The 56,758-nt window shown below is 62.7% G+C and carries 49 protein-coding genes, 1 tRNA gene and 1 pseudogene (1 of these 51 cut by a window edge); 24 read left to right on the top strand and 27 right to left on the bottom strand.

The genetic code is table 11. From position 1 onward, the window contains the following. Nucleotides 1–564, bottom strand: the 5' portion of a protein-coding gene (locus EXN22_RS22155; protein ID WP_130266069.1) for a LysR substrate-binding domain-containing protein. 345 nt of this gene lie to the left of the window's left edge; only the first 564 of its 909 coding nucleotides appear in the window; it begins with the start codon at nt 562–564; its stop codon lies off the left edge, out of view. A gap of 113 nt (nt 565–677) precedes the next feature. Between EXN22_RS22155 and EXN22_RS22150 the strand changes: the two genes are divergently transcribed. Continuing rightward, nucleotides 678–2,315, top strand: coding sequence for a 5-guanidino-2-oxopentanoate decarboxylase (locus EXN22_RS22150; RefSeq protein ID WP_130266068.1), 1,638 nt, complete (start codon nt 678–680; stop codon nt 2,313–2,315). Beyond that, nucleotides 2,312–3,745: an aldehyde dehydrogenase family protein gene (locus EXN22_RS22145; RefSeq protein WP_130266067.1), complete on the top strand. Its 1,434-nt coding sequence runs from the start codon at nt 2,312–2,314 to the stop codon at nt 3,743–3,745. Before EXN22_RS22150 ends, EXN22_RS22145 begins: the two co-directional genes overlap by 4 nt. 61 nt (nt 3,746–3,806) lie before the next feature. Here EXN22_RS22145 and EXN22_RS22140 read toward each other — a convergent pair whose 3' ends face one another. Continuing rightward, nucleotides 3,807–4,736, bottom strand: a complete 930-nt coding sequence (locus tag EXN22_RS22140) for an AraC family transcriptional regulator (RefSeq protein ID WP_130266066.1) — start codon at nt 4,734–4,736, stop codon at nt 3,807–3,809. A 202-nt stretch (nt 4,737–4,938) separates the two neighbouring features. On the opposite strand from EXN22_RS22140, the gene EXN22_RS22135 reads away from it, so the two are divergent. Then, complete coding sequence (locus EXN22_RS22135; RefSeq protein ID WP_130266065.1) at nt 4,939–5,247, top strand: antibiotic biosynthesis monooxygenase family protein; 309 nt, start codon at nt 4,939–4,941, stop codon at nt 5,245–5,247. A gap of 39 nt (nt 5,248–5,286) precedes the next feature. Next, a complete protein-coding gene (locus EXN22_RS22130; RefSeq protein WP_130266064.1) occupies nt 5,287–5,517 on the top strand; it encodes a hypothetical protein in 231 nt (76 codons plus the stop codon). Between the two features lies 1 nt (nt 5,518). On the opposite strand, the gene EXN22_RS22125 is transcribed toward EXN22_RS22130, so the two are convergent. From EXN22_RS22125 to bglX, 6 genes and pseudogenes are all read right to left on the bottom strand, one after another. Continuing rightward, nucleotides 5,519–6,130, bottom strand: coding sequence for a flavin reductase family protein (locus EXN22_RS22125; protein WP_130266063.1), 612 nt, complete (start codon nt 6,128–6,130; stop codon nt 5,519–5,521). 117 nt (nt 6,131–6,247) lie between these two features. Beyond that, nucleotides 6,248–6,493, bottom strand: a pseudogene (locus tag EXN22_RS22120) (hypothetical protein); the annotation flags it as partial. 305 nt (nt 6,494–6,798) lie between these two features. Then, on the bottom strand, nt 6,799–8,118 hold the full coding sequence (locus tag EXN22_RS22115) for an MFS transporter (RefSeq protein WP_130266061.1): 1,320 nt from the start codon (nt 8,116–8,118) through the stop codon (nt 6,799–6,801). A gap of 185 nt (nt 8,119–8,303) precedes the next feature. Further along, nucleotides 8,304–9,638 carry a sigma-54-dependent transcriptional regulator gene (locus EXN22_RS22110; protein ID WP_130266060.1) on the bottom strand — a complete coding sequence of 445 codons (1,335 nt, stop codon included), beginning with the start codon at nt 9,636–9,638 and terminating at the stop codon, nt 8,304–8,306. After that, the gene (locus tag EXN22_RS22105) at nt 9,632–11,389 is read right to left on the bottom strand and encodes an ATP-binding protein (RefSeq protein ID WP_130266059.1); all 1,758 of its coding nucleotides are present in this window, start codon (nt 11,387–11,389) and stop codon (nt 9,632–9,634) included. The genes EXN22_RS22110 and EXN22_RS22105 overlap by 7 nt, the downstream gene beginning before the upstream one ends. A gap of 59 nt (nt 11,390–11,448) precedes the next feature. Then, a complete protein-coding gene (bglX, locus tag EXN22_RS22100) occupies nt 11,449–13,740 on the bottom strand; it encodes a beta-glucosidase BglX (protein ID WP_130266058.1) in 2,292 nt (763 codons plus the stop codon). Nucleotides 13,741–13,923: 183 nt separating this feature from the next. Between bglX and EXN22_RS22095 the strand changes: the two genes are divergently transcribed. From EXN22_RS22095 to EXN22_RS22080, 4 genes are all read left to right on the top strand, one after another. Further along, nucleotides 13,924–14,526 carry a LemA family protein gene (locus tag EXN22_RS22095; protein ID WP_130266057.1) on the top strand — a complete coding sequence of 201 codons (603 nt, stop codon included), beginning with the start codon at nt 13,924–13,926 and terminating at the stop codon, nt 14,524–14,526. After that, on the top strand, nt 14,526–15,260 hold the full coding sequence (locus EXN22_RS22090) for a TPM domain-containing protein (RefSeq protein ID WP_130266056.1): 735 nt from the start codon (nt 14,526–14,528) through the stop codon (nt 15,258–15,260). Before EXN22_RS22095 ends, EXN22_RS22090 begins: the two co-directional genes overlap by 1 nt. A gap of 26 nt (nt 15,261–15,286) precedes the next feature. After that, entirely contained in the window at nt 15,287–15,904 is a 618-nt protein-coding gene (locus EXN22_RS22085; RefSeq protein WP_130266055.1) for a TPM domain-containing protein, read from the top strand. A gap of 109 nt (nt 15,905–16,013) precedes the next feature. Continuing rightward, entirely contained in the window at nt 16,014–17,231 is a 1,218-nt protein-coding gene (locus tag EXN22_RS22080) for a class I SAM-dependent methyltransferase (RefSeq protein WP_130266054.1), read from the top strand. 59 nt (nt 17,232–17,290) lie between these two features. Here EXN22_RS22080 and EXN22_RS22075 read toward each other — a convergent pair whose 3' ends face one another. From EXN22_RS22075 to EXN22_RS22055, 5 genes are all read right to left on the bottom strand, one after another. Beyond that, complete coding sequence (locus EXN22_RS22075; RefSeq protein ID WP_130266053.1) at nt 17,291–18,184, bottom strand: DMT family transporter; 894 nt, start codon at nt 18,182–18,184, stop codon at nt 17,291–17,293. Nucleotides 18,185–18,279: 95 nt separating this feature from the next. Then, nucleotides 18,280–20,832 (bottom strand): TonB-dependent receptor, encoded by a 2,553-nt coding sequence (locus tag EXN22_RS22070; protein ID WP_407691983.1) that lies wholly within the window; start codon nt 20,830–20,832, stop codon nt 18,280–18,282. Between the two features lie 114 nt (nt 20,833–20,946). Next, a complete protein-coding gene (locus EXN22_RS22065) occupies nt 20,947–21,900 on the bottom strand; it encodes a FecR family protein (RefSeq protein ID WP_130266051.1) in 954 nt (317 codons plus the stop codon). After that, complete coding sequence (locus tag EXN22_RS22060) at nt 21,897–22,436, bottom strand: RNA polymerase sigma factor (RefSeq protein WP_130266050.1); 540 nt, start codon at nt 22,434–22,436, stop codon at nt 21,897–21,899. The genes EXN22_RS22065 and EXN22_RS22060 overlap by 4 nt, the downstream gene beginning before the upstream one ends. An 85-nt stretch (nt 22,437–22,521) precedes the next feature. Next, a complete protein-coding gene (locus EXN22_RS22055; protein WP_130266049.1) occupies nt 22,522–23,544 on the bottom strand; it encodes a DUF4917 family protein in 1,023 nt (340 codons plus the stop codon). Nucleotides 23,545–23,655: 111 nt separating this feature from the next. Between EXN22_RS22055 and EXN22_RS22050 the strand changes: the two genes are divergently transcribed. The 8 genes from EXN22_RS22050 to EXN22_RS22015 all read left to right on the top strand — a co-directional run bounded on the left by EXN22_RS22050 (nt 23,656) and on the right by EXN22_RS22015 (nt 32,088). Beyond that, nucleotides 23,656–24,726 (top strand): glycerophosphodiester phosphodiesterase, encoded by a 1,071-nt coding sequence (locus tag EXN22_RS22050; RefSeq protein WP_130266048.1) that lies wholly within the window; start codon nt 23,656–23,658, stop codon nt 24,724–24,726. Between the two features lie 69 nt (nt 24,727–24,795). Continuing rightward, nucleotides 24,796–25,434, top strand: coding sequence for a LysE family translocator (locus tag EXN22_RS22045; RefSeq protein WP_130266047.1), 639 nt, complete (start codon nt 24,796–24,798; stop codon nt 25,432–25,434). Nucleotides 25,435–25,511: 77 nt separating this feature from the next. Then, a complete protein-coding gene (locus tag EXN22_RS22040; RefSeq protein WP_130266046.1) occupies nt 25,512–26,051 on the top strand; it encodes an RNA polymerase sigma factor in 540 nt (179 codons plus the stop codon). Then, nucleotides 26,044–27,012: a FecR family protein gene (locus EXN22_RS22035; protein ID WP_130266045.1), complete on the top strand. Its 969-nt coding sequence runs from the start codon at nt 26,044–26,046 to the stop codon at nt 27,010–27,012. Before EXN22_RS22040 ends, EXN22_RS22035 begins: the two co-directional genes overlap by 8 nt. 69 nt (nt 27,013–27,081) lie before the next feature. Continuing rightward, nucleotides 27,082–29,496 carry a TonB-dependent receptor gene (locus tag EXN22_RS22030; RefSeq protein WP_130266044.1) on the top strand — a complete coding sequence of 805 codons (2,415 nt, stop codon included), beginning with the start codon at nt 27,082–27,084 and terminating at the stop codon, nt 29,494–29,496. A gap of 7 nt (nt 29,497–29,503) precedes the next feature. Beyond that, the gene (locus EXN22_RS22025; RefSeq protein ID WP_233281660.1) at nt 29,504–31,099 is read left to right on the top strand and encodes an alpha/beta hydrolase-fold protein; all 1,596 of its coding nucleotides are present in this window, start codon (nt 29,504–29,506) and stop codon (nt 31,097–31,099) included. A 100-nt stretch (nt 31,100–31,199) separates the two neighbouring features. Further along, the gene (locus EXN22_RS22020) at nt 31,200–31,574 is read left to right on the top strand and encodes a hypothetical protein (protein WP_130266043.1); all 375 of its coding nucleotides are present in this window, start codon (nt 31,200–31,202) and stop codon (nt 31,572–31,574) included. A gap of 13 nt (nt 31,575–31,587) precedes the next feature. After that, nucleotides 31,588–32,088, top strand: a complete 501-nt coding sequence (locus EXN22_RS22015) for a hypothetical protein (protein ID WP_130266042.1) — start codon at nt 31,588–31,590, stop codon at nt 32,086–32,088. Nucleotides 32,089–32,132: 44 nt separating this feature from the next. On the opposite strand, the gene EXN22_RS22010 is transcribed toward EXN22_RS22015, so the two are convergent. Further along, nucleotides 32,133–33,845 carry a SulP family inorganic anion transporter gene (locus EXN22_RS22010; RefSeq protein WP_130266041.1) on the bottom strand — a complete coding sequence of 571 codons (1,713 nt, stop codon included), beginning with the start codon at nt 33,843–33,845 and terminating at the stop codon, nt 32,133–32,135. A gap of 148 nt (nt 33,846–33,993) precedes the next feature. On the opposite strand from EXN22_RS22010, the gene EXN22_RS22005 reads away from it, so the two are divergent. Next, nucleotides 33,994–34,449 carry a DUF2388 domain-containing protein gene (locus EXN22_RS22005; RefSeq protein WP_233281659.1) on the top strand — a complete coding sequence of 152 codons (456 nt, stop codon included), beginning with the start codon at nt 33,994–33,996 and terminating at the stop codon, nt 34,447–34,449. Between the two features lie 7 nt (nt 34,450–34,456). Here EXN22_RS22005 and EXN22_RS22000 read toward each other — a convergent pair. From EXN22_RS22000 to EXN22_RS21980, 5 genes are all read right to left on the bottom strand, one after another. Further along, a tRNA-Gly gene (locus EXN22_RS22000) sits at nt 34,457–34,530 on the bottom strand. 157 nt (nt 34,531–34,687) lie between these two features. After that, nucleotides 34,688–35,572 (bottom strand): alpha/beta fold hydrolase, encoded by an 885-nt coding sequence (locus EXN22_RS21995; RefSeq protein WP_130266040.1) that lies wholly within the window; start codon nt 35,570–35,572, stop codon nt 34,688–34,690. A gap of 323 nt (nt 35,573–35,895) precedes the next feature. Then, entirely contained in the window at nt 35,896–36,588 is a 693-nt protein-coding gene (locus EXN22_RS21990; protein ID WP_130266039.1) for a pseudouridine synthase, read from the bottom strand. Between the two features lie 27 nt (nt 36,589–36,615). Further along, nucleotides 36,616–36,837, bottom strand: a complete 222-nt coding sequence (locus tag EXN22_RS21985) for a cysteine-rich CWC family protein (RefSeq protein ID WP_130266038.1) — start codon at nt 36,835–36,837, stop codon at nt 36,616–36,618. A gap of 2 nt (nt 36,838–36,839) precedes the next feature. After that, a complete protein-coding gene (locus EXN22_RS21980; RefSeq protein ID WP_130266037.1) occupies nt 36,840–38,324 on the bottom strand; it encodes a sensor domain-containing diguanylate cyclase in 1,485 nt (494 codons plus the stop codon). A 213-nt stretch (nt 38,325–38,537) separates the two neighbouring features. Here EXN22_RS21980 and EXN22_RS21975 point away from each other — a divergent pair, with 213 nt between their 5' ends. Continuing rightward, nucleotides 38,538–38,915, top strand: a complete 378-nt coding sequence (locus EXN22_RS21975) for a hypothetical protein (protein ID WP_130266036.1) — start codon at nt 38,538–38,540, stop codon at nt 38,913–38,915. A gap of 5 nt (nt 38,916–38,920) precedes the next feature. Here EXN22_RS21975 and EXN22_RS21970 read toward each other — a convergent pair whose 3' ends face one another. Then, nucleotides 38,921–40,030 (bottom strand): enoyl-CoA hydratase/isomerase family protein, encoded by a 1,110-nt coding sequence (locus tag EXN22_RS21970; RefSeq protein ID WP_130266035.1) that lies wholly within the window; start codon nt 40,028–40,030, stop codon nt 38,921–38,923. 126 nt (nt 40,031–40,156) lie between these two features. Here EXN22_RS21970 and ung point away from each other — a divergent pair, with 126 nt between their 5' ends. The 4 genes from ung to EXN22_RS21950 all read left to right on the top strand — a co-directional run bounded on the left by ung (nt 40,157) and on the right by EXN22_RS21950 (nt 47,253). After that, on the top strand, nt 40,157–40,849 hold the full coding sequence (gene ung / locus EXN22_RS21965) for a uracil-DNA glycosylase (RefSeq protein ID WP_130266034.1): 693 nt from the start codon (nt 40,157–40,159) through the stop codon (nt 40,847–40,849). A 104-nt stretch (nt 40,850–40,953) separates the two neighbouring features. Beyond that, on the top strand, nt 40,954–42,876 hold the full coding sequence (locus EXN22_RS21960; RefSeq protein ID WP_130266033.1) for a hypothetical protein: 1,923 nt from the start codon (nt 40,954–40,956) through the stop codon (nt 42,874–42,876). 97 nt (nt 42,877–42,973) lie between these two features. Beyond that, nucleotides 42,974–44,947, top strand: coding sequence for a hypothetical protein (locus EXN22_RS21955; protein WP_130266032.1), 1,974 nt, complete (start codon nt 42,974–42,976; stop codon nt 44,945–44,947). 197 nt (nt 44,948–45,144) lie between these two features. After that, the gene (locus EXN22_RS21950) at nt 45,145–47,253 is read left to right on the top strand and encodes an autotransporter outer membrane beta-barrel domain-containing protein (RefSeq protein ID WP_130266031.1); all 2,109 of its coding nucleotides are present in this window, start codon (nt 45,145–45,147) and stop codon (nt 47,251–47,253) included. A 47-nt stretch (nt 47,254–47,300) separates the two neighbouring features. Here the strand turns inward: EXN22_RS21950 and EXN22_RS21945 are convergent, their stop codons facing one another. The 5 genes from EXN22_RS21945 to EXN22_RS21925 all read right to left on the bottom strand — a co-directional run bounded on the left by EXN22_RS21945 (nt 47,301) and on the right by EXN22_RS21925 (nt 52,696). After that, on the bottom strand, nt 47,301–48,332 hold the full coding sequence (locus tag EXN22_RS21945) for an AbrB family transcriptional regulator (protein WP_130266030.1): 1,032 nt from the start codon (nt 48,330–48,332) through the stop codon (nt 47,301–47,303). Beyond that, entirely contained in the window at nt 48,325–49,839 is a 1,515-nt protein-coding gene (locus EXN22_RS21940; RefSeq protein WP_130266029.1) for a tripartite tricarboxylate transporter permease, read from the bottom strand. Before EXN22_RS21940 ends, EXN22_RS21945 begins: the two co-directional genes overlap by 8 nt. A gap of 1 nt (nt 49,840) precedes the next feature. Further along, nucleotides 49,841–50,299, bottom strand: coding sequence for a tripartite tricarboxylate transporter TctB family protein (locus EXN22_RS21935; RefSeq protein WP_130266028.1), 459 nt, complete (start codon nt 50,297–50,299; stop codon nt 49,841–49,843). Between the two features lie 92 nt (nt 50,300–50,391). Beyond that, on the bottom strand, nt 50,392–51,372 hold the full coding sequence (locus EXN22_RS21930) for a Bug family tripartite tricarboxylate transporter substrate binding protein (RefSeq protein ID WP_130266027.1): 981 nt from the start codon (nt 51,370–51,372) through the stop codon (nt 50,392–50,394). A gap of 34 nt (nt 51,373–51,406) precedes the next feature. Further along, on the bottom strand, nt 51,407–52,696 hold the full coding sequence (locus EXN22_RS21925; protein WP_130266026.1) for an OprD family porin: 1,290 nt from the start codon (nt 52,694–52,696) through the stop codon (nt 51,407–51,409). A gap of 202 nt (nt 52,697–52,898) precedes the next feature. On the opposite strand from EXN22_RS21925, the gene EXN22_RS21920 reads away from it, so the two are divergent. Both EXN22_RS21920 and EXN22_RS21915 read left to right on the top strand, forming a co-directional pair. Continuing rightward, entirely contained in the window at nt 52,899–53,570 is a 672-nt protein-coding gene (locus EXN22_RS21920) for a response regulator (protein ID WP_130266025.1), read from the top strand. Next, nucleotides 53,563–54,942 (top strand): sensor histidine kinase, encoded by a 1,380-nt coding sequence (locus EXN22_RS21915; protein WP_130266024.1) that lies wholly within the window; start codon nt 53,563–53,565, stop codon nt 54,940–54,942. Before EXN22_RS21920 ends, EXN22_RS21915 begins: the two co-directional genes overlap by 8 nt. Here the strand turns inward: EXN22_RS21915 and EXN22_RS21910 are convergent. After that, nucleotides 54,939–55,745: an HDOD domain-containing protein gene (locus tag EXN22_RS21910; RefSeq protein WP_130266023.1), complete on the bottom strand. Its 807-nt coding sequence runs from the start codon at nt 55,743–55,745 to the stop codon at nt 54,939–54,941. The two genes, EXN22_RS21915 and EXN22_RS21910, sit on opposite strands and share 4 nt — an antisense overlap. 55 nt (nt 55,746–55,800) lie before the next feature. After that, nucleotides 55,801–56,742 carry a CAF17-like 4Fe-4S cluster assembly/insertion protein YgfZ gene (ygfZ, locus tag EXN22_RS21905; RefSeq protein ID WP_130266022.1) on the bottom strand — a complete coding sequence of 314 codons (942 nt, stop codon included), beginning with the start codon at nt 56,740–56,742 and terminating at the stop codon, nt 55,801–55,803. Nucleotides 56,743–56,758 lie beyond the last annotated feature (16 nt).

The raw sequence follows: 56,758 nt of genomic DNA, 5'->3' as shown, positions 1-56,758 counted from the left end.
GAGCATGTGCTGGTCAAGGTCGGCGACCTGCTGCAAGGGCAAGGCGCTGCTGAGCAGTTGTGGCGCGCACACCGGCGTGAGTTGTTCTTCGAACAGCTTCAGGGTCTGCAGGCCATGGTTGGGCCGGGCGCCATAAACCACCGCTGCATCGAACACTTCATGACGAAAATCCACCCCATGTTGCACCGTGGTAGTCAGCTCCACCGGCACGTCCGGGCGCAGCGCTTGCCACTCCATCAGGCGCGGCAGCAGCCAGCGCATCACGCAGGTCGGTGCCTTGAGCTGCAAGGTGGTACTGCGAGCACCGACCTGGCGCACCCCTTCCTCGACCAAGGCGAACACCTGCTGCACCCGTGGCAGCCAGTCCTGGCCTTCGCGGGTCAGGCTCAGGCCGCGGGCCTGGCGCAGAAACAACGGGTAGCCCAGGTGTTCTTCCAGCCCGGCGATCTGCCGGCTCACTGCCCCCTGGGTGATATGCAACTGTTGCGCAGCACGGGTGAAGTTGCAGCACTGGGCCGTGATCAGAAAGGTGTGCAGGGCAGGCAGGGGAGGCAGACGTTTCATCGGCTTAAGCCATGACTTGAAGACATGGCTAGTATGAGCTTTTTTGCATTGTGCAGGTAGCCGTCGGGCGGTCCAATGAAGGCTGTTTCCCGAACAATTACAGGCACACGATCATGGCAACTTGCGGCGAAGTACTGGTCAAACTCCTCGAAGGTTATGGCGTAGACCATGTCTTCGGGATTCCTGGCGTGCATACCGTGGAGCTCTATCGCGGGCTGGCACGCTCGAGCATCCGCCACATCACCCCGCGTCACGAGCAAGGTGCAGGCTTCATGGCTGACGGCTATGCGCGTACCCGTGGCAAGCCGGGCGTGTGCTTCATTATCACCGGCCCGGGCATGACCAACATTACCACCGCCATGGGCCAGGCCTATGCCGATTCGATCCCGATGCTGGTGATCTCCAGTGTGCAGTCGCGCAACCAGCTGGGCGGCGGGCGTGGCAAGCTGCATGAGCTGCCAGCGCAGGGCAGCCTGGTAGCTGGGGTAGCGGCGTTTTCCCACACGTTGATGAGCGCTGATGACCTGCCTGCGGTATTGGCCCGTGCCTATGCGGTGTTTGATGGCGCCCGGCCGCGCCCGGTGCATATCGAGATTCCGCTGGATGTACTGGTGGAAGACGCCGATCACCTGCTGGCCAGTGCTCCGGTGCGTATCGCCCGTGCGGGTGCCGCACCTGCGCCGGTCGCGCAAATGGCTGCAATGCTGGCCGCGGCGCGTCGCCCACTGATTCTGGCCGGTGGCGGCGCCATCGATGCCAGCGCCGCGCTGACCCGTCTGGCTGAGTACCTGCAGGCACCAGTGGCGTTGACCATCAACGCCAAGGGCGTACTGCCGGCCAGTCACCCGCTGCAGATCGGCTCGACCCAGTCGATGGTAGCCACCCGTGCGCTGGTCGCCGAGGCCGATGTGGTGCTGGCGATCGGTACCGAGCTTGCCGAGACCGATTATGACGTGACCTTCAAGGGCGGCTTCCAGATCCCCGGTGAGCTGTTGCGCATCGATATCGACCCCGACCAGACCGTGCGCAACTACCCGCCGAAGGTCGCCCTGGTCGCCGACTCGACCCTTGCTACCCAGGCCTTGCTGGTCGCCCTGGCCGAGCAACCGGCGCCGGTGCGCGGCGCCGAGTGGGGCGCGGCCCGGGCCGCACGCTTGCGAGAAGTGCTCAAGCGCGAGCGCGACCTGCCGATGCGCAGCCAGACGCGCATGCTCAACACTATTCTCGAAACCCTGCCCGGTGCGGTGCTGGTCGGAGACTCGACGCAACCGGTGTACACCGGCAATTTGACCCTGGACATGGACCAGCCGCGGCGCTGGTTCAACGCCTCCACCGGCTATGGCACCCTGGGGTACGCACTCCCCGCGGCCATGGGTGCCTGGCTGGGCAGCGCGCAGGTTGCGGCCGAGCGCGCGCCGGTGGTATGCCTGATCGGCGACGGCGGCCTGCAGTTCACCCTGCCGGAACTGGCCAGTGCTAGTGAGGCGCAGGTTCCGCTGATCGTGCTGCTGTGGAACAACCAGGGCTATGAAGAGATCAAGCGCTACATGGTTAACCGTGCCATCGAACCGGTTGGCGTCGATATCTACACCCCTGATTTTATCGGCGTGGCCAAGGCCCTGGGCTGCAGCGCCGAGTCGGTGGCTGACGTCGTCCAGCTACGTGAAGCTTTGCGTCAGGCCTGCGATCGCAACGGTCCGAGCCTGATCGAAATCGACCAGGCTACCTGGATGCAGGCGGTGCCAGCATGATCAAGCTGCCTGGTCTCTATATCGAAGGCGTCTGGCAGCATGGCCCCCAGACACTGACGGTGATCAATCCGAGCAATGAACAGGTGCTGGCCGAAGTGGCCGGTGGCGATGCGGCGGCGGTCGAGCGGGCAGCGCTGGCGGCCCAGGCGGCGTTTACTGAGTGGTCCGCGTCCAGCGGGCCGAGCCGTTCGGCCTTCTTGCGGGCCATTGCCGAAGGCGTTGAAGCACGCCGCGAGCGCCTGGTGCAGTTGCAAGCCAGCAACAACGGCAAGCCGCTGGCTGAAGCCCATATCGATGTCGATGATGTCGTCGCCACTTTTAGCTATTACGCGGAGCTTGCGGACAACCTTGGACGCGACCGCTCGGTAGCGCTGCCTAGCGAAGAGTTTGTCGCCCGGGTACGCCGTGAAGCGTGCGGTGTGGTCGGTTTGATCGTGCCGTGGAACTTCCCCATGGTCACCACCGCCTGGAAGCTTGCGCCAGCGTTGGCGGCAGGTTGCTGCGTGGTGCTCAAACCGTCGGAGGTCACGCCACTGGCCGAACTGGAACTGGCCGCGATCATCGCCGAAGCGGGGTTGCCGGATGGGGTATTCAACCTGGTTTGTGGTACTGGGCTTGCGGTGGGCGCGCCTTTGGCGGGTGATCCGCGTATCGCCAAGATTTCCTTCACCGGCAGCAATGCGGTGGGGGTGCAGGTCATGCAGCGGGCGGCGGAAACGGTCAAGGGCGTGAGCCTGGAGCTGGGTGGCAAGTCTTCGTTGCTGGTGCTCGAAGAGGCCGACCTGGCGCTTGCGGTGGAACTGGCCTGCCTGGGTGGTTTCTTCAATGCCGGGCAGATGTGCTCAGCCACCAGCCGGGTGCTGGTAGCCGAAACCTTGTACCCGGCGTTTATCGATGCGTTGAAGGTCCGCACTGAGGCGATCCGTGTCGGCGAGCCATTCAGTGGCGCAAGCGAAATGGGCCCGCTGGTCAATCAGGCCCAGTATCAGCGGGTCCAGGCGCACATCACGGCGGGTGTGCAAGCGGGGGCGCAGTTGCTCTGCGGGGGTTCACGGCCGGCGGATCTGTCTTGCGGTTATTTCGTCAGCCCTACGGTGTTCACCGAGGTGCCGCTGGACAGCGCCTTGTGGCGCGAGGAGATCTTTGGCCCGGTGTTATGCGTGCGTGCGTTTGCCACTGAAGCCGAGGCGCTGGCGCTGGCCAACGACACCGAATTCGGCCTGGTGGCCAGTGTCCTCAGCCGTGACTTGCAGGCGGCTGAGCGGGTCGCCAATGCGTTGCAGGCGGGGCTGGTATGGATCAACGCGCCGCAGGTGATCTTTGCGCAGACCGCTTGGGGTGGCTACAAGCAGAGCAGCCTGGGGCGGGAGCTGGGGCCTTGGGGGCTGAGTGCGTTTCAGGAGATCAAGCACGTGGTCAGGGCGGTGTAGCACCCATCGCGGGGCAAGCCCGCTCCCACGTGTAGGAGCGGGCTTGCCCCGCGATGGCGAGTTAAAGCGCACTGCGCAATCTAGCCAAATCCCTTACCGGCGGAGCCCCATACAACCGGCTGTACTCCCGGCTGAACTGCGACGGGCTTTCATAACCTACCCGATAACCGGCCACCGCCGCTTCCAGCCCGTCATTGAGCATCAGCCGTCGGGCTTCCTGCAGGCGCAGCTGCTTCTGGTACTGCAACGGGCTCATGGAGGTCAGCGCCTTGAAGCGGTGATGCAAGGTCGAGGTACTCAAATTGACCTCCTGCGCCAGCTCATCGATGCGCAACGGCCGATGGAAATGCTGGTTGAGCCATTCGATGGCCTGGCACACCCGGTGGGTCTGGCTGTTGGCCATGGCGATTTCATACAGCCGATAACCCTGCGGCCCACGCAGCAGCCGATAGAGAATCTCGCGCCGGATCAGCGGTGCGAGGATCGGAATGTCCTTTGGCGCATCCAGCAGGCGAATCAGCCGCAACAGTGCATCGAGCAGCAGCGGGTCGGTACGTTCGACATACAGCCCACGGCCCGACGGCAGCGCCGGTACGCCAAGAGGGCCAGCATCGGCTAGCAGGTTGTTGATCTGCGCCGGGTCAATGTTCAGGCGCAAGCCCAGGCTGGGATTTTCCGGGCTGGCCTCCAGCAGCACGCCGCTGATCGGCAATGCCACCGACACCACCATGTAATGCAACGGGTCATACACATAACGTTCGTCACCCAGGCTCACTTCCTTGCTGCCATGGGCCAGGATGCACAGCGCAGGCTTGGCCAGGGCCGGCAGCGAGCGCACGCTTTCTTCGTAGCGCGCCAGAAACAGGTCCTCGACCACCGACTCGACGCCCGCCTGGCGTGGCGCATGACGTCGGATAAGTTCGGCCAGCTCCTGGCGCTGGTGCTCAAGGGCCGGGTCGAGGATCAGGCGGTCGGGATCGTTGGCAGGCATGGGAGTGATTCCTTAGAGAACGCCTGCAGGATAGGTTTGTGCAAGCCACAGTGCTAGTCGAAAGCTGTCGAGCACTTGCCTGATCCTGCAGCGCGCGCAGGATCAGGCAAGCGCTCGGCAGGAATCGCCTAACTCTCTCGCCGGAGCGTGGCCTAATCTGTGCAACCTGGCATTTTCATCTGGCGGCACATGGAGAACGCACATGACCTCGGTACATTCGGTCACCCACCTTGCATTTATCCGGGCCAGCAGCGGTCGTTCAGAGGAGTTGGGCGAGCGCTTGCGTCACCTGCTGGAACCGTCGCGCCAAGCGCCTGGTTGCCTGAATTTCAGCCTCCAGCGCTCCCAGGCCGACGCCGACCTGTGGCTGCTCAGCGGTTTTTGGCGCGATCAGCAAGCGATGAGTGGCTACTTCGCTTCACCGACCCTTGAGCTGTTCGGCGAGCTGGTGCAAGCACGAGTGGTCGATAGCCTCGACCTGCATACCTTTGGCGAGCCTTGCGCAGGGTAGAATGGCGGCTTCAGGCAATTGATGTGGAGTTCAAGGCATATGGCACGTAAAGAATTCTCCCGGTTCGAAGCAGTATCGGCAGCTGTACGCGGCGACGACGGTTACCATGCCGCCATCGCCGTTAAAGGCCTGGGCGCCTCCGGGGCACCGCGCTTTCACAAGGTGCTTGCAGGGCAGACCTTCAACACTGCCCTGGCTGCTGATGAAGCGGCCTGTGTTGAGCTTGAGCGCCTGCAGGGCGTCGATGACGACGCCGGGCTGGTCTGGTAACTCAGCCGTTGACCTGCGGGCGGGCCATCTTGAACAGGTTGCCCAGTTCGAAGTAGTCCGCCGGGCCGCCGCCACGCAGGATCGGCTGGCCGGCGGCGGTATCGTAAATGCCATCCTTGAGCAGATGCTCGGCGATATGCACCGCCACCACTTCACCCAGAATCAGCCAGCTGGGCACCAGGGCCTGGTCAGCGCGTTGCAGCTGGATAATCTGCGTCACCTTGCACTCGAACGACACCGGGCTCTCTTGCACTCGCGGCACGGCAATCACCTTTGACGCCACCGGAGTCAGCCCGCTCAGGGCAAACTCGTCGACCTGTGGCGCGACGGCGGCGCAGCTCTGGTTCATGGCTTCGGCGAGTGGACGGGTAGCCAGGTTCCAGGCGAACTCACCGGTCTGCTCGATGTTGTTCAGGCTGTCTTTGCGCCCGACGCTTGAGAAACCGATGATCGGCGGAATGTAGTTGAAGGCGTTGAAGAAGCTATAGGGCGCAAGGTTCAGGCGACCTTCGGCGTCCTGGGAGGAAATCCAGCCAATCGGGCGTGGGCCGACGATGGCATTGAACGGATCATGGGGTAGGCCGTGGCCTTTTGCCGGTTCGTAGTAATACATCTGCGCTGGCCCGAAAGCCTTCCTTCGTGAGTAAGCCTTTAGTGTGCCAAGGCTTTGCCTCGCTGAAAATGACTAAGCCCGGCCGAAGCCGGGCTGACTGCGTTGCATCAGGGCTTAGCTGATGCGATGAGCCTGGGTGCGATCGAAACCGTCTTCGGCAAATTTGGCGCCGCCGGTGCGATCAAAGCCATCTTCGGCGAATTTGGCACCACCGGTACGATCAAAACCGTCTTCTGCATAAGTGGCCGACTGGGTTTGCACGGCGCTGAAGTTGTGGCTGTTGGTGCGGTCGAAGCCGTCTTCGGCGAAAGCGTTGGCAGCCAGTACCGAGAAGGCCAGGGTCAGGATCAGTTTGCTTTTCATGGTCGTTGCTCCGAGGTGGTGAGGGGTTGTTTGTTTCTATGGGTTTAATGCTACGCCGATTAATTTGATTAAAAAGTGCAAAAATTCGCACTTAAAAATCGAATTTATCGATATATATGGCGACGGTTTCGCCTCTATCGCGGGGCAAGCCCGCTCCTACACAGACTTCTGCGGGAGCGGGCTTGCCCCGTGATTGGATAGTTGAACAATAAAGAGCAAGAATTAATTGCGCGTTAAAACGCTGTAAACAAAAAAGGGGGCGATCCGCTGGCGGATGCCCCCTTCTTATTGCCTGTGGCTAGACGTCAGTCCGTGGTAATCCGCGAATGCTTGCGGGTGTCCTTCATGAACACATACACCAGCAGCGAGCAGGCGATGCAGGCGGTCACGTACCAGTAGTAACCGGTTTCCATGCCGATGCTCTTGAACCACAGGGCGACGTATTCTGCGGTACCGCCGAAGACCGACACGGTCAGGGCGTACGGCAGGCCAACGCCCAGGGCACGGATTTCGGTGGGGAACAGTTCAGCTTTGACCACCGCGTTGATCGAGGTGTAGCCGCTGACGATGATCAGCGCGGCCATGATCAGGAAGAACGCGCCCCACCAGGTCTGGATGGTGTGCAGGGTGGTGAGGATCGGTACTGTGCACAGGGTGCCGAGCACGCCGAAGGCGATCAGGATCGGACGCCGGCCGATCTTGTCGGAGAGGCTGCCGATGACTGGCTGCAGGCACATGAACAGGAACAGGGTGGCCGCCGAAATGGTGGTCGAGTCGCTGATGCTCATGCCCACCGTGTTCACCAGGTACTTCTGCATGTAGGTGGTGTAGGTATAGAAGGCCAGGGTGCCGCCCATGGTCAGGCCGACCACGGTGGCCAGCTCTTTGGGATGGCGCATCAGGGTGCGCATCAGGCTTTCCTTGGACTTTTCCTTCTTGGTGAAGGAGGCGGTTTCTTCCATACCGCGGCGCAGGTACAGGGCGACGACCGCGCACAGCGCGCCGATCACGAAGGGTACGCGCCAGCCCCAGGCATACAGCTGTTCGGTGGTCAGGGTCTGCTGCAGGATGATCAGCACCGCCAGGGCGATGAGCTGGCCGGAAATCAGCGTCACGTACTGGAAGCTGGAGAAGAAGCCACGGCGTTCCTTGGTGGCCATCTCGCTCAGGTAGGTGGCCGAGGTGCCGTATTCGCCACCCACCGACAGGCCTTGCATCAGGCGGGCGATGACCAGCAGCACCGGTGCTGCGACGCCGATGGTTTCATAGCCCGGGGTCAGGGCGATGACCAGCGAGCCTGCGCACATCAGCAGGACCGAGGCCATCAGTGCGGCCTTGCGGCCCTTGCGGTCGGCGTAGATACCCATCAGCCAGCCGCCGATTGGGCGCATCAAAAAGCCTACTGCGAAGATCGCGGCGGTATTGAGCAGTTGGGCAGTGGTGTCGCCGGCAGGGAAGAAGGCTTTGGCGAAGTACAGCGAGAATGCGGCGTAGACGTACCAGTCGTACCATTCGACCATGTTGCCGATCGAACCGCTGAAAATCGACTTCAGGCGGCTGCGGGTGGTTTTGTCCGCGGCGGGCGCAACGGCCGCCCCGGCTGGCAGGGTGGTGGAGTTATCCATCGAAGGGACCTTCATAGTTGTTTTTGTGGAGCGCGCCGAAACGCAGCCTGCCAGGGCTATAGCAGAAGCTGTGCCAGGTGCTGGAGGCCCGGTCTAGAAGGGTCGGACGGATAGAATGAGCGGAATTCCGCCTATCCATATGAGTGGTTAGGCGAAAATCCGCTTATGGCGATCAGCTGCTTCGATCAAGCTGGCCCGAGGAAATCTTCGCGCAGCAGACCATGGCGCTGCATCTTTTCGTTGAGGGTACGCCGCGGCAGTTGCAGCTCTTGCATCACTGCCTTGATCTCGCCCTTGTGCCGACTCAGGGCCGCGCGCAGGCATTGGGCTTCGAAGGCCTCTTGTTGAGCGGCCAGCGATTGCCCGGCTTCGATCTGTGCCGTGGGTGGTTCACCCAGGCCCAGGGCGTGACGTTCGGCAGCGTTGGCCAGCTCGCGGACATTGCCCGGCCAGTCATGGCCCAGCAGCTTGCCCAATTGCGCGCCACCGAGCTGCGGTGCGGTGCGGCCCGTGCGCTCGGCGGCCAGGCGGGCAAAATGGTTGAACAGCAGCGGGATGTCTTCGCGCCGCTCGCGCAACGGCGCCAGACGCAGTTCGGCGACGTTCAGGCGATAGGCCAGATCTTCGCGAAAGCGCCCAGCCCTGGCTTCCTCGAGCAGGTCGGGCTTGGTTGCGGCAATGATCCGCAAGTCGACGCTGATGCTCTGGTTGGCGCCCAGGCGTTCGAGTTTCTGCTCCTGCAATACCCGCAGCAGTTTGGCCTGCTGGGCCAGTGGCATGCTTTCGATTTCGTCGAGAAACACCGTGCCGCCATTGGCGTATTCGAGCTTGCCGATGCGCTTGCCCTGGGCGCCGGTGAAGGCGCCGCTTTCATGGCCGAACAACTCGGCCTCGAACAGCTGCTCGGGGATCGCCGCGCAGTTGAGGGCGACGAACGGCTTGGCGGCGCGCGGGCCGAAGTCGTGCAGACAGCGCGCGACCTGCTCCTTGCCGCTGCCGGTTTCGCCACGAATCAGCACATTGACCGGCAGGTTGGCCAGCTCCAGCACCTGTTTGCGCAACTGCTGCATGCCTTGGGACATACCCAGCAGTTTGCTCTCCAGACGTACCTTCAAGTCGGCCTGTTCATGCAGGCGGCGGTTCTCCAGCACCAGCTGGCGTTTTTCCAGGGCGCGGCGCAGGCTGCCGAGCAAGGCCTCGGGGCTGAAGGGTTTTTCGAGAAAATCGTAGGCGCCATTGCGCATGGCCTCGACCGCCATCGGCACGTCGCCATGGCCGGTGAGCAGGATCACCGGCAGGTCGGCATCGCTGGCCTGCAGTTGCTCGAGTAATTGCAGGCCGTCCATGCCGGGCATGCGCACGTCGCTGAGAATCACCCCGGGAAAGTGCCCGGGCAGTTGCTGCAGGCAGTCTTCGGCGCGGCTGAACAACTGCACCTGGAAGCCGGACAGGCTCAGCCACTGCTCCACGGCAGTGCGGATGCTGGCTTCATCGTCAACGACCATCACGCTGTTCAACATGCGGGTTCCGGGTCCATAGGCAAGGTCAGGCTGAAACGGGCGCCGCCGGGCTGGTTGTCGACCTGCAGGCGGCCACCGGCCTCGTGAATGATGCCATAGGAAATCGCCAGGCCCAGGCCCAAACCTTCGCCCACCGGTTTGGTAGTGAAGAACGGATCGAAGACGCAGGCAAGATGTTCGGCAGCAATACCGCCGCCGCTGTCGAGCACGCTCAGGCGCCAGTGGTCCTGTTCGGCGTCGATGCGCACCTCCAGACGCTTGTAGCTCTTTTGCGCCATGGCATCCAGGGCATTGCGCAGCAGGTTGATCAGTACCTGCTCAAGGCGAATCGCATCGCCGCGCACCCAGGCCGGACGGGCCAGGTACAGGGCAACGCTGACGTCCTCGGCGCGGATGCGCGCATCGAGCAACTGCAGCGCCTGGTCTACCACGGTGGCCAGGTCCAGGCGTTCGCGCAGGCCGCTGGGGCTGTTGCGGGCGAAGGTCTTCAGGTGCCCGGTGAGCGCCGCCATGCGCGTAAGCATCTGCTCCAGCGGTTCCAGGGCCTGGCGTGCTTCGTCCAGGCGCTGGTTGTCGAGCAGCAGGCGCAGGGTCGCCAGTTGCATGCGCTGGGTGGTCAGCGGCTGGTTGATCTCGTGGGCCAGGGCCGCCGACATCTGCCCCAGTGCCGCCAGCTTGGCCGATTGCACCAGGCCTTCCTGGGCGGTGCGCAGGTCGCGGGTGCGGGCCTGGACCAGGCGTTCGAGTTCTTCGCGGCTACGCTGGCGCAAGCGCGCCAGGCGCAGGCGCTGGCTGATGAACAGCAGAGCGAACACCACGCTTAGCCATACCGCGGCGGCGGCCAGCGCGGCGTTGCGTCCGTCTTCGCTGACCTGCGGTTTGCGCAGCAGGTGCAGGGTCCAGCCTTCGGCTTCCAGCGGCAGGCTCTCCCACAGGTAATCGGTGGTGCCTTCCGGGCCCTGCACGCGCGTCAGGTGGCTGTTGCTGTCGAAGCTGCTGAGTACATGGTGCTGCAGCGGCACCAGCGGTTGCTTGTCGTACTGGCGGGTGACGGCCAGCTCGGCGCGGTCGGCGCTGCTCAACGGTTGCAGTTCGCGGTAGCGCCAGCCGTCCTGGTTGGCGATGAAGATGATCCCGCGGGCGTCGCTGACCAGCAGGATGTCGCTGCCTTGGCGCCACTCGCGCTCAAGCTCGGGGAACTCCAGCTTGACGACCATGGCGCCGAGGAAGCGGCTGTTCTCGTCCTGCACGGCGCTGGACAGAAAATAACCCGGCACGCCACTGGTCACGCCGACCGCGTAGAAGCGGCCGCTGCCCTGGCTGCGGGTCTGTTTGAAATAGGGGCGGAAACCATAGTTGGAACCGACATAGGTGCTGGGCAGGCGCCAGTTGCTGGCGGCCACGGCCAGGCCCGTACGGTCGAGCAACTCCAGGGTCGAGGAGTTGGCCGCGCCATTGATGCGCTCCAGCTTGCGGTTGAGGACGTCCTGCACTGTGCCTGCGACCGGGCCGCGCAAGGCGCTGATCAGCTCCGGGTCCAGGGCCAGCACGGCGGGCAGCGCGCGGTAACGCTCGATCAGGGTATGCAGCGAGGTGGCATACAGCCCCAGTTGCTCACTGGCCCGGCGCGCATCCTCGACCATCGACTGGCGCTTGGCATGGTGCATGGCCCAGCCTGCGGTCAGCAGGGTGCCGGCGAGGATGAAGAACAGAATCAGGCCCAGACGCAGGGCGCGAAAGGAAGAAGGCATGGTGCAAGTCCCGGCAGTGGGGAAGGCCTCCTGGCCTTCCCTTGGAGCATGGCAACGTTTTACAGCAGCTCGAAGCTCTGTTCTTGCACAGCCTGCGAGTCCAGGCCGACCTGAACCCGGAACTCACCAGGTTCCGCTGCCCACTGCAACTGGCCGTTGTAGAACTTCAGGTCGTCTGCCTTGACGGTGAAGTGCAAAGTGCGTTCTTCGCCCGCCTTGAGCATGACTTTCTGGAAGTTCTTCAGCTCCTTGACCGGACGGCTCATGGACGCGGACACATCCTGAATGTACAGCTGCACCACGGTTTCGCCGTCACGCTTGCCGGTGTTCTTGACCAGGATACTGGCTTGCAGATCCTGGCCCTGTTTCACCGACTTGCTCGACAGGTTCAGGCCCGAGAGGCTGAAGTCGCTGTAGCTCAGGCCGTAGCCGAAGGGATACAGCGGGCCGTTCGGCTCTTCGAAGTACTGCGAGGTGTAGTTGCCCGGCTTGCCGGGTGTGAACGGCCGGCCGATGCGCAGGTGGTTGTAGTACATCGGGATCTGCCCGACCGAGCGCGGGAAGGTGATGGCCAGCTTGCCCGACGGGTTGTAGTCGCCGAACAGCACATCGGCGATGGCGTTACCGCCTTCGGTGCCGCTGAACCAGGTTTCCAGGATTGCATCGGCCTGTTCACGTTCCCAGGCCAGCGACAGCGGCCGGCCGTTCATCAGCACCAATACCAGCGGTTTTCCGGTGGCTTTCAGGGCTTTGATCAGCGCGCGCTGGGACTCGGGGATTTCCAGGGTGGTGCGGCTGGAGGACTCGTGGGACATGCCGCGCGATTCACCCACCACGGCCACCACCACGTCGGACTGCTTGGCGGCCTTGACCGCTTCGTCGATCAAGACGGCGGCCGGGCGAGGGTCGTTGATGATTTCCGGCGCGGCGAAGTTGAGGAAGTTCAGGTAGTCGAACATCGCCTTGTCGCCCGTGACGTTGGCGCCCTTGGCGTAGACCAGTTTGGCCTTGTCGCCAACGGCCCGGCGCAGGCCCTCGCGGACGGTGACCGAGTGCTCCGGACGACCGTCGGCGGCCCAGCTACCCATCATGTCGATCGGTGCATCGGCCAGCGGGCCGACCACGGCGATGGTGCCGGATTTTTTCAATGGCAGGGTCTGCGCGCGGTTCTCCAGCAGCACCAGGCTGCGGCGCGCGACGTCGCGGGCGGCTTCGCGGTGCAGGCGCTGGTCGGCGTAGTAGTCCTTGACGTCGGTCTCGGCCTTGCCGATGCGCACATAAGGGTCCTTGAACAGGCCCATGTCGTACTTGGCCCCGAGCACTTCGCGCACGGCCTGGTCGAGTTCTGCCTGGGTCACTTCACCGCTTTTGAGCAGGCCCGGGAGCTCTTCGCCGTAGAGGGTGTCGTTCATGCTCATGTCGATGCCGGCCTTGATCGCAAGCTTGGCGGCCTCGCGACCATCGCGGGCGACGCCGTGGCGGATCAGTTCCTGGATCGCGCCATGGTCGCTGATGGTCACGCCCTTGAAACCCCAGTCCTTGCGCAGCAGGTCATTCATCAGCCAGGTGTTGGACGTGGCCGGTACACCGTTGATCGAGTTCAGGGCCACCATCACCCCGCCGGCGCCCGCATCGAGGCTGGCGCGGTAGGGCGGCAGGTAATCGTTGTACATCTTCGGCAGGCTCATATCGACCGTGTTGTAGTCGCGCCCGCCTTCCACCGCGCCGTACAGGGCGAAGTGCTTGACGATGGCCATGATGCTGTCGGGGTTGGCCGGGCTGCTGCCCTGGAACGACTGGACCATGACCTTGCCGATCCGCGAGGTCAGGTAGGTGTCTTCACCGAAGCCTTCGCTGGTGCGGCCCCAGCGCGGGTCACGGGCGATGTCGACCATGGGCGCGAAGGTCATGTCCAGGGAGTCGGCGGAAGCTTCGATGGCCGACGTCCGGCCAACCTTGGCGATCGCCTGCATGTCCCAGGTTGCGGCAAGGCCCAGGCTGATCGGGAAGATCGTGCGGTTGCCGTGGATCACGTCGTAGGCGAAGAACATCGGGATCTTCAGGCGGCTGCGCATGGCCGCGTCCTGCATCGGCCGGTTCTCGGGCGCGGTGCGCGAGTTGAAGGTACCGCCGATGCGGCCGGCGGCGATTTCTTCGCGGATGCGCTCGCGAGGCATTTCCGGGCCGATGCTGATCAGGCGCAACTGGCCGATCTTTTCATCCTGGGTCATCTGCTTGAGCAGGTTGGCGATGAACGCCTGTTTGTCTTGCAACGGGGCAGCGGGGGTGTCGGCAAAGGCCGACTGACTGGCCAGGCTGACTACCAGGCCCAGCAAACACAGCTTGTTCATGAATTCTGTTCTCAAGGCTTACGGCAGTATTCACGGTCGATACTGCCCAGCCGAAGTTGGGGAAGCGGCTATTGTTGTAGTTTGCTGGGGCATCTTTTAGCCGATTGGGCGATCCTGATCCAGCGGCGACGACGGATTATGCCTCAAGTCCGGTGAATCACGGCGATCAAGGAGCATAGCGACATGCAGGTTATTCAATTCAAGGGTTTGCGCCTGTGGCTGCTGCTGGTGCTCGGCAGCCTGCTGGCCGGTTGCGGGATCAACAACATCCCCAACTATGACGAGCAGGTCAAGGCAGCCTGGGCCCAGGTGCAGAACCAGTATCAGCGCCGTGCCGACCTGATTCCCAATCTGGTCGAAACGGTCAAAGGCTACGCCAAGCAGGAGCAGGAAACCCTGACCGCGGTCATAGAAGCCCGGGCCAAGGCGACCTCGATCCAGGTCGATGCCAGCACTCTGGACGATCCCGAGAAGCTGCGTCAGTTCCAGCAGGCCCAATCCCAGCTGAGCGGGGCGCTGAGCCGCCTGATGGTGGTGTCCGAGCGTTACCCGGACCTCAAGTCCAACCAGAACTTTCTCGCCCTGCAGTCCCAGCTTGAAGGCACCGAAAACCGTATCGCCGTGGCGCGCAAGGATTTCATCGCCGCCGTGCAGCGCTACAACACCGAGATCCGCACCTTTCCCGGGCGCCTGTGGCACAGCGTGATGTACAGCGATTTGCCGATCCGCGAGAACTTCGAGGCCACCGCCGCCGATGCCGACAAAGCGCCTGAAGTGAAATTCTGATGCGCCTGTTCAAGCTCGCGCTGCTGCTGGCGCTGCTGTTCACCACGCCGCTGCGTGCTGAGCTGAGCTTTCCGGCACTGAGCGGGCGGGTAGTGGACAACGCCGGCTTGCTCGACGGCGCCAGCCGCAGCCAGCTCGACAATATGCTCAAGGCCCACGAGCAGGGCACTGGCGAGCAGGTCGTGGTGGTGACCCTGGCGGGCTTGCAGGGGCAGAGCATCGAAGATTACGGCTACCAGCTCGGCCGTCACTGGGGCATTGGCCAGAAAGGCAAGGACAACGGCGCGCTGTTGATCGTCGCACCCCAGGAGCGCAAGCTGCGTATCGAAGTCGGCTACGGCCTGGAAGAGCGGCTGACCGATGCGCAGTCCTCGGTCATCATCAACCGCATCATCACCCCGGCGTTTCGTCGCGGCGAGTACAGCCAGGGCATCGTCCAGGGCACGGCGGCGATCCTTCAGGTACTGGGTGGCAACCCGCTGGCCGAACCGTCGAGGGCGCTGGGCAACGAGTCTGATGACGGTGCTCCGGCCTGGGCTATCGGTTTGTTCATCCTGCTGATTCTGGTGGTGTTCGCCTTGCAGTCGCTGGGCCTGGGTGGCAGCGGGCGCGGTGGCATGGGCGGCGGTTTTGGTGGCGGCTACGGTGGCGGCCTGGGTGGCGGAGGCGGCGGAGGGGGATTCAGTGGTGGCGGGGGCAGCTTCGGCGGTGGTGGATCGTCGGGCGGCTGGTAAATCAACGACAACGAGTAGCGCAGCACATGACTTTGCTCACTGAACAGCAACAGCGCCAGGTCGCGCAAGCCATTGCCCAGGTCGAGCGGCATACCGACGCCGAACTGGTCACCGTGCTGGCCAGGCGCGCTGACGACTATGCCTATATTCCCCTGCTGTGGGCCAGCCTGCTGGCCTTGGTGGTACCGGGCATCGTCCATTACCTCAGCGGCTGGATGAGTGTGCACAGCTTGCTGATTGTGCAGTGGCTGACGTTCATTGCCTTGTGCCTGCTGTTTCGCATACCGGCGTTGACTACCCGCCTGATCCCGCGCCCGGTGCGCCACTGGCGTGCGGCGAACCTGGCCCGGCGGCAGTTTCTCGAACAGAACCTGCACCACACCCAGGGAGGCACCGGCATGCTGATCTTTGTCAGCGAGGCCGAGCGCTATGTTGAAATCCTCGTCGATGAGGGCATCTCCCGGCACCTGGACAACCGGGTGTGGGATGCGATCGTCCTGCGCTTTACCGAACAGGTGCGCCAGGGCCACACGGTGCAGGGCTTTGTCAGCTGTATCGAGGCCTGCGGCGAACTGCTCAGCACCCATGTGCCACTGACCCACGAGCGTAACGAACTGCCCAATCGCCTGGTGGTGCTCGATTGACTGGAGCGGCGTCGATCGACAAAAGCTGTGCAGGCAAAGCGCATCCACGTAAAATTCCCGGCTCTGCGCAAACCTGCGCCCCCTCCGCTACCCGAGGCACCCTTTTTCGATGTCCGATTCCACTACCGCCCAGGCCGCGCCGGATGCGCGTGCGCAGTTTCTGAGCCTGCTCGCCACCAGCCTGGAACAGAACGCCCTGATCAAGCTGGTGCTGGCGCGCCCTGTCGGCAACGAAGAAACCCTGCAGCGCATCATCGCCAAGCCGCTGACGGTCAAGGGCCAGGCCTGTGTGTCGTTCGTCTATCGCTACAAGACCCGCGACATCACCCGTAACCTGGGTAATGACCAGGCCCTGGCGCTGGTCGACGAGTTGCTCCCGGCCTCGTTTCGCAATGGACATCTGCTCAGCCTCAGCGACGAAGCGCAGCTTGCGTTCAGCAAGAAGGGCAAGCCCATGCTCCACCGCAGCGCCGTGCAGCAGGCGCGTCAGGCGCCGGCGGCTGAACATGACCGGGAGAAGAAGCGCTACCTGGAACTGAGCCGGCCGTTCCTGCAGGACCTGGGCGTGACCGACAAGCAGCAGGCGTTGATTCCGGCCATGTCGCGCAAGTGGAAGCAGATCAACAAGTTCATCGAAGTGTTTTCCCATGCCCTGAACTCGGCACCGCTGGCTGCCGGTCAATTGCTGCGGGTGGCCGACTTCGGTTCAGGCAAGGGTTACCTGACGTTCGCCATCCATGATTACCTGCGCAATACCCTGCAACGCGAGGCCCAGGTGACCGGTGTCGAGCTGCGCCCGGACATGGTCGAGCTGTGCAACGCCGCGGCTTCGCGCCTGGACCACCCGGGCCTGGTGTTCGAGTGCGGTGACGTGCGCAGTGTGGTGCCCAGCGCCATCGAGGTGATGATCGCCCTGCATGCCTGTGACATCGCTACCGACTATGCGATTCACACCGGCATTCGCTGCGGTGCGGCGATCATCATGTGCTCGCCGTGCTGCCACAAGCAGATCCGCCCGCAACTGCACAGCCCGGGCTTGCTCAAGCCGATGCTGCAGTACGGCTTGCACCTGGGCCAGCAGGCCGAAATGCTCACCGACAGCTTGCGCGCCTTGTACCTGGAAGCCTGCGGTTACGAAACCAAGGTCTTCGAGTTCATTTCGCTGGAGCACACCAACAAGAACAAGATGATCCTGGCGGTCAAACGCCAGGCGCCGGTTGACGCTTCAGCGCTGCTGGAGAAGATCGAGCAGCTCAAGGCGTTCTACGGGGTCAAGGAGCATTGCCTGGAGACCTTGCTGCGGGCCGATGGTTTGATTCCTGCCTGAAAACATCGCGGGGCAAGTCGGATCGCCGCATCGCCGCTCCCACTTGCCCCGCGATAGCATCAGCCCAGTCCCTTCACGGGTGCCGGATATACCCGCGTCTTGCGCCCCAGCACCACTGTCGCAATCACCCCGGCAGCAAACACCCAGGTAATCGGCTCGACCTGCTCGGCAAAGAACAGCGCCGAAAAGGCGATGGTGAAGAAGATCTGCAGCAGCTGGATCTGGCTCACCCGGGCAATGCCGCCCATGGCCAGCCCGGCGTACCAGGCAAAGAAGCCGATGAACTGCGAGAACAGCGACACGTAGCCAAAGGCCCACCAGGTCCTGGCACTCACCGGCCCCTGATGCTGCAAGGCCAGGTAAATCACCGGCCCGAGCAACAGCGGCGCCGACAGCACCAGGGCCCAGCAGATCACCTGCCAACCGCCCATTTCCCGCGCCAGCCGGCCGCCTTCGGCATAACCCAGGCCACCCACGGCAATCGCCGCCAGCATCAGCAGGTCGCCGGCCTGGATCTGCCCGGCGCCCATGATCATTGCATAGGCCAGCACCAGGGCACTGCCCAGGGCGGCGCAGGCCCAGAAGGCTTTCGAGGGGCGCTCATGGGACAACCAGGCGGCGTACACCGCTACGCACAAGGGCTGCAGGCCGTTGACCAGGGCGCCGTGGGACGCCGGTACGCTTTGCATGGCCCAGGCTGACAACACCGGGAACCCCAGGATCACCCCCAGGGCCACCAGGCTCAGGCCTTTGATCTGTACCCAGGTCGGCCATTTTTCCCGGCGCCAGAGCAACAGCGCCGCCGCCGGGATCGCCGCCAGCAAGGCGCGGCCCAGGCCATTGAGCAAAGGGTGCAGTTCCTGCACGACGATGCGGGTCATGGGCAGGGTCAGGCTGAAAATAATCACCCCGAGAAGGCCTAGAACCATCCCGGTGTTTTCGCGGCTGGACATACGAATCGCCTGTGGCAGAGAGGTAGCCTCATTGAGCCACAGGGCGTATGGATGATCTTGTTACAGTTGTTGACAAGATCATCCGTACAGTTGCCTCAGAAGAAACGCGTAATGCTGACCTTGGCGTTGCGGCCCTGGCTATAGGCGTATTCGCCGCTGAGTTCCGAGCGGTAGTCCTTGTTGAACAGGTTATCCACCGTCAGGTTGACCTCGGTGCCTTTGAGGTAAGGCTGCTCGGGCTTCCAGTTGGCGAACAGGCCATGGATCTGGTAGTCGTCGTTGGCGTAGTGGTCGTAGTAGCGGTCACCCAGGGAACTGGCCGGGCCCTCGCGGTAGTTGTCGCTCGGCAGGCGGTCGGTCTTGCGCACGAACTGTGCCTGCCAGCCGACCTTGGCATCCCAGCTAGGAATCTTCACGCCAAGGGTGGTGATCCACTTCGGCGCCGGGATGTCCTTGGCCCAGACGTCCGGCCCCCAGGGGTTGGTGTAGGCACCGTCATGGCGACCGGTCATCCACGAGTAGGACACCGAGCCGAACAGGTACGTCGAGTCGTAGAAGCTTTCGACCTCGAAGCCCTTGATGGTCACGCCCTTGAGGTTGCGGTAGTTGGACATCAGGCCCTTGCCGCAGGCATCGTTGATGTTCTGCCCGGTGGCCAGCTGCGCCTGGCAACCAATACCGGTGGCTTTGAAAATCTCGTCCTTGATCTCGTTGCGGAACAGCGTGGTGCGGATCTGCATGTTGTCGTCGGCCATGAAAACGTTGGCAAAGTCGGTGACGTTGCCCGCGCGCAGGGCGGTGATGCGTTCCGGGTCGAGGTTGCGGCTGCTGGCGGTGCGGCTGCCGATGCCCTGGACTTCGTATTGTTCATCCAGCACCGGTGCGCGCCAGGTCTTGCTGTAGTCGGCGAAGAAGGCGGTGTTGGCGGTGGCTTTCCAGAACACTGAAAGGCGTGGCGACCAGCCGGTGTAGGTTTTCTCGCTGTAGTCGTGGCCGTTTGCGGCAACGTTGTAGTGCGGCGCTTGGTTCTGTTTACCCTTGTTGGCGACATGGTCGTAACGCAGCGACGGGGTGATGGTCACGTCACCCAGGGTGACGGCGTCCTGGATGAAATAGCCCTGGCTGTCGACGGTGCCGCTGGGCATGAAGTTCGGCTGGTAGTGGCCGTTGTTGTACTTGGGAGTCTCGTAGCTTTTACCAGGCATCCACATCTGGGTGTCACGTTCGTGGTGACGGATCTGGAAACCGCTGGTGAACGCGTGTTCCAGTGGGCCGGTAGTGAACAGGCTGGTATTGCGCACATCGAGCATCTGGTCCTGATACTCGGTGTCCATCTTGCGGCCGCCGGTGGACGGCTGGAAGAACGCCGTGGCATCACGCTCGTCGGTCTGCTTGGTGTCGGACTCCGAGTACTTGACCTGCAGGTCGATCAGCGGATTGTTGACCGGCTGATACTTGTAAGTAGTCGACCAGGTGGTGTCGGTGGTCGTGCGGTTGGCCAAAAAGCGTTTCAGGGCATTCTTGTAGCCAAACCTGTCAATGTCCCACTGGGTCGGCGGGGTCGGGTAGGCGGTGGAGGAGAACGGCGCCCAGCGCTCGCTCTCGGAGCGAGACCAGGAAAACCCCAGGCTGTGCTCGTCGTTGAAATGCAGGTTGGCTTTGAGCAGCGCGCCTTCCAGGTCCAGGGCGCTGTTAGGCAGGCGCTGGGGGTTGATCGGGTAAAGGCCCTCGGCGTCGGGCAGGGTGCCGGCCAGCTTCATGTCGTCGCCGTCGCGCTTGGTCAGGTACACCAGGCCATCCATGCGGCCATCGTCGGTACGACCGAACAGTGCCGAGCTGTAGACCTGCTGATGGTCGTTGCTGGCATAACCATACTTGAGCATGGCGCCACTGTTGCGCCCTTCCTGGAGCAGGTCGGGGGCATCCTTGGTGGTCATGTTGACGCTGCCGCCAAAGCCGCCGTTACCGGTGTAGATCGAGTGCGGGCCCTTTTCCACCTCGATGTTCTTGATCAGCTCCGGCTCGATGAACACGGTGCCTTGCTGGTAGCGCTCGAAGCCGCTCTTGGTCGCGCCATCGACGGTCATCGGCACGTCTTCGGCGTCGCCCAGGCCCCAGATGTTGATGGTCTGGCCACCGGGCTTGGCCGAGCCGCCCATGTTCACCCCGGGCAGGGTCGAGAGCACGCTGGGGATGTTGCTGGGCTGGTAACGGTCGATGTCTTCCTGGGTCAGGGTCGAGCGGCCGACGGTGCTCGGGTCGACTTGCTGGCCGTTGCCGACAACACTTACGGCGCCAAGCTGGATGCTGTTGTCCGCAGTGGCATCGTCTTCGCGCAGGCGTACCACATAGGCATTGCCGACCTTGACCAGGGCAAAGCGGCTGTTGTGCAGCAATTGGCTGATGGCTTCGAGCGGTTCGTAAGCACCTTGCAGGGCCGGCGCCTGAACGCTGTTGAGCAAGGATTCGTCAAACAGCAGTTGCAGCTTGGCCTGCTGCGCCAGTTGGCTCAGCGACGCCGCCAGCGGCTGCGCCGGCAGGTTCAATTGCAACGGCGCGGCCTGGGCCTGCAGGCTCAGGGCCAGGCATGCAGCCAGCAGTGAAGGACGAACAGACAACGGCTTGAACGGAGCAAACGCACGCAAGATGAAACCCCCCAATATGGCGACAAAGGCCAGAAAAGGCCTGCAGTGATTACGCAGACGGGAGGAAGACGCAGGGCAGCGGAAAACCCTCACATGCGAATGAAAAATATTCTCAAATTAGCGTTTGCGTTCGATCCGCAGGCGGCCATCGGCAAGGTTCACAGTCTTGATCGGCAGCAGCGCCGGCAAGGCATTGAGCAAGGCGTCCGGGTCGCTGACGTCGAGGTTGCCCGAGACCTTGAAGCGGCCCAATGACGGGTCGGCGAGCAACACCGGTGCCGAGCGGTACAGCGACAGTTCGTCGATCAGGCTGGCCAGTTCGCGGTTACGAAAACTCACGTGGCCGTCGCGCCAGTCAGCGACGTCCTGGACACTGAGGTTCTCTACGTTCAGGCTGCCACGGGCCGGGTCATAGGTGGCACGCTGACCGGCGCTCAACAGCACCGGTGGGCGGTTCTCGCCCAAGGTTTCCACGGCGACCTGGCCGTGGGCGACACTGACCACCAGCTCATGCTGGCCACGGCGCAGATCGAAGCCGGTGCCGACCACCCGTACCCGGGCGTTGCCGGCGTCGATGTACAGCGGGCGTTCCTTGTCGGCGGCCACGTCGATGTACAACTGGCCCTGGTCGAGGCGAATCAATCGGCGCTCGTTGTCGAAGTTCAGGCTCAGCCGGGTGCGGGCGTTGACGTCCAGCTGGCTGCCATCGGGCAGGGCCAGGTGCTGGGGGCGCTCGCTCTGCACGGCCAGCTGTTGCTGGTGGTTGCGGCTGGGCAGGCCGAGGTTGGCGGCCAGCACCGCGCATACCAGCCCGGCGGCGATGGCCAGCGCCGGGCGCCAGCGCAGCGGTTTGCGGCTGGGCAGGGCTAGCGGTTGGTTCAGGCGCTTGAGCGCGGCCAGGTCGTCCCAGAGTTGTTCGAACTGGGCATAGGCGCGGGCATGTTCGGGGTGCTGCAGCCATTGGGCGAAGGCCTTGCGCGTCTCCCGCGAGCTGTCGTTGCGGTTGCGAGTAAACCAGCTGGCTGCCTGGGCATCGATGCTGCGCTTATCGATTTCAGGAGTGGGGGTCATTCTGGCTGCTCCATGCCGTCGTCACTGTCCAGGCGTTGCTTGCAATGCAGCAGGGCCGCGGCGATGTGCTTTTCCACCATGCTGACGGAAATGCCCATGCGCGCGCTGATCTGCGCCTGCGTCAAACCTTCGAAGCGGTGCAGCATAAGGGCTTCGCGGCGGCGCGGCGAGAGTTCGGCGAGGACAAGTTTCAATTGTTCCAGGCGTTGTTGCTGCTGGGCATGGTTCAGCGGGTCGCTGGCGGTACAGGCCGGGGTCTGTTCGCAGGCCTTGGCGTCTTCGTCGAGTACGCTGTGACGCACCTTTTGCCGGCGCCAGTGGTCGCTGAGCAGGTTGCGCGCCATCTGGAACAAGAACGCCCTGGGTTGCTCGACCCGCGCCCGGTCACGGTAGCCCAGCCACTGGGTGAACACGTCCTGGGTCATGTCTGCCGCGTCATTGGCATTGTCCATGCGCTTGCGCAGGAAATGCAGGATATCGGCATAGAACCCGCGACAGGTTTCGTGGGCAAAAGGGTCAGGTTTGGGACGCGGCATGCAAGCTTTCCAGGACGGACCGGAGAGAAAGGTTGCGAATGGTATCGAGAATAATTGTTATTTACTATGCCTGTTTTTATCCAGCTCAACGCCGCTTGCGAATCGCTACAGGCACGGCGACTTCCAGGCCGGGTGTTCCCAGTGGGTGGCTGCTGGCGTCGAAAAAGTACAGCGCCAGTTCCGGTGCATCGGCAAAGCGCTGCACGTAGTGCTGCTTCTGGCTGATGATCGAGGCGTCGCTCAAGGGCCGTATGGCAATGGCCAGGTGCGCCGGGCGCGCCTGCTTGATGGCCTGCAGCAGATGCTGGTCGGTGCTGTCCAGGTGCTGGCCGAAGATGCACAGGCCGCCCTGATGGCCGGCCAGTTCACCCAGGGCCCAGCTCAAGTAGTCGCAGCTGCGAATGGCCTTGAGCTTGTCGTCGCTGCTGCTCTCGTTGACGAACAGCGGCACATCGCCCGGGGTGTTGACGGCAAAGCCGTCGAGCAGTTGGCCGTCAGTGGCGCTGCGTTGGCGGGTGCTGCCGTCCTGCTGCTTGAGCAGGTGCAGGCCACCGTGCAGGTACAGCAGGCGCGTGCCTGGGCTGCGAGTGCGGCGGATGTCGAAGCCGCCGTCTTCATCGAACAATTGCTGGAAGCCTTTTGGCGCCTGGCTGACGGCCCAATGGCAGATCAGGTCGTAGTTGCTCGAGTAGACATTCTGGTAGTTGCCCAGCTCGCGATTGATCAACTGCAAGGTCTGGCTGGGCAGCATGCGCCAGGGAATATGCACACTGCGAATGGCGTGGATCAATGCTTCCTTGATTGCGTAGTAGCGGTTCAGCGGCGCCGAGGAACTGATCGCTAGCGCGGCGTTGATCCGTACCGTGGTGTTCAGGGCGCTGAGCACCGGTTCGAACAACTCGGTGCTCAGCGACTTGAACAGCGCCTGGTCGCTCAGGTTCAGGGGTTTGTGTCGTACCCGCTGGGCCTCCTCGAACAGCGAGAAGTAGCTGAATGGCCGCCACAGCGCCCGGCTGGCGCCATTGCCCAGCAGCAGGCCGCTGCACGGGTGACTGGCGTTCAGGTCTGGCCAGAGGTTGAGGCTGGCGTCGAGGTTGGCGTGGGTCATCGGGCATCTCTGTGGCAGGGCAGGCAATCGCCGCGACTTTAGCATGCAACCGGTTTGTCATCAGCGTTGGCGACTATGCTGGATTGGCTATGGAGCAAAGGAGGGCTGAAGATGTTCAACGCAATCGGACGTGTGTGTTGCCTGGCGCTGTTGCCCCTGGCCGGGCTTGCCCAGGCAAGCCAAGGCAGTGAACTTGCCAAGGCACAGGGCATGGCTTACCCGGCGGTGATTGCCCATCGCGGCGCTTCTCATGATGCACCGGAGTCCACGGCGCCGGCCTATCGGCTGGCACGTGAGTTGGGTGCCGACTACCTCGAGTTGGACCTGCAGCGCTCGCGCGATGGCGTGCTGGTCGCGGTGCACGATGACAATCTATTGCGCACCAGCGATGTTGCCGAGCGTTTTCCCGAGCGCCAGGGCAGCCCGGTCAGCGCCTTCACCCTGGCCGAGCTCAAATTGCTGGATGTCGGCAGCTGGTTCAACAAGGCCTACCCCGAGCGTGCCCGGGCAAGCTTCAAGGGCCTGAAGATCCAGACCCTTGATGAAGTCATGGCCATCGCCACGGCCAACCCGCAGCGTCAGCCTGGCTTGTACATTGAAACCAAGGTGCCAGGCTTGTTTCCCGGGATCGAGGCTGACCTGAACAAAGCCCTGCAAGCAGGTGGTTGGCTCGACCGGCCGGGCAGGGTGGTGCTACAGAGTTTCGACCGTAACAGCCTGGCACTGCTGCACCAGCACATGCCCCAAGTACCCAAGGTGCTGTTGCTGTGGGTCGGCAAAGGCAGCATCGAGCCGGCCTCTGGGCAGACCTTCGCCGAGTCGGGTGAAACTGACAAGGCCGCGTTTAATGCCCGTCAGCAACCCAAGGACAAGGCCGAGTTCGAGCGCTGGCTGGATTACGCCAAGGCGGATGGCGCCATTGGCACCGGGCCGTCGGCGGCGCTGGCCGGGGGTGGCGCCCAGAGTTACGCCGACCTGGTGCAACCGTGGATGAACCAGCTGAGCCACGACAAGGGCCTGCTGGTGCACGTGTACACCGTCGATGAGCCGGTGGATTTTCGCCGGGTGCTGGCTGCCGGCGTGGACGGCATATTCACCAACCGCAGCGGCCCGCTGTTGCGCCACCTGGCCCGGCCCAGTGCCCGCAGCGAAGCACAGATCCTGAGCGCCGAAGGATACTGACAGGCTGGCTGGCGCAGCGCGGCTGCCGTAGACTTCGCGCCTTGCACTGACTTTCAGGACACTGCCTCGATGACCTTTTCGCTGCTGCTTGCCGTACTGGCTTCCGGATTCATCTACGGCATTACTCCTGGGCCCGGTGTGCTGGCGGTACTGGGCATTGGCGCGACCCGCGGGCGCCGCGCCGGGGCGGGGTTTCTTTGTGGGCACTTGCTCGGTGACGTGCTGTGGTGCAGTACTGCGCTGGTGGCGATTGTCGGTGCCCGGCAAATCGGTAGTTCAGTGTTCGATATCCTGGGTGTGATCAGCGGCCTGTACCTGTTCTGGCTGGGCATGCGCGCGTTGCGCAGCCGTCCGGGCAACGGCGAGGGCGAGCAGGGGGCTGTGCGTAAACCGTTCTGGCATGGCGTGGTGTTCGGCCTGACCAACCCCAAGGCCTACCCGGTAGCGGTGGCCACGTTCACCGCCTTGCTCTCCAGCCGCGCCGAAGCGCTTGACTGGTCGATGTTGCCGGCACTGATCGCGCTGAGTTTTGTCGGTGGCTTGTTGGCTTACGTGATCCTGATTGGCGTAGTTGGCGCCCGCCACGTGCGTACTCTGTATACCCGCTATGAACTGTGGATCACCCGCGCTTGCGGCGTGATGTTCATTGGTTTTGCTGTCAACGCCCTGGCGCATGCCTTGCCGGGCCTGTTGCCGCGTAACGGCTGAGGGCTGGCAGAAGGCTACACCGATATGTGAGAATGATATGAATTCCTATTCATGTCTTTCTTGCCCGCCGGACCTTCATGACTTCGCTCTCCACGCCCTGGAACGCCGCAGCCCCGGCCTTGCAGGCGGTCATCCACGATCTGCTGGCCAACTACAGCGACTTGCGCCGCTACCTGTGTGGGCGCCTGCGCAATCCGGATGATGCGGCCGACATCGCCCAGTCGAGTTTTGCCCAGGCCTATGCCCACGCCTTGAATGCGCCGGTGGCCAACGCCCGGGCTTTGCTGTTCCAGGCCGCGCGCAACTTGTGCATCGATCAGTACCGCCGACGCAGCAATGAGCTGGCGGCGCTCGAAGACTGGCTGATGCGCGCCGATGTGCTGAGCCCCAGCGTTGAAGACATCATCATCGCCCGCGAGCAGTTGCAGCAACTGATCGAGCGTATCGAACGCATGCCGCGCCTGCGCCGCGAAGTGTTCGTGCGGGTACGCCTGCATGGTCAGCCTCATCGCCAGGTGTGTGCCGAGCTTGAACTGTCGGCCAAGGCGGTGGAGCTGCACATTGCCCGTGCGGTGTTCGATTTGTCCGAGCTGAGCCTGGCGGCGCGACATGTCTGAGCCGTTGCCGGTTTCCCCGCGCAAGGTGCAGCAGGCCTTGAGTTACCTGGCGGCGCTGAACAGTGACGATCCCGAACGGGTCCAGCAGGTGCGCGGGCAACTGGAGCGTTGGCGCGGCAAGAGCAGTGAGCACGAGCGGGCCTGGCAAGAGGCCGAACAACGCTGGCAATTGGTGCACCGGCTGACCCCGCAACTGCGTACGGCAGTGGCGCCGGAGCCGGTCAATGTCAGCCGGCGGCGTCTGCTGCGTCAGGGCGGTGGCTTGCTGATGGCGGTCGCCGGGGCCAGTTGGCTGGGCTGGCTGTGGCGACGTACTGCGCAGTTCGATCGCCTGTTGCAAACCGTGCATGCCGAACCGCCGCGCAGCGAAAGGTTGCCCGATGGCAGCCAGTTGCTGCTGGCTGCCGAAACCAGCCTGCGCATCGAGTACAGCAATGGCCTGCGCCAGGTGCGCCTGCTGCACGGCAATGTCTATTTCGATGTGGCGCGCGAGCGTTTGCGGCCGTTTCTGATCACTACCCGGTTGGGTGAAGTGCAGGTGCTGGGTACGGCCTTCAGCGTCAGCGATCGCGGTGGCGAGATCCAAGTGGCGGTGGCCCGCGGGCGGGTCGAGGTGCGCGGTTTGCACGAAGGTTTGCAAGTGCTGCAGGCCGGCGAGCGTATCAGCCTCGATCGCCAGGGCCGCTTGCTGGCGCTGCGGGCCGATCCCCATGCCGTGGCGAGTATCGCGCATTGGCAGCGCGGCTGGTGGTCGTTTACCGACGCGCCGCTGGCCGAGGTGATCGCCGAGGTCAACGCCTATGCCCTGCAACCGGTGAGCCTGGCCGCTGACGCCGCCCAGTTACACCTGACCGGCAGCTTCCCCAGCGACCAGCCGGAAATGCTCCTGCACACGTTGCCGAAAATCCTCCCGGTGAGCCTGGTTCAGCAGGGCCAGCAGCGTACTTTGCAACTGCGTTGAAAAAGTTTTGAGGGGTAAGGCTGAAGTGGCCCGTCTTCATCGCTGAACCCACCTCTGCAAGGACAGATCATGTCGCTTCCCCATGCCCGCCCGGCACACCCAGTGGCTTTCCCCGGTACCCTGCGCCGGCTGGCGCTGGCCTGTGCCCTGGGCAGTGCCAGCCTGTTGCCGTTGAGCGCGGTCAATGCTACCGCCCTGGCCGCCGATGCGCCTGCCCTGAGCCTGAACCTGCCGAGCCAGTCCCTGGAAGCCGCGGTGCATGCCCTGGCGCGCGAAGCCGGGGTGCCCATCGCCGCCGACAGCCAGTTGCTGGCAGGGCGCAGCGCTCCGGCATTGCAAGGCCGCTTCACCTTGCAGCAGGCCTTGCAGTATTTGCTGGCCAACAGCGGCCTGGTGGCCAGTGAAGAGAACGGCGTGATCATCCTGCGCAGCCTCAACAGCGACGGCGCCCTGACCCTTGGCGAGCTGAACATCAATGCCAACAGCAACCCCGGCGGCCTCCCCGAGGCCTACAGCGGTGGCCAGGTCGCCCGTGGTGCGCGGCTGGGCATGCTGGGCAATCGCGATGTGATGGAGACGCCGTTCAACGTCACGTCCTATACCGCCCAGCACATGGAAAATCAGCAAAGCGGCACGGTTGGCGCGGTCTTGCGCAACGATCCGTCGATCCGCTTCAGTACCGGCGAAGGCCACGCCTACGAAAACTTCATGATCCGCGGTTACTCCCTCGACTCCACCGAGCTTGCACTGAACGGCCTGTACGGTCTGGCCCCGGATGGACACGTGCCGACCGAATTTCTGGAACGGGTCGAGGTGCTCAAGGGCCCCGGTGCCTTGCTCAACGGCATGGCGCCCAACGGTGGCGTCGGCGGGGTGATCAACCTGGTGCCCAAGCGCGCCGGCGAAGCACCGCTGACCCGCCTGACCAGCAGCTACGTGTCCGACGGTTATGTCGCTGAACACATCGACCTGGGCCGTCGCCTGGGCGACGAGCAACGCTTGGGCATCCGCTTCAACGGCGTGTACGGCAGCGGCGAAACCGGTGTTGACCAGCAGTCCAAGGACCGCACCCTGGCGTCTTTGGGCATGGATTATCGCGGCGATGGCTGGAAGCTCGAGCTGGATGCCTACGAGAGCCACGAAAAGCTCGAAGACGGCAGTCCGATGATGGCCGGCTTCAGCAAGCTGGGGCATGTCACCAAGGCGCCGAAACCGGACACCAACATCCTCGACGGCATCTCGGCCAAGCAGATCAGCAAGGCCGTGGTAGTGCGCGGCGAATATGAACTCAATGACGATTGGAGCGCCTACGCCAGCGTTGGCAGCGCCCGCACCCGCTACAAGGGTTTCCTCAATGGCACCCGGGTGATCGTCACCGGCGCCAACGGCGATGCCAGCGGCGAGACCTACAACCAGGGCGGCTACACCCATAGCCTCTCCAGCGAGGCCGGGGTGCGCGGCAACTTCGTCACCGGCCCGGTCAACCACCAGTTGGTAGTGAGCACTACCTTGCTGCACCAGGACATCGGCCGCGCCGCCACCGTGACCAGCAAGAAGTACATGACCAACATCTACCACCCGGGCAAGCCGATCATTGCCGGCGATATCGGCTCCAGCGACAAGACCGGTGATAACACCCTGTCCAGCTTTGCCGTTGCCGACACGTTGGGCTTTATCGACGACAAGGTGCTGCTGACCCTGGGTGTGCGTTCGCAACGGGTGCGGCAGAAGATGAGCAAACCAGCCTACGACGAACGCGCCCTGACACCGGCCCTGGGCCTGGTGCTCAAGCCCTGGGATGCGCCGGTATCGCTGTACGCCAACTACATCGAAGGCCTGACCCAGGGCGGCATGGTCACTGACCTGGCCGCCGCCAACTATGGCGAGCAGTTCGCCCCGTACAAGGCCAAGCAGATGGAGGCCGGGGTCAAGTGGGACCTGGGCGACTTCACCCACACCCTCAGCGTGTTCCAGATCGAGAAGCCGAGCATGCTTCTGGACCGTGCCAGCAACCGCTACACCGACGATGGTGAGCAGCGTAACCGTGGCGTGGAATGGAACCTGTTCGGTGCGCTAACGCCGAGCGTGCGCCTGCTCGGCGGCGTCACCTACACCCGTGCCGAACTGACCCGCACCGCCGGCGGCACCTTCGATGGCAACACCGCCCGTGGTGTGCCGGCCTGGTCGGCCAACCTCGGCGCCGAGTGGGACACACCCTGGGTTCCGGGCCTGACCCTGACTGCGCTGGGCATCCACAGCAGCTCGCAGTACCTGGACAGTGCCAACGACCTGAAGATCCCGCAATGGACCCGCTATGACCTTGGCGGCCGCTACAGCACGCGCGTTCTCAGCAAGGACGTGGTGCTGCGCGCCAGCCTCGAGAACGTCGAGAACCGTGCCTACTGGGCCGGGGTGTTCAACGACGGGTACGCCACGGTCAGCGAGCCGCGCACGCTGAAACTCTCTGCCAGCATCGATTTCTGAGGTGACCATGCACACGTTCAATCAGTGGGGCTGTGCCCTGGCGCTGGCCCTGGGGGTGAGTGGCAGCGCGATGGCAAGTACTGACACGCGCTTGCAACCGGGGCAAACCGTCAACGCCAGCTTTACCCAGGCGCAACAACCAACCTGGACCGTGCAGCTCAAGGCCGGGGACCTGGTCCAGGGCCGGCTGCAAGGCGATGCCAGCCTGCGTCTGCTCGATGCCCAGGGCCAACCGCTGCGGCTGTTGATCGATGGTCAGGACCAGCCGCGCGAGTTCATTTTCATTGCTGAGCGCGAGGGCGCCTACGGCCTGCGTGCCGAGGCGCTGGCCAGCCGTCCGCAAGCCGCTTACGCGTTGAGCCTCAAGCAGGTGATATCAGCCAGCGAGCAGAAGCGCACAGCGGCCCCCTTGCAAAGCCCGACCCTACGCGAGCTGCAGCAACAGCTGGCCCAGGGCGCGAGCAGTGAAGGGTTTTGGCAGGCGCGTCAGCAACAGGGCACGCCGATGGTCGAAGCCGTGGCGGGCCAGCCGGGCTTGTCCCTGGTGACCTTCCTCTGGCGCGGCGCCCGCCACAACGTACGAGTGTTCGGCGCGCCGTCGGGTAATCACGATGAACTGCAACGCCTGGGTGACAGTGACGTGTGGTTTCGCAGTTATCTGCTGCCTGCCTCTGCGCGCCTGAGCTACCAGATAGCCCCGGACGTGCCGGCGTCCGATGATCGGCGCATGATCCTTGCCAGCACTCAACGCGATCCGCTCAACCCCAACGGTTTTGCTGATGGCAGCGGCGATCCGTACCTGTCGCGCTCGCGCCTGGAGCTGCCCGCAGCGCCTGCGCAGCCCTGGGTGGCCGAGCGTCCGGGGGTGGCCCGTGGCAGCCTGGAACGCAAGATGTTGAGCAGCAAGCTGTTGGGTAACCAGCGTGACGTCTACCTGTACCGACCGGCGCAGTGGCAGGCGGGCGCCAAGGGTCAGGGCTTGCTGGTGCTGTTCGATGCCCACGCCTATACCCGGCAGGTGCCGACCCCGACGATCCTCGACAACCTGATCGCCGACGGCCTGATCCCGCCGACTGCAGCCTTGATCATCGCCAACCCCAGTGACTTGAGCCGCCAGCAGGAGTTGCCGCCCAACCCGCAGTTCGCCCGTTTCATGGCCGAGGAACTGATGCCCTGGGCGCGCCAGCAAGGTATGGCCGCGTCGGCACAGCGCACGGTGGTGGCGGGTTCCAGCTACGGCGGCCTGGCGTCGGCCTACATGGGCCTTGCGCACCCGGAACTGTTCGGCAATGTATTGAGCATGTCCGGTTCCTACTGGTGGGGGCGTGAGGGCGAGGAGCCGGGCTGGCTTACCCGCGAATACGTCAAGGCGCCCAAGCAGCCACTGCGCTTCTACCTGCAGTCGGGCCTGTTCGAAGGGCCGAAGATCCTCGACACCAACCGTCATCTGCGTGACGTATTGTTGGCCAAGGGCTATCCGGTGGAGCAGGTCGAATACCCGGCCGGTCATGATTACCTGCAGTGGCGCGGTAGCCTGCCGTGCGGGTTGATCAGCCTGATCGGCAAGGGCCGGGCAACGCTGCCACAGGCCTGCGTGCTGTGACGCTGAGAGTGGTTTGAGTGAGTAGCGCTCAGGGTTCAATAATGGCAATATGCCGCGCCTGCTAAGCAAGCACCGTAGTTTCAATCAACAAGGAAGTCCTATGAAAATCGCAAAACTGGCGTTACTCACCTGCAGCATGATCCTTCCTCTGGCGGCGAGCGCTGCGCAGGACCTGAGCGCGCTGTACCAGGTCTTTGAAGACAAAGGCAACTCGACGCTGAGCATGGAAGAGTACAACCAGTCGGTCAGCATCACTGGCATTGCGCTGGAGTTGTCGCAAAACATGCAAGGCGCGCCATTGCTGATCGCAGGCGATGAAGAAGGCTACATTCTGGCCCGCTTGCAAGGTGTGGATGCTGCGCAGAATGCCAAAATGAGCGCGTTGCAAGAAGGGCAGAGGTTCAACGCCGAGTGCGTTTTGCAGTTTGCTTCTGGCTCGGACTACATGCCGTTCCACCAGTGCACGTTCAACTGATCAAGGACGACCGATGAGCCGGTACCTTCGCACCGCCGTTGCACTGGCGGGTTGCTTGTCTGCTTTTTGCGCCATGGCGGACGAGCCGGCGCAGTATCAACTGTTCAACACCCTGGCCCACTGCCAGGGCAGCCGTGAGCAGATTGCCGAGTTCAATCGCCTGGTCGACGCCGGGCAGCTTTCGTTTTCCAGGGATGAAGCCCACGGCCCTTGGGGTGGCGGTGCCTGGCAGCTGGGAGAAGCGCTGCGTATCGGTGTGGTCTCATCAAAGACAGCGGTCATGACCGACCGTTTCAGCTTCTTCATCCTGGTAGCCAGTGCCAGCCCGCACGCTGACATGCAGAAGGCTGCAAAGGCCCTGAAGCTTGAGAAAAAGCATGACAGCGATGGCTACGTTGCTTACCAGCGTGACCTCGATAGCGCGGGTGTAAACACCTTGCAGGTGGTGTCGACAGAAGACGCCAAGCGCAATTTCTACGTCGGTTGCAGCTACTCGCCACCGTCGGCATCCTGAGCAGTTAACCCGGCAGGCCACACGGGCTTGCCGGGTTATCGCGTTTAATGGTTGCTAGACAACGCCCCGTCCTGGCGCCGACTCCGGTTACGCCATACCCGGTAGGCACGTATTCCCGCGCGTACCGAGCCGAACAGCAACTGCTCTTCCATTTCCCGTGCCAGCCCTGAACGCACCAGCATGCGCAGGAAGCGCCCGCGCGCCCGGGCAATGGCAAAGTGAATGCCCTGGGCGGCGAGGGTGTCGCGTACTTCACGCAGCACGGCGATGCCGCTGACATCGATGGAGGTCACGGCTTCGGCGTCGAACAGCACCGCCTGGGGTTGGCTTTCGCGTTGCACGGCTTCGAGCAGGCGCGTCTTGAAATAGTCGGCATTGAAAAACAGAATCGCATCGTCAAAGCGGTACACCACCAGCCCTGGCACGGTGCGCGCCTCCTTGTGGCGGCGGATATCCACCTGGCCTTCGATGCCCGGCACCCAGCCCAGCACCGCATCGGTAGGCTGGTAGATGCTGTAGAGCAGGCGCAGGATCGCCAGGGTCACGGCGATCAGAATGCCCGGCAATACGCCGAGCCCGAGCACGCCGACGGTGGTCAGCACACACAGCCAGAACTCGAAGCGGCTGAGCGTGTAGATCTTCTTCAGTGACTTGACGTCGATCAGCCCCCAACCGGCCATTAGCAGCACCGCGCCCAGCGCGGCCTGAGGAATCCAGGCCATGGGCTTGGTGAACGCCAGGAGGATCAGGGCAATGACCAGTGCGGCAATGATCCCCACCAGCTGGCTTTTGCCACCGACCATGTCGTTGACCGCGGTGCGCGAGTCGGCGCCGCTGATGGCAAAACCCTGGGAAACCCCGGCGGCGATGTTGGTAACGCCCAGGGCCAGGAACTCATGGTTGGCGTTGATCGCATAGCCATGGCGGGCGGCAAAGCTGCGGGCGGTGAGCATGGCGCTGCAGAAACTCACGGTGGCAATACCCAGGGCATCGCGCATCAGGCTTTTCATTTCCTCAAGGTTGGTTTTCGGCCAGGCCAGTTCCGGCATGCCGGCCGGTACCGGGCCGAGAATTGCCACGCCGAAGCGATCCAGGCCGAACACCGCCACCAGCAGGGTGGCGATGGCCACGGTAACCAACGCGGCAGGCAAGCGCGGATAGCGCCGCGGTAGCCAGATCAGCAGCGCCAAGCCGGCGCAACCTATGCTCAGAGTAATCCAGTGGATTTCCCCCAGGCGCTGCAAAAGGTTGATCAGGCTGAGCACAAAACCGCTGCCCTCGATCTGAAAACCCACAACCTTGCCCAGTTGCCCGGCCAACAGGCTCAGGCCGATACCGTTGAGGTAGCCGATGAGGATCGGCCGCGAGAAAAAACTGGCGATGAAGCCGGCCCGCGCAAGCCCCGCACCGATCAGCATCAGCCCGACCAGGATGGTGACAATCACCGACAACTGCGCCAGCCGCGCCGGGTCGCCCATGGCCAAGGGCGCAATCGCCCCGGCGACCATGGCGCAGGTGGCGGCATCCGGTCCGACCATCAATTGCCGTGAACTGCCGATCAGGGCATAAACCATCATTGGCAGAATGCACGCGTACAAACCGTACTGCGGTGGCAGGCCGACGATCTGCGCATAGGCAATGGCGATGGGAATCTGAATCGCCGCCACCGACAAGCCCGCCTGCAGGTCATGGCGAAACCATTCGCGGCGGTACTGCAACAGGTTGGCCAGGCCAGGCAGCCAGCGGGAGAGAAACATGCACGGATCCTTTCGAGTGTTTCGCGGTGGGCTATTAAAGCGCAGCGCGAGGTGCCAGGGCAGGGCGTCAGGTCAAAAACACTGCTGTTAAGTCTGGCGCAAGCCGTGGAGAATGCCGGCCGATTGCAGGGATAGAGCAAGGAAGCCGATGGAACGCATGATCAATGGTTGGAAAAAGCCTGCACTCCTGTTGAGCTTGGTCTGGTGCTGCACCGCCCAGGGCCAGGGCGATATCTTTGGCAGCGGTGGCGACGTCGACGGCATGCTGACCCTGGGGGCCACGGTGTATCTGCCCTTCATGCTTACCGGTGCCACCACTTTCGGACCAACCATGGCCTCGGAGGCCAGCTCCGGCAACGACGGTAAGCGCGTGCTGGCGCAAGCCCGCGACGATGCGGCGGCTTTCGTTGCCAGTGACGGGGTTTACCGGGGTGTATATCTGCAATCGGCGCTGAGTTGGTTGCGCAGCGAGGGGCGTGCAACAGGTGCAACGGATCGCGAGCTGGCCCAGGCAATACTGGTGCTGGCGGCAGTTGAGGCAAAGGGGATTGAGCGAAACAGCCACCAGGGCGGTGGCCAAGGCCTCAGCGACGCTGAAACCTGAAAGAAGCTGGAGCGGGTGAAGGGAATCGAACCCTCGTTATCAGCTTGGGAAGCTGGAGTAATGCCATTATACGACACCCGCTTTCAGGGCTGACTTTGTACCAGAACTTCGTGGCAATTTGAAGCCTTATGTTGGCGCAATCTATCTGCCGGTGGCCGCTGGCGCGAGGTCGTGCATCTTCCTTGTGGCCTTTGGGGCCGTTGATGCAGGAGGCTGCGCTAGCGGCCGACCGTGTTGCTCAGATAGCCAGTGCATGATGCTCCTGGGCAAAGCTGTAGCGGGTACGCGATTCTTTCGGCGCAGGCGCAAGGAAACCCAGCAGGGCTTCGCGGGTGTCGCGGCAGGCGGCCTTGTGTTCCATGTCGAGGAAGTGGCCGGTGGCGCGGATCTCGCGAAAGTGGCTGTTGCGCACATGCTGGCCAAATTGCCGGGCGTCGCCTGTGGTGGTGTATTCGTCCCACTCGCCATTGATGAACAGCACCGGGATGTCGATCACCCGCGCCGCCCGCACCGCTTTGCCCAGGTCATGGTCGAGCACCTGGTTGATGTGAAAGTGCATCTGCGCGTATTCGTGGTTGTCCAGGCTGCTGACATGCCGGTAGTTGAAGCGCTTGAACAGTGAGGGCAGGTGCTTGCCAATGGTGTCGTTGACCAGGTTGCCGACCCGGTAACGATCGCAGGCGCTCAGGTACTGGCAGCCGCGTTCGAGGTAGTCGCGCATCGGTTCGTTGATCACCGGCGAGAACGAGCTGACCACGGCCTTTTCGATGCGCCGCGGCTTGTGCGCCAGGGCCAGCAGGGTGCAGGCACCGCCCCAGGAGAAGGACATGATGTGATCGGCGGCAAAGTGGTCGATCAGCTCCAGCAGGATCTGCCCTTCGGTTTCCTTGGTCAGCAGGTGTTCGTTGCGGTTGTGCGGCTTGGACTTGCCGGCGTAGGGCTGGTCATACAGCACCACATTGAATTGCGGGTGCAGGTTGCGCACCGTCTGGGCGAACGAGGCCGTCGTGGCCAGCGAGCCATTGATCAGGATGATGGTCTTGAGTGCGGCGTCTGCGCGATAGAACTCCGTGTAAACCCGATACTGACCTTGTATATCAAGCACAGCGATTTCTGGCCTCATGTCGTCGACTCCTGGCGCAAAAAAGGGTGTTCGCACATGCAAGGATGCGCGTTCTTTATGACAGGTAGGCATACGCCTTGAACTGAAGCTGAGGGCCCTGGGCGATCCGCGTTGCACCGTGGTCGACCGGTATTGTTCTAGGAGGGCAATCTGCCGGACGCCGGTGCTTCGAGGCACAGGTCGCCAGCAAAAAGGTGTCTTTGACTACGAGCGTGACTGGCTGGTCACATGCAGACCGACGATTGGATTCAAGCAGGCACCCGGCCAACCCGCAAGTGCCATTGGGGTAATTGACGAAAATTTTCTGCCGGGCGGTCGCAGGTTCAGATCGCCTGGATTTCTTCCGGGGTAAGTGCGCGGTACTGGCCCGGCTGCAGGTTCGGGTCCAGCTGCAGCGGGCCCATGCGTTCGCGGTGCAGGCGCACAACCTTGTTGTCGAAATGGCCGAACATGCGCTTGACCTGGTGGTAGCGGCCTTCGACGATGCTCAGGCGCGCGCTGCGCGGCCCCAGCAGGGTCAACTCGGCGGGCTGGGTGGTGAGGTCTTCGAAGGCGAAGTACACGCCCTGGCGGAAGGTGTCGATGTAGTGCTCGCCGATGTCCTGCTCGGTCTCGACGTAGTAGATTTTGGGCAGTTTGGTCTGCGGATGGGTCAGGCGTCGCGACCACAGGCCGTCGTTGGTCAGCAGCATCAGCCCGGTGGTGTTGAAGTCCAGGCGCCCGGCGATGTGCAGGTCCTGGGTGTCGGGCTCGTCGATCAACTCGATCACGGTCCGGTGCTGTGGGTCCTGGGTGGCACTCACGCAACCCTGGGGCTTGTGCAGCATCAGGTAGCGCAGCGGGCGACCGGCTTGCAGCAGTTGTTCGTCGACCTGGATACGGCTGAACTTGCGCACCTCAAAGTGCGGATCGCTGACGCACTGGCCATCGACACGCACGCGCCGTTCTACCAGCAGCAAGCGAACGTGCTGACGGCTGAAGCAGGGCAGGTTGCTGAGGAATCGATCAAGACGCATACAGGGCCAGACGCAGGGTGCGCCAGTTTAACCTGCGGACGCAGCCTTGGCTGCCTGCAATTGCGCCTCGACCCGGGCGCAGCGCGGGCACAGGCAGGCCTGGTTGCGCAGCTCGGGTGGCAGGGCTTCAAGCACCTTGGGGTCGATGCTCACGCCATAGCACCAGCAGGCCTGGGCGGCGGTGCGCGGGTCGGCCAGGCTGCAGTCGTTGCTAGCGCCACAGGCGGGGCAGCGGCGGGTGTCATTCATGGTCAAGGCTGTTCATGGTCGGATCGGGGCATCTCGCTGCAAACGCGGTTACGTCCACTCTGTTTGGCCCGGTACAGGGCATGATCGGCACGGGCGATCAGGCTGTGCAGGGTATCGTCGGCCTGCAGGTTGCTCAAGCCGATGCTGGCGGTCAGGTGGATCGGTTGCTCGGCATAGCTGAAGGCCAGCGCTTGGGTCCTGCTGCGGATTTTCTCGGCCACCGCCAGGGCCTGCTGGCGGTCGGTGTCCTTGAGCAGCACGATGAACTCCTCACCGCCCCAGCGGCAGATTATATCAGCCTGGCGCAGGCAGTCCTCGAGCACCTGGGCGAACTGGCGCAGCACCTCGTCGCCGGCCAGGTGGCCGTGGGTGTCGTTGAGCGCCTTGAAGTGGTCGAGGTCGATCAGCAGGGCAATCAGCGCCTTGGGCTCGCGCTGGGCTTCGTGCAGTGCTTGCGCAGCGAGCAGGTCGAAGCCGCGGCGGTTGGGCAGACCGGTGAGGCTGTCGAGGGTGGCCAGGGTTTCAATGTTGTCTTGATGGCGCTTGACCATGGCATTGAGCAACGACAGGACCACCAGGGTGATGATCGCGCAGATCACCAGGTTCAGGTACAGCGACTGGCGAATGGCATCCACGGCGCCGTCTTCGCGCTTGTCGACGAACAGGTACCAGTTCAGCTCCGGCACCAGGCGCACGTTGAGGAAGTGACTGTGGCCATCGCTGCTGCTGTATTCGTGACTGCCGCTGAGGGGTTGTGGCATGTGCTCGAGCCCGTCCAGTTGGCCCAGCGGCTGGCCGCTCCTGGCGCCATGGGGCCCGCCGTGCGAGCCGGTCAGCACGATTCGCCCCTGTGGATCGACGAAGAACACCTGGCGCTGGTAGCGCTGCTGGTAGTCGTCGATCAGGCGGATCACCGCTTCGACGGTCAGGCCCAGGCCGGCGATGCCGATCAGCTTGCCGTCGTAGTCCAGCACTCGATAGTTGATGAACACCGTGAGCCGGTCCTGGTTGGCCATGTCCAGGTCGACGTTGATCTCGTAGGGCGTGTTCATGCGTAGCGCCCGCGGGTACCAGGCGTCCCGAGGGTCCTGCGGGTCGATCTGCTTGAGCACGCCCTTGGCCTGGTAGTAGATCCCCGTAGTGCTGGAGACGAAGAACGCCGTGTAGGCCTGGTGCTGGCGCATGACCTCGTCCAGGTAGCGGGTCACCTGGGCGGTGTCACGCTCGCCGCCCAGTGCCCAGTCGCGCAGGAAGGTGTCGTGGGCCATCATCGAGGAGATCAGGATCGGCCGCACCAGGTCCTTCTGAATTTCCGAATAGACCGTATCGGAGGTCAGCGGCAGCTCGGTGTTGACGATGTTGTCGCGGATCGAACTGCGCGAGGCGAAGTAGCTGAGCAGGGAAGTCGCCAAGAAACCGCAGGCGAGCAACAGCAATAATGTCAGGATCAGCGAGCGCTGTGAAAACAGGGCGGAACGAGGCGGCATGACATTCCCGAGCGGTGGGCCAATGGCAGGTATTCTAGTGCTCTGGCGGGAAAATAACTTTACGATTTTTACGGGTATCAGCCTTGTATCAATTTATTGCAGCAATGGCACCTGAACGGGTTTTGACAGTCTTATCCAGTGTCGATGAACACTTGCCGATCGACGCCGACCAGCGCCGCTGGGATGGGCAGTTTCGCGGTCCGGGAGGCCGCCATGTATCGCCGACTTTTGCTGATTGCAGTGTTGGGTTTGCTGACAACCGCTTGTGTCCCCTATGCCGGTAACGGCTATTACCGCACCGAGGTCTACACCGCCGATCGCTATGGTTATCCGGGTTACTACCGGCCGGCCTATCCCTACAACCGTGGTTACTATGTAGCACCGCAACCGCGTTATTATGTGGCGCCACCACCGCGTTACTACGCGCCACCTCCGCATTATTACCGCCCGGCGCCCCACGGCTACTACCGGGAAGCACCGCATAACTATTACAAGCCTTACCCAGGCCGAGGCTACGACCGCGACCGTCAGGGCTCGTCACGTCACGAGCGCAGCCGTGATGGCTGGCCGGATCGCAACTGGCGCCGTTGAGGCACTCAGACCAGGTCGGCCAATGGGTGACGGCCCTCCCAGGCCTTGTTGAAATGCGCATCGATCACCGCCGTTGGTACCTGGGCGATATCCGCCCAGTGCCAGCGCGGTTTTTGCTGCTTGTCGATCAGCCGGGCACGCACGCCTTCGCTGAATTCCGGATGCTGGCAGCAATTGAGGCTCATGGTGTATTCCATCTGGAACACCTGGGCCAGGGACAGGTACTTGGCTCGTTGGATCTGCTCCCACACCAGATGAGCGGTCAGTGGGCAACCGTCAAGCATGGTCTGCGCAGCCTTGGCCAGCAGTGGGTCGTCATGGTTGCGCCACTGGGCGATGGCGCGCCAGGCGCACACCGGGTCGGCGACATCGAGCAGCGCGTCGATCTGCCGACGCCTTGGCAGCCACTGGGCCTCGGGGCGCTCGGCCTGGGCCGCATGCTGCTGGGCCTTGAGCAGGCTGTTGAGCTGCAGGGCGGTCTGCTCCTGCCAGTTCAGTTGCAGCAAGTCATCGAGCAACTCCTCCTGCTGGCTTTCGCCGAGCAGGCGGTCTGCCAGGCCCAGGTCCAGGGCATCGCTGGCGTTGATCGGGGCACCGGTCAGGCCCAGGAACAAACCGAGCTTGCCGGGCAGGCGTGACAAAAACCAACTGCCGCCGACATCCGGGTACAGGCCGATGCTGATTTCCGGCATGGCCAGGCGGCTGCCCGGGGTGACCACGCGCACATTGGCGCCCTGCAACACACCCATTCCGCCGCCCAACACATGGCCATGGCCCCAGCAGATCAGCGGTTTGGGGTAGGTGTGCAGGCGGTAGTCGAAACGGTACTCGGCGGCAAAAAAATGCGCCGCCAGGGGCGGTACCCGGCCGGGATGCTCAAGGCAGGCCTGGGCCAGGCTGCGCACCTCGCCACCGGCGCAGAAGGCCTTGGCGCCAGCGCCGCGCAACAGTACGCAGACCAGGTCCGGGTCATCGGCCCAGGCCTTGAGCTGTTCGTCGAGCACCTCGATCATCGGCAGCGACAAGGCATTGAGGGTTTGCGGCGCATTGAGGGTGGCGACGCCGATCCGCGCGCCGTCGACGCCAGTGAGTTCTTCGCACAATACTGCAGTCATGGGCGACCTCGGGGTTGATCCGCTCAAGTATGGCCGCTGCTGGCGATTTCGGCGGTCGCCGGTCGGATCGATTGACAAGCGCAGGCGGCTTTCCTAGTGTCGCGCCATTGTTTTACGGACCTGACCATGACCGACGACGACCGCATCAAACTTGAACCCAGCTGGAAACAGGCCCTGCGCGCCGAATTCGACCAGCCGTACATGCACCAGTTGCGCGAGTTCCTGCGCCAGGAGTACGCAGCGGGCAAGGAAATCTACCCACCGGGCCCGTTGATCTTCAACGCCCTCAACTCCACCCCGCTGGATAAGGTCAAGGTGGTGATCCTCGGCCAGGACCCGTACCACGGCCCGGGCCAGGCCCATGGCCTGTGCTTCTCGGTGCAACCGGGGGTGACCACGCCGCCGTCGCTGGTCAATATCTACAAAGAGTTGCAGCGCGACCTGAACATCGAGATTCCCAGGCACGGCTGCCTGCAATCCTGGGCCGAGCAGGGCGTGTTGCTGCTCAACACCACCATGACCGTCGAGCGCGCCAACGCCGCGTCTCATGCCAAAAAAGGCTGGGAGTTCTTCACTGACCGCATCATCGAAGTGGTCAGCGAACAGCAGGCCAACTGCGTGTTCCTGCTCTGGGGCGCGCATGCCCAGAGCAAGCAGAAACTCATCGATGCCACCAAGCACCTGGTACTCAAATCGGTGCATCCATCGCCCTTGTCGGCCTACCGGGGCTTCCTCGGCTGCGGGCATTTCAGCCGGGCCAACAGCTTTCTGGAGCAGCGCGGGCTGACCGCGATCGACTGGCGTTTGCCAGCGGTTTAACGCCGGGTACCTAGTATTTTTGCCAGTTTCGGTGGGTAGAAATAGGGCATTAAATAATCTCCCTGTACGCAACGCCAGGCAGCCCCTGGCCAGGGAGAGGTTTTATGTCCGGGTTCACTCCATCACCGCTCGAGCAGGACGCATCCTCTGAGTCGTCCCAGGTGGTCAGCTACAAAGCGCCAGTGGTACCGGCGGCAATGGCATTGGAGTCAGATGATCAAAACCATCATCTGATTCACAAGGACGACCAATTGCGGGATTTGCAGGTGGTCATTGATGAGATCTGGCCGCAGCATGAGGGTTTCCCAGGGGATGTAACCCAGGTTGAGCTGCTCTGGGATGGTCAGCGGGTAAATTCTCTAGACCCCCCTCTGATCTGGCCATACGACCCGCAAGCGATCATTCCGCTGGAGCTTACGGTACCGCAAGTCAACCTCACAACCGCAGGCTCTCACAGGGTCAGCTACCGCATCCATATGGGTAATGCCGCGCTGTCCGATGAGGTGTTGCTGAACATCGACAGGACTGCGCCCAACACTGGCCAGAGAGGTAGCAAGCCCGAGCCGATTGTGCCTATCGGGCCGGAGGGCTTGAACGAGGACTACCTGGCGGCACACCAAGGGGTGAACATTCGGCTGGAGTCGTGGCGTGACATGCGCCTGGGCGATAGCGTGCGCCTGTACTGGCGTAGCTTTTCCCGCCTGAATGATGTGCTGGAGGCCGTGGACGAGTTCGTGGTGCGAGATAAAGATGCGCCAGTCGAGCTCAGAGTGCCAGCCGATTCCATTCGCAACAGCGGTAATGGCTTGCGCTATCTGAGCTACGACTTGGAAGACCGTACCAGCAATCGCGGGCCCCTTTCCGATGTCAACGAAATCAATGTTGACCTGGGCAGCACGCCGAGCCCTTTACCGCTGCCACAGGTCGAGCCTGCGGGGCTGATCGACCTGGAGCGGGCACGTACCGGCGTCGAGCTGGTCATCAATGAAATCATCGACGCCCGCCCTGGCGACCGCGTTATCGGCTATTGGCGTGGGTTGCCGGTGGGCAGTATCGACCTGCCCGCACCTTTGCGTTGGCCGGTGAAGTTCCCGGTGGGGTTTGAGGTATTGACCGCCGCAGGCTTTGTCGAGCGCAACGACCAGGTGCATTTCACCTGGCGTGCCAGGCCGTCACGCGCTTTGTCGGTGGCGCTGAACCTGACAGTGGCCGGGCCCGATCCGCAAGGCCCTGAGCTTGTCAACCCAAGGCTGGCCTCAGTGGTGGTCAAGGGTCGCGCTGGCGATGATCAGCTCGGTGCCGAGGATGTCGATCACGACGCCCGGGTGGAGTTGGTGTTGTACGCCAACCCGCAACCGGGGCAGGTGCTGCAGTTGTATTGGGGCAGCCACGCCGGGCCCGCTGCTACCTACGAGATCAAGCCTGGAGACACTGGCGGCGCGACCATCGCTTTCAGCGTGCCTTGGGCGATCATCAATGCTGTCGGCAGCAACCCTGCGCTGCCGGTCTATTACAGCACCTTCAATGGCGTTAATACCCAGCATTCGCCCACGACACGCGTCGATGTACAAATTCGGATTATCGAAGGCCTGGCTCGGGCAACGTTTCCCGGAACCGCCGAGGGGGGGTGGGTCAATTGTGCCTACCAACCCTGGGTGAATGGCGTGAAGGTCCGGATTCCAGGGGACGCTCAGCGTTTCGCCGCGCAGGACCGGGTCACCCTGTTCTGGGTTGCTGACCGTGGCCAGGTGGGGGGGGACCCGATTGAAGGTACTCAGGCCCAATTCTCTCATGTGCTGAGCGCTGACGATGCCCGCGAGGGTTTCGAAATCGACGTCTGGCCTTATGAACCTTTGATCCAGGCGGCCGCGCGCTTGCGCGGAGCGGGGGTTGTCAGCTACCGGCTGGTCAAGGCAGCCGCCAACGGCGGCGGGGTCGGAAACTCGCCGCGCTCACAGGTACGGCTGTCGGTTATCGAGCCTGGCAGTGAGTTTTACTGCGACAACGGTGATCCGGTCGAGCCTTGAATGAGGAAAGTTCGTATTGAGTGAAAGTAGGTGCGTTTGGCAACACGGCATCCAGCACAGTGCTGGGTTAAAGTAATGTTCGCGAAAGTAGACAACCATGACTAAACAAGAAGTTTTACCCAAAACCAGCAAGAAGACTCAAACCAGTAAAGCGTCGACCAAGCAAAAGGCGACGTCCCTCCGCTCAGCCAGCAGAAAGGTCGAGATTCCCTCGGAAACGTCGAACACATTGCCTGCTCCAACAGCCTTTCCTATTGAGGCAAATGGCCTGATTCTGACCGCGAACCTTGCGCGGGGCTTGGATGTAATAATTTCTGAATACGAAAGCGCGGGTTTTGACCCGGAAGATGTCATCGACATCTTGGTAAATAATGTGCCCCAGATTGAAGGTATCAGGGTGCCGGCCGATCATCCACCAGGATCTTTTCCCATTGTGCGCACGTTGAGTCGAGCGCAACTGGGTGGCGATGGCTTACGACGTATTACCTATAGGGTGAAAAACCAGAATGAAAGCTATTCAGACTCACGGGATGTCATCGTCGATACCTTGGACCCTGCATTCGGCGGCACTCCGCCAAGTCCGCTGCTCCCGGAAGACCTTGTCGGAACCGAAGTGACTGCAGAGTACCTGGCGGCTAATGATGATGTACTGACCCTGGATGTCCCCCGCTATGCCGATCCTAACCCGGGGGACCTTTGGTCACTGTTCATGGGGAAGCAAAGTGGGCCAATAAAAGCGGGTACAGTGGTGCCTGATGAGAGCGGCGGAAGGGCATATTTCAGCATCGATGTACTCCGGGAAGAGCTGGAAACGCTCCTTAGTGGCTACACGCCTATCTGGCTCAAGCTCACCGATGCGGCCGGCAACGAAACCAGGTTTTCCCTCCCTCAACCGATGGTGTTGGCCCTGGATCCCGCGCCGGCTGATCTAGTGGAACCGGAGGTGCCCAACGAGCCCATCGATCTGGCAGACGCACGTCAGGGTGTTGTGGTTCTGGTGAAGAAATATACCAACTGGCTACCGGGTGATATCGTCCATATCCGCTGGGATGGGGTGACAATTGGGACATTTGTCACCAGCGAGTTTCAAGTCTGGCCATTGGAAGCTACTGCGCGTTTCGCCACCGTAGACAAGGCCGAGGCCTACACCGCCGAGGTTGATTACCTGGTCAGTCGCGGGCGCCCATATCCCTCTGATATCAATGATGTCGAGGTCGATACGACCAGGGTCGGGCCGCCGAACCCGGAGGAGCCGGATCCGGTCAACCCGGACCTGCTGCTGCCTTTGCTGATTGGACCTGTCAGCGGGTTTGAGAATGAACTGACCCCCGAAGATCGTGGCACAGAAGTCACTGTCGAAGTAGCGGTCTATTCCCCGGTAAACGCCGGTGAGGTTATCCGGTTGTACTATGGCCCTTCGGCAAAACTGGTGGCCACTCATACCATTACCACTGAAGAAGCTGGTGGGGTGATCGACATGATCATCAGCGCTGAGGATGTTATCGAAGTTGGCAATGGTTTACAGCAGCCGCTGTTCTATCGCCTCTACAAAGATGCAACGGCGGAAAACTACCAGGAGTCTGAATCGGAAAAGGTACGCGCGGTCATCGAGCAGCTGGAAGGCCTGGCCTTGCCGAGTATCGTAGGCGTCACTATCCCACCCACCGGTAACCCGACGGTTCTGTGTGAACATGCGCCATGGAATGGCATGACCGTACGGGTCAGTGATCCGAGCAAGTTGCAGCTCGGTGATAATATCACGGTGAATTGGGCCATGTACCCTCTGAGCGGCAGTGAACCGGTGGAGGGAACCGTTGTGGCGCTCAGAGGGGATGTTTCCGATCCCACGCATGTTGAATTTGGGATATCGATTTCGGTGCTCTGGGACGAATACATCAAACCGGCGCCTAACCTGGCTTTTATCCGTATCAGCTGGAGCGTGGTACGCGATGGTATTCCAGTTGGCGTGTCTGCAGAGCGGACTTACCAATACAATATTCGTCAGGGCTCAGGCAACTGTGTTCCCACATTTGCGCGACGTCGTAAATCTGTAAGAGTCGGTAAGTTGTAACTTGAACAAGGGCCGGGAGCCTGGCTGCCGGCCCTTGTCTGTCAATGATGCGCTGTAGAAATCCCCTGTTGTTCTTGTAGATTATTCCTACATAGTCTTTCTGAGTACCTCTGTACGCTGCAAGCCTGAAAACGGAGCACGGTTGTGTCAGCTCTGTTTTTCATTCTGACTAACAGCGTTCGAGAGTGTGACTCATCATGTCCCGTATTTACTTGTCTTCTGCACCGTTTTCCCGTGTGCTGCCTTTTATCCTGGCAGCACCATTAAGCCTGTGCGCTAGCCAGTTGATGGCGCAAACCAGCAACACCACCCTTTACAGTTTGATAGGGAAAACCCTCACCGTCACTGACAAAGAGCAGAGCACCAGTGCCCAGGCTATATCCCTGGGTCGTACTACCAATGGCCAGTTCCGTGGCTCCAACCTGACCCTCAACAACACCAAGCTTACGGCTGTTACCGGCGGCGCCAGCCTGACCGCGTTCAGCCAGCTCAACCTGGCCAACCAGTCGCAACTGATCGCGACCGGCGCTAGCAGTATTGGTGTACGCAGCTATGGCGGCCGAGTGACGGCGGTTGATCAAAGCATCATTCAGGGGGGGCTTAACGGCGCCTTCCTGGCCCATGAAACAGTGGGCTTGGAACCAAACAGCGAAGTGCCTGAGTTGCACGTGATGAGCGGTTCCAAAGTGATTGGCGAGCGCGGCGCCGCCGTGGTGGTCGATGCCCGTACCCAGGCGAAAATCACCGTCAGTGATGGCGCCCAGCTGATTGGCGGTAACGGCAACATGCTGGAAATCAAGCAGGGCTCGACCGCCGATGTGCAGGTTGCGCGCAGTGCGCTGACCGGCAACATCCAGGTCGACAGCGGCAGTGGCGTGTCCCTGGCGATGTCTGAATCGCAGCTTAACGGTGACATTCTGGTAGCCGCCGGTGGCAAGGCTGATGTGCAGTTGCAGCATGGTTCGCAACTGGTCGGACGCCTGGGCAACGTTTCCAGCCTGAGCGCCGATGCCGGTAGCCAGTGGACCCTGACCGGCAATAGTCAGGTAGGCGAGCTGGCATTGAACGGTGCAACCGTCAGCTTTGGTAGCGCAGAGCAGTTCTACCGCCTGGACGTCAATGAGCTGTCAGGCAACGGCACCTTCCAGATGGCCGCCGACTTCGCCACCGGCGAAGGCGATCGCCTGAATGTCAGCGGTCAGGCCAACGGCGAATTCGGCCTGGCCATCAAAGCCAGCGGGCTCGAGCTTGACCCTGTGGAGCGGGTCACCGTGGTCACGACCGGCGGCGGCGATGCCGAATTCAGCCTGGTCAATGGTCCTGTCGACCTGGGTGCGTTTTCCTATGACCTGATTAAAGAAGGCAACGACTGGCACCTGGACACCGAGACAAAGGTCATCAGCCCCGGCACCCGTTCGGTCCTGGCGCTGTTCAACACCGCACCGACCGTCTGGTACGGCGAGCTGTCGTCGCTGCGTACGCGCATGGGGGAGTTGCGCTACAACGAAGGTAAAAGCGGCGCCTGGAGCCGGGCTTATGGCAGCAAGTACAACGTGGCCGAATCGTCTGGCACCGCCTACAAGCAGACCCAGCAAGGTTTCACCCTGGGTGCCGATGCCCAGCTGGGCGATAGCCAATGGCTGGTGGGTGTACTGGCCGGTCATAGCAGCTCCGACCTGGACCTGAACCGCGGTACCAGCGGTACCGTCGACAGCTACTATGCCGGTGCCTATACCACCTGGCTGGACCAGGACAGCGGTTACTACTTCGACGCCGTGGCCAAGCTCAACCGCTTCGACAACAAGTCCAAGGTGGCCATGAGCGACGGCAGCCAGGCCAAGGGCAGCTACAAGACTAATGGCGTGGGTGCCTCGGCCGAGTTCGGTCGCCACATCAAGCTCGATGACGGTTTCTTCGTTGAACCTTTTGCCCAGGTATCGGCCGTCAGCATCCAGGGCGCGTCCTACAACCTGGACAGCGGCCTGAAGGCTGAAGGCGATCGCACCCTGTCGGTGCTGGGTAAGGCCGGGGCCACAGTCGGTCGCAACTTCGAGCTGGGCGAGGGCCGTTTTGCCCAGCCGTACCTGCGTGCCGCTGCGGTGCACGAGTTTGCCAAGAACAACAAGGTCAAGGTCAACAATAACGTGTTCAACAACGACCTGTCCGGCTCGCGTGCCGAGGTCGGTGCCGGTATCGCCGTGTCACTGTCCGAGCGCCTGCAGGTGCATGCCGATATCGATTACAGCAACGGCGACAAGATCGAGAAGCCGTTCGGTGCCAACGTCGGGGTGCGTTTTACCTGGTAAGCGCGCTGATGAAAAAGAGGAAGCCTTGGCTTCCTCTTTTTTTTGCTTCAGTCGCAGCGCCTGTCCCAATGCCTGAACAAGGGCTCGGCGAGAAACAGTACGAACAGCAAGCGCATCACCTGCAGCGCCGTCACCAACGGCACCGACAGTTGCAGGGTTTCGGCGGTCAGGCTCATCTCGGCGATGCCGCCGGGCATCATCCCCAGAGTCAGCGAGCGCAGGTCGAGGTCGGTCATGACACTGAGCACGTAAGCGGCAGCGCCTGCAATGAGCATGGTCAGGGCCGTGGCGATCAAGGTGCGACCCAGGAACGACGGCGCGCGGCGAAAGAATGCACGATTGAAGTGACAGCCCAGGCCACTGCCGATCAGCCATTGGCCGATCTGGCTGGCGCCATCGGGCAGGGCAACCTGCAGGTTGGCGCTGACACTGGCCACCGCCGCCACCAGCAACGGCCCGAACAACCAGGGGTTGGGTTGCTTCAAGCGCTGCCAAACCAGGGCCAGCAACACCCCCAGCGGGCAGATCAGCAACAGCCAGCCCCAGTTGACGCTGCCGGTATGGGTCAGCGGTACGCCGTTGCCGAGCAGGAACTTGAACAGCGCTGGCACGCACAACACCACCGCCAATACCCGCAGGCTCTGCGCTGCCGCCACCTGGCTGAGCACCGCGCCATTGCGCGCGCCGAGGTTGACCATCTCCCCGGAGCCACCGGGCATGCTGGAAAAGAACGCCGTGGCGCGGTCTTCGCCGGTGCGCCTGAGCAACCACACGCCGACCACACTGGAAACACTGGTGATCAGCGCCCCGCAGAAGATCAGGCCGAAGTTGCTCGCCACCTGTTCGACCACCGCCGGGGTGAAGTGCAGGCCGATGCCGATGCCGATGATCCATTGGCCGCACTTGCGCCCGCCGGGGATCTCGCTCAGTTGCCAGGGCGTCAGGCAGCGCACCAGGATGATCGCCAGCAACGAGCCGACCATCCACGGCAGCGGCCAGCCGACCAGGCTTGCCAGGTATCCGCCGGCAAGGCCGACCAGGCCGGTGGCCCAGTACAGTTTCAGCCGCCCATCAGCCATTGGCCAGGGCACGCCGTTGCAGGCTGCGCTTGCGCCAGATGCGCAGCAGCGGCAGGAACAGCATGACCAGGGTCAGGCTCCACACGCTGACACTGATCGGACTGGACCAGAGGATATCCAGGGTACCGTTGGAGATTGACAGCGCCCGGCGCAGGTTCTGCTCCATCAGCCCGCCGAGGATAAAGCCGAGCAGGATCGGCGACAGCGGGAAGTCCAGCTTGCGCAGGATGTAGCCGAAGATGCCGATGCCGATCATCAGGAACAGGTCGAAGGTGGTGGCATGCACCGCGTACACGCCGATCGCGGTGATGATCGCGATGAAGGGCACCAGGGCCCAGTTCGGTACCGCCAGAATGCGGGTGAAGATGCGGATCATCGGGATGTTGAGGATCACCAGCATGATGTTGGCGATGAACAACGAAGCGATCAGCCCCCAGACGATGTCCGGCTGCTGCTCGAACAGCATCGGCCCCGGGGTGATGTTGTACAGCGACAAGGCCCCGATCATCACCGCGGTGGTGCCCGAGCCTGGCACACCCAGGGTCAGCATCGGTACCAGTGCGCCGCAGGCTTCGGCGCCGATGGCGGTTTCCGGGGCGGCGAGGCCGCGTTTGTCACCCTTGCCGAAGGTGCCGCTGGGGCCGGCGATGCGTTTTTCGGTCATGTAGGCCACGGCACTGGACAGCGTCGCACCGGCCCCAGGGAGCACGCCCATGATAAAACCGAGCACGCCGCAGCGGATGTTCACGGCAAAGACCGAGGCGGCTTCCTTGAAGTTGAACAGCATGCGCCCGGTGGCCTTGACCGCTTCATGACCGTGATGGGTCTTTTCCAGCAGCAGGAGGATTTCGCTGATGGAGAACAGGCCCAGCACCAGCACCACGAACTGAATGCCGTCAGCCAGGTGCACACTATCCCCGGTGAAGCGGTAGACGCCGCTGTTGGCGTCGATCCCGACGCAGGACAGGAACAGGCCGATCAAGGCGGCAATGAAGGTCTTGAGCGGCCGGTCGCCAGCCATACCGCCAAGGCAGACTATGGCAAAGACCATGAGCACGAAGTACTCGGCGGGCCCGAAGGCTATCGCCCATTTTGCCAGTATCGGCGCGAACAGGACCATGCCGCAGGTGGCAATGAAGGCGCCAATGAACGAGCTCCAGGCTGACAGCGACAGGGCCACACCTGCCAGGCCCTGGCGGGCCATGGGGTAGCCGTCGAGGGTGGTCATGACGGTGGCGGCTTCGCCGGGAATATTGAGCAGGATCGAACTGATACGGCCGCCGTACTCGCAACCCAGGTACACCGCTGCCAGCAGGATCAGGGCCGATTCCGGTGGCAGGCCGAGGGCGAAGGCAATCGGGATCAGCAGGGCCACGCCGTTGATCGGGCCCAGGCCAGGCAGCAGGCCGACCACGGTGCCGATCAGGGTGCCGGTCAGGGCGGTGACCAGGTTGTAGGGGGTCAGGGCGACACCGAAGCCCTGGCTCAGATAGCTGAAGGTATCCATGTCAATTCTCCAGAACGTCGAGCAGGCCGAGGGGCAGAGGGACTTCCATGACGCGGTCGAACAGCCAGTACAGGGACAGGCTGGTCAAGACGATGATCACCACACTGGGCAGCCAGCGGCCGCCATACAGGCGCGCCATGGGCACGCCGATGAGGATACTGCTGAGAATGAAGCCCAGCGGTTCGAAGGAGGCGGCGAAAACCAGCAGCAAGGCCACGCAGATCACGATTTTGTTCAAGGTGGCGCGGTCGAGCTCAGGCTCGTCGTCCTTGTGCACCAGGGGCGTCGGGCGAAAGGCCAGGTACAGCAGGCCGCAGGCCATCAGGCCGAGCATCAGCAAGGGAAAGGCGCGGGGGCCGATCGGTTCGTAGGAGAAGGCTGCCTGATAGGGCCAGGCCATCACCATCAGGGCACTGCAGATCGCCAGCAGGAACAGGGCGAAGAGGCGTTGCAGGATCATAGGGAATCCTCTTTTCGCGGGGCAAGCCCGCTCCCACAGGGGTCTGTGTAGGAGCGGGCTTGCCCCGCGATGCGTCTAGAAAGGGGAGAGGCTTACTGAATCAAGCCAAATTCCTTGGCCAGGGCCTTATAGTCAGCCACCTGTTTCTTAACGTAGCTGTCCAGCTCTTTACCGGTCATGGCAAAGGGGAACAGCTCGCGCTGGTCGCGCAGTTTGGCGAACTCTTCGGACGCCAGCAGCTTGTCGAAGGAGGCCTTCCACCAGTCATATTCTTCGTCGGTGACCTTCGGCCCCAGGTAGAAACCGCGTACTACCGGCCAGACGATGTCGTAACCCTGTTCCTTGGCGGTCGGGATGTCTTTCATGGTCGGCTCGTCAATGCGCTTCTCGGCGAACACCGCCAGCAGGCGCATGTCACCGCTCAGAATATGCGGCATCGAGTCGGAGATGTCGGTACTGCCCACCTGGATGTGGCCGCCGAGCAAGGCCGTGGCAATCTCGCCGCCGCCTTCCAGGGCGACGTAGCGCAGGTCGCGCGGATCGATGCCTGCGGCCTTGGCGATCAGTGCGGTCTGCATCCAGTCCTGGCTGCCGACGGTGCCACCGGAGCCGATCACCACCTTGCTCGGGTCTTTTTTCAGGGCTGCGACCAGGTCGTCGAGGGTCTTGTAGGGTGAATCGTTTTTCACAGCGATAGCACCGTAGCTGGTGCCGACCGCCGCCAGCCAGCGCACGGCGTTTTCATCGAAACGGCCGAATTTGCCCTGGGCCAGGTTCAGCAGCGAACCACTGGACCAGGCCACCAGCGTGCCGGCATCGGCCGGGCGCTGGGCAACCACCGCGTTGTAGGCCACCGCGCCGACACCGCCGGGCATGTAGGTGACGCGCATTGGTTTGCTGAGGATCTTCTGGTTGACCAGGGCGCTTTGCGCCAGTTTGCAGGTCAGGTCGAAACCGCCGCCGGGCGATGCCGGGGCGATGCATTCAGGGCGTTTTGGTTCGGCCGCCAGGACGTTACCGGCTAGCAGCAGGCAACTGGTGGCGAGGGCAATGCGGCGCAGTGAAAAAGTCATCGTTTCTCTCCGTGAACGTTATTGTTATCAGGGATTACCACAACGCAAGGCTGTAACTCACCAGCAGTCGCACTTCGTCGGCATCGCGGGCGAAGTTGGAACGGAAGGTGGCATTGCGCAGGCGCACGGCGACGTTTTTCAGGGCGCCACTTTGCACCACGTACTTGAACTCGGTGTCGCGTTCCCACTCCTTGCCCTCGCCGCCATCGGCCAGGCTGACATTATCGCCGCTGATGTAGCGGGTCATGAAGCTCAAGCCCGGAACCCCGAGCTTGGCGAAGTCATAGTCATAGCGGGCTTGCCAGGAGCGCTCGTCGGCGTCGGCAAAGTCGTTGATCTGGACGAAGTTGACCAGGTACGGGTCGGCGCCGTCGACATAGGGGAAGGCGGTGTCGCCAGACAGGTGCTGGAAGCCGGCACTGAGCTTGTGGCCGATGAGGCTATAGCTGAGCATGCCGTTGAGCGCGGTGTTGTCGATGTTGCCGCCGCGGGCCTGGCCCTGGTCGTCACTCAAGGCCATGCGCAGGTCGGCGCCGAAGGTGCCCGGGCCCCAAGGCTGAGAGGCGAGCAGGCCGACGAAGTGCTGGCGGTAGACGTCGTCGAGCTGGGCCCAGTGGTAGCTGCCGGTGATCTTGTCGGTGAACTTGTAGTCCAGGCCAGCTACATCGAAATGGTTGCCGGCGACGGTGCCGAGAAAGCGCTTGTTCTTGTTGTTGAGGGCGATGTCTTCATTGTTGGTGCTGTCGCGGTCGCGGGCTTTTTCCAGGCGCCCGCCGGTGAAGGTCAGGTTCTTTATTTCGCCCGAGCTCAGCAGGCCGCCCTCGAAGGTTTGCGGCAGGATGCGCCCGTCGTTGGGCTGCAGGGTTGGTAGTTCCGGGATCAGCGTGCCGACCTTCAGCTCGGTTGCGGAGATCTTCACCTTGCCGGTCAGGCCGAGCTTGGAATACTCGTCGGCGGCGCGGCCATCGTCATGGGTTGGCAACAGGCCGGTGCCGGTGCGATCGGGGCTTGAGTCGAGCTTGATACCGAGCATCCCCAAGGCATCCAGGCCAAAGCCCACGGTACCGTCGGTATAGCCTGACTCGAAGTTGAGCATGAAGCCCTGGGCCCATTCGTCGCGCTTGGATTGCTGGGCGCTGGTGCCGTCGCGAAAGTCGCGGTTGAAGTACATGTTGCGGGTTTCGAAGCTCGCCTTGCTGTCATCGAAGAAGGCGGCCTGGCTCAACGGTGCGACGCCGGCAAGGGCGAGGGCGCTGGCAACTGCGGTCTGGCGGGAGGGAATACGTCGGGTAGGCGCGTACGCCTGAGGCTGCATGGACAGCATCGTGATGTGACTCCGTTATTGTTCTTATTAGTTTCGGACCTTGGGTCCGGTTTTACGGCAAGCAGAGTGAGCCGTGAGAGGATGCTAGGGCGTGAACCTTTCGCTAACCTTTCAACTGCTTTTGATCCATTCAAAGGCTTCACAGGCGGGCTGTCGGCTGTACACTCCGCGCCATTGAACGCGACGCAAAGGAGAGAGATCGATGCGTGTGCTGCTCGTCGAAGACCATCTGCAACTGGCCGAGAGCGTGGCCCAGGCCCTGAAAAGCACTGGCCTGACCGTGGATGTGCTGCATGATGGCGTGGCCGCCGACCTGGCCTTGGCCAGCGAGGAATATGCTGTGGCGGTGCTCGATGTCGGCCTGCCGCGCATGGACGGCTTCGAGGTGCTGGCGCGCTTGCGTGGCCGTGGCAAGACCGTGCCGGTGTTGATGCTGACCGCACGCAGCGACGTCAAGGACCGGGTCCATGGCCTGAACCTTGGGGCCGACGATTACCTGGCCAAGCCGTTCGAACTGACCGAACTGGAAGCGCGGGTCAAAGCCTTGCTGCGCCGCAGCGTACTTGGCGGCGAGCGCCAGCAGCGTTGTGGGCCGCTGGTCTACGACCTCGATACCCGGCGTTTTGCCCTCGGTGAGGAATTGCTGACCCTGACCTCCCGCGAACAGGCCGTGCTCGAAGCCCTGGTCGCCCGGCCCGGGCGGGTTATGAGCAAGGAGCAGCTGGCCGCCCAGGTGTTTGGCCTGGATGAAGAGGCCAGTGCCGACGCCATCGAAATCTATGTGCACCGCCTGCGCAAGAAGCTCGATGGCCATGCCGTGGCCATCGTCACTTTCCGGGGGCTCGGGTACCTGCTCGAGCATAAAGATGCGTGACAGCGGCAGCCTGCGCGGGCGCCTGCTGTGGAACCTGGCGATCCTGCTGGTGGTGCTGATGCTGGCCAGCGGCCTGAGCGCCTACTGGAACGGTCGCGAGGCCGCCGACACGGCCTACGACCGCACCCTGCTGGCCTCGGCGCGGACCATCGCCGCCGGCTTGTCGCAACGCGACGGGACCCTCAGCGCCGACGTGCCCTACGTGGCCCTGGATACCTTCGCCTACGACAGCGCCGGGCGCATTTACTACCAGGTCAACGACATTCACCAGCGGCTGATCTCCGGCTACGAAAACCTGCCGGCGCCGCCGCCCAATACCCCGCGCACGGACGATTACCCAGCCCTGGCGCGTTTCTACAACGCCCGTTACCTGGGCCAGGATGTACGTGTGGTCAGCCTGCTCAAGGCGGTGAGCGAGCCGAACATGAACGGCATGGCCGAAATTCGCGTGGCCGAAACCGAGGAGGCGCGGGTGCGCATGGCCCGCAGCCTGATGGCCGATACCTTGCTGCGCCTGGGGATGCTTGCCCTGGGGGCCTTGATGCTGGTGTGGTTTGCCGTGAGTGCCGCGCTGCGCCCGCTGGAGCGCCTGCGCAGCGCCGTGGAGGAGCGTCAGCCCGATGACCTGCGGGCCTTGCCGCAGGTAGAGGTGCAACGCGAGCTGAGTCCGCTGGTGCGTGCCTTGAACCACTTCACCGAACGCCTGCGTGGCCAGTTCGAGCGTCAGGCGCAGTTCATTGCCGAGGCCGCCCATGAACTGCGTACGCCGCTGGCGGCGCTCAAGGCGCGGGTCGAGCTGGGGTTGCGCTCCAATGAACCGCAGGTCTGGCGCGAGACCCTGGAGTCTGCTGCACAGGGCACCGACCGCCTGACCCACCTGGCCAATCAGTTGCTGTCGTTGGCGCGGGTCGAGAACGGTGCCCGGGCGATTGCCGAGGGCGGCGCGCAGGTGCTTGACCTCAGCCAGCTGGCGCGTGAGCTGGGCATGGCCATGGCACCACTGGCGCACGCCCACGGTGTCGCCCTGGCGCTGGAGGCCGAGGTGCCGGTGTGGGTGCGCGGCGAGCCGACTTTGCTCAATGAGTTGCTCAACAACCTGGTGGACAACGCCCTGGCCCACACGCCCAAGGGCGGCAATGTGATTCTGCGGGTCAGCGCACCGGGGATTCTCGAGGTGGAAGACGACGGCCCGGGCATTCCTGAAAGCGAACGGGAAAAGGTCTTCGAGCGATTCTACCGCCGCGGCGCGCAAGGCACCGGCCTGGGGTTGGCGATTGTCGGCGAGATCTGCCGCGCGCACCTGGTGCAGATCAGTTTGCATGATGGTGAACGCGGCGGTTTGAAGGTACGGGTCAGCTTCAGCGCTGACTAGCGGAACATCGCCTTGGCATTGAGCAGATCGCTGGCCTGCAGTTCGGTGCCGGTGGGCAGGCCGAGGTGGCGGTAGGCGGGCAGGGCGGCCAGTGGCCGTTCCTTGCTGTTGCTGCAGAGCACCTGGGCGATCTGCACGATATCGACGTAATCGACACTCTCGGTGCGACGGTCCAGGTCCTGGATCTGCCCGGGCAGGTACACCAGTTGTTCGGGAAAATCCCAGACGCGCAGGATTTTGTCACCCAGCTTGGGGTGGATCTGCTCGATCACGTAGTTCAGGCTGACCGGATCGGCCAGCAACTCGTTGTGTTCCTCGGCATACAACAGGACCGGCAGTACGCCAATCTGGTGAACCAGCCCGGCCAGTGCTGCCTGGTCGGGCTTGAGCTTGGTGAAGTTCAGACACAGCTCATAGCTGATACCGGCCACTTCCAGGCTTTTCGCCCAGATATCGCGCATCTTCTGCTCGACGACATCGGAGCGGGCATGGAAGATCTGCTCGATCACCAGGCCAATCGCCAGGTTGCAGCTGTAGTTGATGCCCAGGCGGGTGATGGCTGTGTGCAGGTCAGTGACTTCGCTGGCAGCACGCAGCAAGGGGCTGTTGACCACCTTGATCAGGCGGGCGGACAGCGCCGCGTCGCGACCGATGACCTTGCTCAGGGCGCTGACGCTGATCTCACTGTCTTCGGCCGCTTCGCGGATGCTCAGGGCTACTTCCGGCAAGGTCGGCAGTACCAGGTCATCGTTGTCGATGGCACTTAGCAGTTGGGCCTGGATCGTCTCGGCCATCTTGTTCATGGTGATTCTCTACCGCAATTGAAGAGTGCCCCACCCGTGCCGGGCGCAAGCAGGCTCAGCGCTGGATTTCGCGATCGCGGTCCAGTTCGTAAGGAAGTGTCAGCAGTGTCAGGCGCGGGCCTTCGGGGCTGCCCAGATGCAGGTTGTTATCTTCCACGGCATCGGCGGTGAGCACTGCCAGCAGTTCGCAGCCCTGTTCGCTGCGGGCGGCCAGCACTACTTCACCCACGGATGAGCCATGGGTCGGCGAGAACACTTCAGTGCCCGGCGCAGGCAGCGTGTCGTCGGCCAGGGCCACGCGGTACTGGCGGCGCTTGAGCTTGCCCAGGTATTGCATGCGCGCAACGATTTCCTGGCCGGTGTAGCAACCTTTCTTGAAACTCACGCCGCCGACGGCCTGCAGGTTGATCATCTGCGGGATGAACAACTCGCGGGTCTGCGCCATGACCTGGCCGATGCCAGCGCGAATCTGGCCGAGCAGCCAGTCATTGAGCTCGGCTTTGGCCAGCGAGGAGGCCAGTTGGGTTTGTACCGCTTCGGCCTGCTCGGCAGGTACCCACAACTCGATCCGGGCGGGCGATACCGCGATGGCGATCAGGCCGTTGTGACGGGTCACCGCGTCGGGTTGCGCTGGCACTTCCAGGCCCAGGGTCGGCAGGACTGCTTCGCCGTTGTGCAAGCCCAGGCGCACCCAGGCGGTGCTGTCGTCGGTCAGCTTGGCCTTGGAGAACACCGCGTACTTCTTGAGATCGGCCAGCTGTGGCTCAAGCAGTTCGTGGGCCATCGCCAACAGGTAGCCATCACCCTCGGGAAGAATGCGAAAGCTCGACTGCATGCGGCCCTTGACCATGCAACGGGCGCCGAGGCTGGCGGTATGCTCGTTGAGGTAACTGATGTTGCAGGTCAACTGGCCTTGCAGGAACTTGCCGGCGTCCGAGCCGCGTACGGCGAGAACGCCTTCATGGGAAAGGGTGCAGAAAAAAGCGGAATCGGCCATGGTTGATCGCAAGATG

It is taken from the genome of Pseudomonas tructae (assembly GCF_004214895.1).
In the GTDB taxonomy this organism is placed as follows: domain Bacteria; phylum Pseudomonadota; class Gammaproteobacteria; order Pseudomonadales; family Pseudomonadaceae; genus Aquipseudomonas; species Aquipseudomonas tructae.
This window is presented reverse-complemented; position numbering and strand designations above follow the sequence as displayed.

Coding starts and splice junctions, on each gene's coding strand:
- EXN22_RS22150 (WP_130266068.1), top strand. CDS start 678: ATGGCAACTTGCGGCGAAGTACTGGTCAAACTCCTCGAAGGTTATGGC.
- EXN22_RS22145 (WP_130266067.1), top strand. CDS start 2,312: ATGATCAAGCTGCCTGGTCTCTATATCGAAGGCGTCTGGCAGCATGGC.
- EXN22_RS22140 (WP_130266066.1), bottom strand. CDS start 4,736: ATGCCTGCCAACGATCCCGACCGCCTGATCCTCGACCCGGCCCTTGAG.
- EXN22_RS22135 (WP_130266065.1), top strand. CDS start 4,939: ATGACCTCGGTACATTCGGTCACCCACCTTGCATTTATCCGGGCCAGC.
- EXN22_RS22130 (WP_130266064.1), top strand. CDS start 5,287: ATGGCACGTAAAGAATTCTCCCGGTTCGAAGCAGTATCGGCAGCTGTA.
- EXN22_RS22125 (WP_130266063.1), bottom strand. CDS start 6,130: ATGTATTACTACGAACCGGCAAAAGGCCACGGCCTACCCCATGATCCG.
- EXN22_RS22115 (WP_130266061.1), bottom strand. CDS start 8,118: ATGGATAACTCCACCACCCTGCCAGCCGGGGCGGCCGTTGCGCCCGCC.
- EXN22_RS22110 (WP_130266060.1), bottom strand. CDS start 9,638: ATGTTGAACAGCGTGATGGTCGTTGACGATGAAGCCAGCATCCGCACT.
- EXN22_RS22105 (WP_130266059.1), bottom strand. CDS start 11,389: ATGCCTTCTTCCTTTCGCGCCCTGCGTCTGGGCCTGATTCTGTTCTTC.
- bglX (WP_130266058.1), bottom strand. CDS start 13,740: ATGAACAAGCTGTGTTTGCTGGGCCTGGTAGTCAGCCTGGCCAGTCAG.
- EXN22_RS22095 (WP_130266057.1), top strand. CDS start 13,924: ATGCAGGTTATTCAATTCAAGGGTTTGCGCCTGTGGCTGCTGCTGGTG.
- EXN22_RS22090 (WP_130266056.1), top strand. CDS start 14,526: ATGCGCCTGTTCAAGCTCGCGCTGCTGCTGGCGCTGCTGTTCACCACG.
- EXN22_RS22085 (WP_130266055.1), top strand. CDS start 15,287: ATGACTTTGCTCACTGAACAGCAACAGCGCCAGGTCGCGCAAGCCATT.
- EXN22_RS22080 (WP_130266054.1), top strand. CDS start 16,014: ATGTCCGATTCCACTACCGCCCAGGCCGCGCCGGATGCGCGTGCGCAG.
- EXN22_RS22075 (WP_130266053.1), bottom strand. CDS start 18,184: ATGTCCAGCCGCGAAAACACCGGGATGGTTCTAGGCCTTCTCGGGGTG.
- EXN22_RS22065 (WP_130266051.1), bottom strand. CDS start 21,900: ATGACCCCCACTCCTGAAATCGATAAGCGCAGCATCGATGCCCAGGCA.
- EXN22_RS22060 (WP_130266050.1), bottom strand. CDS start 22,436: ATGCCGCGTCCCAAACCTGACCCTTTTGCCCACGAAACCTGTCGCGGG.
- EXN22_RS22055 (WP_130266049.1), bottom strand. CDS start 23,544: ATGACCCACGCCAACCTCGACGCCAGCCTCAACCTCTGGCCAGACCTG.
- EXN22_RS22050 (WP_130266048.1), top strand. CDS start 23,656: ATGTTCAACGCAATCGGACGTGTGTGTTGCCTGGCGCTGTTGCCCCTG.
- EXN22_RS22045 (WP_130266047.1), top strand. CDS start 24,796: ATGACCTTTTCGCTGCTGCTTGCCGTACTGGCTTCCGGATTCATCTAC.
- EXN22_RS22040 (WP_130266046.1), top strand. CDS start 25,512: ATGACTTCGCTCTCCACGCCCTGGAACGCCGCAGCCCCGGCCTTGCAG.
- EXN22_RS22035 (WP_130266045.1), top strand. CDS start 26,044: ATGTCTGAGCCGTTGCCGGTTTCCCCGCGCAAGGTGCAGCAGGCCTTG.
- EXN22_RS22030 (WP_130266044.1), top strand. CDS start 27,082: ATGTCGCTTCCCCATGCCCGCCCGGCACACCCAGTGGCTTTCCCCGGT.
- EXN22_RS22025 (WP_233281660.1), top strand. CDS start 29,504: ATGCACACGTTCAATCAGTGGGGCTGTGCCCTGGCGCTGGCCCTGGGG.
- EXN22_RS22020 (WP_130266043.1), top strand. CDS start 31,200: ATGAAAATCGCAAAACTGGCGTTACTCACCTGCAGCATGATCCTTCCT.
- EXN22_RS22015 (WP_130266042.1), top strand. CDS start 31,588: ATGAGCCGGTACCTTCGCACCGCCGTTGCACTGGCGGGTTGCTTGTCT.
- EXN22_RS22010 (WP_130266041.1), bottom strand. CDS start 33,845: ATGTTTCTCTCCCGCTGGCTGCCTGGCCTGGCCAACCTGTTGCAGTAC.
- EXN22_RS22005 (WP_233281659.1), top strand. CDS start 33,994: ATGGAACGCATGATCAATGGTTGGAAAAAGCCTGCACTCCTGTTGAGC.
- EXN22_RS21995 (WP_130266040.1), bottom strand. CDS start 35,572: ATGAGGCCAGAAATCGCTGTGCTTGATATACAAGGTCAGTATCGGGTT.
- EXN22_RS21990 (WP_130266039.1), bottom strand. CDS start 36,588: ATGCGTCTTGATCGATTCCTCAGCAACCTGCCCTGCTTCAGCCGTCAG.
- EXN22_RS21985 (WP_130266038.1), bottom strand. CDS start 36,837: ATGAATGACACCCGCCGCTGCCCCGCCTGTGGCGCTAGCAACGACTGC.
- EXN22_RS21980 (WP_130266037.1), bottom strand. CDS start 38,324: ATGCCGCCTCGTTCCGCCCTGTTTTCACAGCGCTCGCTGATCCTGACA.
- EXN22_RS21975 (WP_130266036.1), top strand. CDS start 38,538: ATGTATCGCCGACTTTTGCTGATTGCAGTGTTGGGTTTGCTGACAACC.
- EXN22_RS21970 (WP_130266035.1), bottom strand. CDS start 40,030: ATGACTGCAGTATTGTGCGAAGAACTCACTGGCGTCGACGGCGCGCGG.
- ung (WP_130266034.1), top strand. CDS start 40,157: ATGACCGACGACGACCGCATCAAACTTGAACCCAGCTGGAAACAGGCC.
- EXN22_RS21960 (WP_130266033.1), top strand. CDS start 40,954: ATGTCCGGGTTCACTCCATCACCGCTCGAGCAGGACGCATCCTCTGAG.
- EXN22_RS21955 (WP_130266032.1), top strand. CDS start 42,974: ATGACTAAACAAGAAGTTTTACCCAAAACCAGCAAGAAGACTCAAACC.
- EXN22_RS21950 (WP_130266031.1), top strand. CDS start 45,145: ATGTCCCGTATTTACTTGTCTTCTGCACCGTTTTCCCGTGTGCTGCCT.
- EXN22_RS21945 (WP_130266030.1), bottom strand. CDS start 48,332: ATGGCTGATGGGCGGCTGAAACTGTACTGGGCCACCGGCCTGGTCGGC.
- EXN22_RS21940 (WP_130266029.1), bottom strand. CDS start 49,839: ATGGATACCTTCAGCTATCTGAGCCAGGGCTTCGGTGTCGCCCTGACC.
- EXN22_RS21935 (WP_130266028.1), bottom strand. CDS start 50,299: ATGATCCTGCAACGCCTCTTCGCCCTGTTCCTGCTGGCGATCTGCAGT.
- EXN22_RS21930 (WP_130266027.1), bottom strand. CDS start 51,372: ATGACTTTTTCACTGCGCCGCATTGCCCTCGCCACCAGTTGCCTGCTG.
- EXN22_RS21925 (WP_130266026.1), bottom strand. CDS start 52,696: ATGCTGTCCATGCAGCCTCAGGCGTACGCGCCTACCCGACGTATTCCC.
- EXN22_RS21920 (WP_130266025.1), top strand. CDS start 52,899: ATGCGTGTGCTGCTCGTCGAAGACCATCTGCAACTGGCCGAGAGCGTG.
- EXN22_RS21915 (WP_130266024.1), top strand. CDS start 53,563: ATGCGTGACAGCGGCAGCCTGCGCGGGCGCCTGCTGTGGAACCTGGCG.
- EXN22_RS21910 (WP_130266023.1), bottom strand. CDS start 55,745: ATGAACAAGATGGCCGAGACGATCCAGGCCCAACTGCTAAGTGCCATC.
- ygfZ (WP_130266022.1), bottom strand. CDS start 56,742: ATGGCCGATTCCGCTTTTTTCTGCACCCTTTCCCATGAAGGCGTTCTC.